The organism is Peribacillus sp. NPDC097895, assembly GCF_050277555.1.
In the GTDB taxonomy this organism is placed as follows: Bacteria; Bacillota; Bacilli; order Bacillales; family DSM-1321; genus Peribacillus.
In genome coordinates this window covers 807,400-865,070 of the sequence record NZ_JBNNSH010000002.1, presented here as the reverse complement: position 1 = coordinate 865,070, position 57,671 = coordinate 807,400, and the positions used below count along the sequence as shown (strand labels likewise).

Annotated in this window: 45 protein-coding genes, 1 tRNA gene, 1 pseudogene and 1 riboswitch (1 of these 48 running past the window's edge); of the genes and pseudogenes, 37 read left to right on the top strand and 10 right to left on the bottom strand. The window is 38.8% G+C overall.

The genetic code is table 11. The annotated features are described in order from the left end of the window. The first annotated feature begins 333 nt into the window (after nucleotides 1–333). The 4 genes from ACQKMH_RS15540 (at nucleotide 334) to ACQKMH_RS15525 (ending at nucleotide 4,792) form a co-directional block, all read left to right on the top strand. Nucleotides 334–1,362: an NADP-dependent oxidoreductase gene (locus tag ACQKMH_RS15540; protein WP_427588374.1), complete on the top strand. Its 1,029-nt coding sequence runs from the start codon at nucleotides 334–336 to the stop codon at nucleotides 1,360–1,362. Nucleotides 1,363–2,001: 639 nt separating this feature from the next. Then, nucleotides 2,002–3,954: an FUSC family protein gene (locus ACQKMH_RS15535; RefSeq protein WP_427588373.1), complete on the top strand. Its 1,953-nt coding sequence runs from the start codon at nucleotides 2,002–2,004 to the stop codon at nucleotides 3,952–3,954. Between the two features lie 159 nt (nucleotides 3,955–4,113). Further along, nucleotides 4,114–4,527 (top strand): YbjN domain-containing protein, encoded by a 414-nt coding sequence (locus tag ACQKMH_RS15530; RefSeq protein ID WP_230157310.1) that lies wholly within the window; start codon nucleotides 4,114–4,116, stop codon nucleotides 4,525–4,527. A 191-nt stretch (nucleotides 4,528–4,718) separates the two neighbouring features. Beyond that, nucleotides 4,719–4,792 (top strand) — tRNA-Gly (locus tag ACQKMH_RS15525). 337 nt (nucleotides 4,793–5,129) lie between these two features. Here ACQKMH_RS15525 and ACQKMH_RS15520 read toward each other — a convergent pair. Beyond that, the gene (locus ACQKMH_RS15520) at nucleotides 5,130–5,798 is read right to left on the bottom strand and encodes a B3/B4 domain-containing protein (protein ID WP_427588372.1); all 669 of its coding nucleotides are present in this window, start codon (nucleotides 5,796–5,798) and stop codon (nucleotides 5,130–5,132) included. A gap of 101 nt (nucleotides 5,799–5,899) precedes the next feature. Here ACQKMH_RS15520 and queG point away from each other — a divergent pair, with 101 nt between their 5' ends. From queG to ACQKMH_RS15480, 8 genes are all read left to right on the top strand, one after another. After that, nucleotides 5,900–7,039: a tRNA epoxyqueuosine(34) reductase QueG gene (gene queG, locus ACQKMH_RS15515; protein WP_427588371.1), complete on the top strand. Its 1,140-nt coding sequence runs from the start codon at nucleotides 5,900–5,902 to the stop codon at nucleotides 7,037–7,039. A gap of 208 nt (nucleotides 7,040–7,247) precedes the next feature. After that, nucleotides 7,248–8,105, top strand: a complete 858-nt coding sequence (locus tag ACQKMH_RS15510; protein WP_427588370.1) for an amidase domain-containing protein — start codon at nucleotides 7,248–7,250, stop codon at nucleotides 8,103–8,105. 67 nt (nucleotides 8,106–8,172) lie between these two features. Then, complete coding sequence (gene trmL, locus ACQKMH_RS15505; RefSeq protein WP_427588369.1) at nucleotides 8,173–8,661, top strand: tRNA (uridine(34)/cytosine(34)/5-carboxymethylaminomethyluridine(34)-2'-O)-methyltransferase TrmL; 489 nt, start codon at nucleotides 8,173–8,175, stop codon at nucleotides 8,659–8,661. A 77-nt stretch (nucleotides 8,662–8,738) separates the two neighbouring features. Beyond that, entirely contained in the window at nucleotides 8,739–9,488 is a 750-nt protein-coding gene (gene nfsA, locus ACQKMH_RS15500; RefSeq protein ID WP_427588368.1) for an oxygen-insensitive NADPH nitroreductase, read from the top strand. 259 nt (nucleotides 9,489–9,747) lie between these two features. Further along, a complete protein-coding gene (locus ACQKMH_RS15495; protein ID WP_427588367.1) occupies nucleotides 9,748–10,596 on the top strand; it encodes an ABC transporter ATP-binding protein in 849 nt (282 codons plus the stop codon). Beyond that, nucleotides 10,547–11,467: an iron-hydroxamate ABC transporter substrate-binding protein gene (locus ACQKMH_RS15490; protein WP_427588366.1), complete on the top strand. Its 921-nt coding sequence runs from the start codon at nucleotides 10,547–10,549 to the stop codon at nucleotides 11,465–11,467. The genes ACQKMH_RS15495 and ACQKMH_RS15490 overlap by 50 nt, the downstream gene beginning before the upstream one ends. Nucleotides 11,468–11,534: 67 nt before the next feature. Further along, on the top strand, nucleotides 11,535–12,545 hold the full coding sequence (locus tag ACQKMH_RS15485) for a FecCD family ABC transporter permease (RefSeq protein WP_427588365.1): 1,011 nt from the start codon (nucleotides 11,535–11,537) through the stop codon (nucleotides 12,543–12,545). Beyond that, nucleotides 12,542–13,549: a FecCD family ABC transporter permease gene (locus ACQKMH_RS15480; RefSeq protein ID WP_427588364.1), complete on the top strand. Its 1,008-nt coding sequence runs from the start codon at nucleotides 12,542–12,544 to the stop codon at nucleotides 13,547–13,549. The genes ACQKMH_RS15485 and ACQKMH_RS15480 overlap by 4 nt, the downstream gene beginning before the upstream one ends. An 85-nt stretch (nucleotides 13,550–13,634) precedes the next feature. Here ACQKMH_RS15480 and ACQKMH_RS15475 read toward each other — a convergent pair whose 3' ends face one another. Continuing rightward, the gene (locus ACQKMH_RS15475; RefSeq protein ID WP_427588363.1) at nucleotides 13,635–14,582 is read right to left on the bottom strand and encodes a response regulator; all 948 of its coding nucleotides are present in this window, start codon (nucleotides 14,580–14,582) and stop codon (nucleotides 13,635–13,637) included. Between the two features lie 6 nt (nucleotides 14,583–14,588). Further along, a complete protein-coding gene (locus ACQKMH_RS15470) occupies nucleotides 14,589–15,908 on the bottom strand; it encodes an ATP-binding protein (protein ID WP_427588530.1) in 1,320 nt (439 codons plus the stop codon). 335 nt (nucleotides 15,909–16,243) lie between these two features. Between ACQKMH_RS15470 and ACQKMH_RS15465 the strand changes: the two genes are divergently transcribed. From ACQKMH_RS15465 to ACQKMH_RS15455, 3 genes are all read left to right on the top strand, one after another. After that, entirely contained in the window at nucleotides 16,244–17,224 is a 981-nt protein-coding gene (locus ACQKMH_RS15465) for a glutaminase (protein WP_427588529.1), read from the top strand. A 196-nt stretch (nucleotides 17,225–17,420) separates the two neighbouring features. Further along, nucleotides 17,421–19,055 (top strand): APC family permease, encoded by a 1,635-nt coding sequence (locus ACQKMH_RS15460; RefSeq protein ID WP_427588362.1) that lies wholly within the window; start codon nucleotides 17,421–17,423, stop codon nucleotides 19,053–19,055. 579 nt (nucleotides 19,056–19,634) lie between these two features. Next, a complete protein-coding gene (locus ACQKMH_RS15455; protein WP_427588361.1) occupies nucleotides 19,635–21,530 on the top strand; it encodes a PrkA family serine protein kinase in 1,896 nt (631 codons plus the stop codon). Between the two features lie 204 nt (nucleotides 21,531–21,734). Here the strand turns inward: ACQKMH_RS15455 and ACQKMH_RS15450 are convergent, their stop codons facing one another. Then, nucleotides 21,735–21,944: a heavy-metal-associated domain-containing protein gene (locus ACQKMH_RS15450; RefSeq protein ID WP_427588360.1), complete on the bottom strand. Its 210-nt coding sequence runs from the start codon at nucleotides 21,942–21,944 to the stop codon at nucleotides 21,735–21,737. Between the two features lie 117 nt (nucleotides 21,945–22,061). Here ACQKMH_RS15450 and ACQKMH_RS15445 point away from each other — a divergent pair, with 117 nt between their 5' ends. From ACQKMH_RS15445 to ACQKMH_RS15370, 16 genes are all read left to right on the top strand, one after another. Beyond that, nucleotides 22,062–22,241, top strand: coding sequence for a hypothetical protein (locus ACQKMH_RS15445; RefSeq protein ID WP_230157287.1), 180 nt, complete (start codon nucleotides 22,062–22,064; stop codon nucleotides 22,239–22,241). A 529-nt stretch (nucleotides 22,242–22,770) separates the two neighbouring features. Next, a complete protein-coding gene (gene yhbH / locus ACQKMH_RS15440; RefSeq protein ID WP_427588359.1) occupies nucleotides 22,771–23,940 on the top strand; it encodes a sporulation protein YhbH in 1,170 nt (389 codons plus the stop codon). Between the two features lie 648 nt (nucleotides 23,941–24,588). Next, a complete protein-coding gene (locus ACQKMH_RS15435) occupies nucleotides 24,589–24,837 on the top strand; it encodes a hypothetical protein (RefSeq protein ID WP_427588358.1) in 249 nt (82 codons plus the stop codon). Between the two features lie 864 nt (nucleotides 24,838–25,701). Next, nucleotides 25,702–29,322, top strand: coding sequence for a toxin Cry1Ac domain D-VI-related protein (locus tag ACQKMH_RS15430; protein WP_427588357.1), 3,621 nt, complete (start codon nucleotides 25,702–25,704; stop codon nucleotides 29,320–29,322). A gap of 147 nt (nucleotides 29,323–29,469) precedes the next feature. After that, on the top strand, nucleotides 29,470–29,994 hold the full coding sequence (locus tag ACQKMH_RS15425) for a hypothetical protein (RefSeq protein WP_427588356.1): 525 nt from the start codon (nucleotides 29,470–29,472) through the stop codon (nucleotides 29,992–29,994). Between the two features lie 9 nt (nucleotides 29,995–30,003). Next, entirely contained in the window at nucleotides 30,004–30,288 is a 285-nt protein-coding gene (locus ACQKMH_RS15420) for a hypothetical protein (protein WP_427588355.1), read from the top strand. Nucleotides 30,289–30,566: 278 nt separating this feature from the next. After that, the gene (locus ACQKMH_RS15415) at nucleotides 30,567–31,922 is read left to right on the top strand and encodes a nucleotide sugar dehydrogenase (RefSeq protein ID WP_427588354.1); all 1,356 of its coding nucleotides are present in this window, start codon (nucleotides 30,567–30,569) and stop codon (nucleotides 31,920–31,922) included. A gap of 60 nt (nucleotides 31,923–31,982) precedes the next feature. Then, nucleotides 31,983–32,675: a YveK family protein gene (locus tag ACQKMH_RS15410; protein WP_427588353.1), complete on the top strand. Its 693-nt coding sequence runs from the start codon at nucleotides 31,983–31,985 to the stop codon at nucleotides 32,673–32,675. Between the two features lie 36 nt (nucleotides 32,676–32,711). Beyond that, nucleotides 32,712–33,410: a CpsD/CapB family tyrosine-protein kinase gene (locus tag ACQKMH_RS15405; RefSeq protein WP_427588352.1), complete on the top strand. Its 699-nt coding sequence runs from the start codon at nucleotides 32,712–32,714 to the stop codon at nucleotides 33,408–33,410. Between the two features lie 47 nt (nucleotides 33,411–33,457). Beyond that, a complete protein-coding gene (locus tag ACQKMH_RS15400) occupies nucleotides 33,458–34,189 on the top strand; it encodes a tyrosine-protein phosphatase (RefSeq protein ID WP_427588351.1) in 732 nt (243 codons plus the stop codon). Between the two features lie 24 nt (nucleotides 34,190–34,213). After that, nucleotides 34,214–36,025: a polysaccharide biosynthesis protein gene (locus ACQKMH_RS15395; protein ID WP_427588350.1), complete on the top strand. Its 1,812-nt coding sequence runs from the start codon at nucleotides 34,214–34,216 to the stop codon at nucleotides 36,023–36,025. 270 nt (nucleotides 36,026–36,295) lie between these two features. Then, entirely contained in the window at nucleotides 36,296–36,880 is a 585-nt protein-coding gene (locus tag ACQKMH_RS15390; RefSeq protein ID WP_427588349.1) for a sugar transferase, read from the top strand. A gap of 135 nt (nucleotides 36,881–37,015) precedes the next feature. Beyond that, a complete protein-coding gene (locus tag ACQKMH_RS15385; protein WP_427588348.1) occupies nucleotides 37,016–37,639 on the top strand; it encodes an acetyltransferase in 624 nt (207 codons plus the stop codon). Between the two features lie 12 nt (nucleotides 37,640–37,651). Further along, complete coding sequence (locus tag ACQKMH_RS15380; RefSeq protein ID WP_427588347.1) at nucleotides 37,652–38,812, top strand: DegT/DnrJ/EryC1/StrS family aminotransferase; 1,161 nt, start codon at nucleotides 37,652–37,654, stop codon at nucleotides 38,810–38,812. A 129-nt stretch (nucleotides 38,813–38,941) separates the two neighbouring features. Beyond that, on the top strand, nucleotides 38,942–39,115 hold the full coding sequence (locus ACQKMH_RS15375) for a hypothetical protein (protein ID WP_427588346.1): 174 nt from the start codon (nucleotides 38,942–38,944) through the stop codon (nucleotides 39,113–39,115). Between the two features lie 1,119 nt (nucleotides 39,116–40,234). Beyond that, the gene (locus tag ACQKMH_RS15370) at nucleotides 40,235–41,599 is read left to right on the top strand and encodes a helix-turn-helix domain-containing protein (RefSeq protein WP_427588345.1); all 1,365 of its coding nucleotides are present in this window, start codon (nucleotides 40,235–40,237) and stop codon (nucleotides 41,597–41,599) included. A gap of 646 nt (nucleotides 41,600–42,245) precedes the next feature. Here the strand turns inward: ACQKMH_RS15370 and ACQKMH_RS15365 are convergent. From ACQKMH_RS15365 to ACQKMH_RS15340, 6 genes are all read right to left on the bottom strand, one after another. Continuing rightward, a complete protein-coding gene (locus ACQKMH_RS15365; protein WP_427588344.1) occupies nucleotides 42,246–43,469 on the bottom strand; it encodes a CynX/NimT family MFS transporter in 1,224 nt (407 codons plus the stop codon). A gap of 16 nt (nucleotides 43,470–43,485) precedes the next feature. Continuing rightward, nucleotides 43,486–44,163, bottom strand: coding sequence for a FadR/GntR family transcriptional regulator (locus tag ACQKMH_RS15360; protein WP_427588343.1), 678 nt, complete (start codon nucleotides 44,161–44,163; stop codon nucleotides 43,486–43,488). Nucleotides 44,164–44,618: 455 nt separating this feature from the next. Further along, nucleotides 44,619–45,956 carry an amino acid permease gene (locus tag ACQKMH_RS15355; protein ID WP_427588528.1) on the bottom strand — a complete coding sequence of 446 codons (1,338 nt, stop codon included), beginning with the start codon at nucleotides 45,954–45,956 and terminating at the stop codon, nucleotides 44,619–44,621. A gap of 489 nt (nucleotides 45,957–46,445) precedes the next feature. After that, nucleotides 46,446–46,619: a hypothetical protein gene (locus tag ACQKMH_RS15350; RefSeq protein WP_427588342.1), complete on the bottom strand. Its 174-nt coding sequence runs from the start codon at nucleotides 46,617–46,619 to the stop codon at nucleotides 46,446–46,448. 109 nt (nucleotides 46,620–46,728) lie between these two features. After that, nucleotides 46,729–48,114 (bottom strand): cytochrome P450, encoded by a 1,386-nt coding sequence (locus tag ACQKMH_RS15345; protein WP_427588341.1) that lies wholly within the window; start codon nucleotides 48,112–48,114, stop codon nucleotides 46,729–46,731. 425 nt (nucleotides 48,115–48,539) lie between these two features. Beyond that, complete coding sequence (locus tag ACQKMH_RS15340) at nucleotides 48,540–48,683, bottom strand: bacitracin ABC transporter ATP-binding protein (protein ID WP_427588340.1); 144 nt, start codon at nucleotides 48,681–48,683, stop codon at nucleotides 48,540–48,542. 617 nt (nucleotides 48,684–49,300) lie between these two features. Here ACQKMH_RS15340 and ACQKMH_RS15335 point away from each other — a divergent pair. The 6 genes and pseudogenes from ACQKMH_RS15335 to ACQKMH_RS15310 form a co-directional block, all read left to right on the top strand. Then, entirely contained in the window at nucleotides 49,301–50,965 is a 1,665-nt protein-coding gene (locus tag ACQKMH_RS15335) for a DUF6044 family protein (protein ID WP_427588527.1), read from the top strand. Between the two features lie 15 nt (nucleotides 50,966–50,980). Next, complete coding sequence (locus ACQKMH_RS15330; RefSeq protein ID WP_427588339.1) at nucleotides 50,981–52,003, top strand: glycosyltransferase family 2 protein; 1,023 nt, start codon at nucleotides 50,981–50,983, stop codon at nucleotides 52,001–52,003. Further along, complete coding sequence (locus ACQKMH_RS15325) at nucleotides 51,963–52,418, top strand: GtrA family protein (RefSeq protein WP_427588338.1); 456 nt, start codon at nucleotides 51,963–51,965, stop codon at nucleotides 52,416–52,418. Before ACQKMH_RS15330 ends, ACQKMH_RS15325 begins: the two co-directional genes overlap by 41 nt. A 328-nt stretch (nucleotides 52,419–52,746) precedes the next feature. Further along, a riboswitch (cyclic di-AMP (ydaO/yuaA leader) is annotated at nucleotides 52,747–52,891 on the top strand. Between the two features lie 137 nt (nucleotides 52,892–53,028). Continuing rightward, complete coding sequence (locus tag ACQKMH_RS15320; protein ID WP_427588337.1) at nucleotides 53,029–54,855, top strand: APC family permease; 1,827 nt, start codon at nucleotides 53,029–53,031, stop codon at nucleotides 54,853–54,855. Nucleotides 54,856–55,212: 357 nt separating this feature from the next. Further along, the gene (locus tag ACQKMH_RS15315; RefSeq protein ID WP_427588336.1) at nucleotides 55,213–56,046 is read left to right on the top strand and encodes a helix-turn-helix domain-containing protein; all 834 of its coding nucleotides are present in this window, start codon (nucleotides 55,213–55,215) and stop codon (nucleotides 56,044–56,046) included. Between the two features lie 208 nt (nucleotides 56,047–56,254). Beyond that, nucleotides 56,255–57,671 (top strand): annotated as a pseudogene (locus tag ACQKMH_RS15310) (aldehyde dehydrogenase family protein); it runs 58 nt beyond the window's last position.

Sequence of the window (57,671 nt, the reverse complement as noted above, 5' to 3'; positions counted from 1 at the left end):
CCTTCACAAAAAAAAATTACGGCTTTGAAGAGAGAGAATGCTGAGACGTTATGAGAGCACTTGTAGTAAATGGCAAAAGAAGCTCTTAATGCTTTGCTGATACTATAAAAAAGTAAGAACAGATTCTCAAATGGATTTGTTCTTATTTTGGTTAGCTTTTCAGTTATCCAAATCCTTTTTTTGAATGAAAAAAAGGATTAGGATTTTCAGTAAGAGGATACATGCAGAGTGTTAATGGAAACATTAGGAAATGTTAATCTTTGACCGATGAACTCCATCAGTGATACGCTTACTTTTCGATATTACATATTCAAAATCAAGGAGGAATGAAGGGTGACACAAGCCAAACAACAAAAAATCACTTTGGCAAACCGTCCAAAAGGTATGCCTTCGAAAGAAGATTTTAACTTTGTGGAGAGTGAAGTTCCCACACCAAAAGATAATGAGATTTTAGTACGGACGCTATATTTATCTGTCGATCCATACATGCGTGGAAGAATGCAAAATACTAAATCATATATTGCTCCATTTGAATTGAATAAGGTCATCACGGGCGGCGTTGTTGCTGAAGTGGTAGAGTCCAAATCTAATTCCTTCAAACAAGGGGATGTCGTTGTTGGGAATATAGACTGGGCAGAATATACAGTGGTCACTGAAAAAGAAATTCGAGTAATTGATCCTAATGTGGCTCCGGTCACAACTCATTTAGGGGTTCTTGGAATGACCGGTTTAACAGCTTATTTTGGTTTGCTTGATATTGGTAAGCCTCAGAAAGGTGAAACGGTCGTAGTATCCGGAGCAGCTGGTGCTGTTGGTTCAGTTGTTGGACAAATAGCTATGATTAAAGGTGCTAGGGTTGTCGGTATCGCTGGTTCAGATGAAAAACTTGAGTACTTAACGAAAGAACTTGGCTTTGATGGTGCCGTAAATTATAAAAAAGATAGTTTTGCGACAGATTTAAAAAATGCCGCTCCTGATGGTGTCGATGTTTATTTCGATAATGTGGGTGGAGAGGTGACTGATGCTGTTTTCACACTTTTGAATACGAATGCCCGAATTCCATTATGCGGGGCGATTTCATCGTATAATGCTGAAGGAAAAGATTTAGGACCGCGTCTGCAATCAGCCATGATCAAAACGAGTGCACTAATGAAAGGTTTCACAGTCGGAAATTATGCCGCTCGTTTCCAAGAAGGCGCAACGGATTTAGGGAAATGGCTCCAAGAAGGAAGACTGAAGTATGAGGAAACCATCATTGAAGGTTTTGAAAACACACCTGATGCATTTCTAGGCTTGTTTAAAGGAACGAACCTTGGTAAACAACTTGTAAAAGTTGCGGAACCCGAATTCGCTCAACTATAAGCTTAAGGGAACACAGTGGAGGCGAGATCCTGTTTGATTTAAGAAGATTAGGATGTATTAAAAGAGCTGACATTTCAAAAAAATCTCGTCAAACCAATAAGAGAGGTCGAAACACATCTTCCAGCTAAATTGATGTGCTTCGACCTTTTTTTGATTGGATATAGGGTTGTCCATTCATGATCATTTACAAAGCATGTCCTTCATGAAAGATAATCAATCTTAGGAATAAAATATGCTAAGGATTCTCTGGATTTTCATATGTGGGATCAATGCCGTTTTGGGAGTTTTTGTCGCTTGAATAACATCCGAGATGAGATCGTTATATATATCATCAATAATGTTGATGCAAGTCACTAATACATGAAACGATGTGCAGATATGGGCCATGTTTGTCTACATATTTGTTGAAGTCATGACAGTGATGTTTCTTCTTGAAAGTCAAGGACTTCAATAAATGTGAAAATCATGCGAAAAGTAGGTAAAAAACAAAGCCATTTAAGAATTACTTACCCTTTATCGTATCTTTTGTTCCATATGAAGGATATTAAAAAAGGGTCTCCTTAAACATAACTCTCAGCATAATGTTAAAGTAAATAGAATGGTTACCTAGTTAATTATTTAATGAAAGGATAAATTGAAATGAGTAATAATAAGCAAGGGCCATCTTCAAAAACTCTGAAGTTGGATGTAATACATACGACATTTAAACAGGCTTTTGAATTAAAAAAGAATCCATTTCCATGGATAAAAGCGTTAAGTGCAGGGATAGCGGCTGCCTTACCTGTTTTCATTGGCTTATTATTCGGCAATTTGGCGTACGGTTTATTGGCAGGAATAGGAGGTTTCACTTATTTATACGTGTTTAACCAACCGTATCACCAAAGAGCTAAAAAGATTTTCTTTGTGATGGTGGGTCTTGCTTCATCTGTTGTATTAGGGACACTTTTGGCTCCATACCAATTGGGAACAGCCATAATGATGGGAATCATCGGGGCAAGTGTTTTTTTTATTTTTGGTGCCTTAAAGATTACCGGTCCTTCTGCGGTATTCTTCGTCTTGAGTTTTGCGCTAGCGACAGGTATGCCCATTGATCAGACACTTGCCCCGTTGCGTGGAGGCCTTGTTTTATTGGGTGGGGCACTGTCTTGGATAATCTGTATGTTAGGTTGGTTTTTCAATCCTCATGGACCAGAAAAGCTTGCGGTGGAAAAGGTATACAGAGAATTGGGGGCATTCTTTGATTCACTAGGCACCGGGAAATTCAATGCAGCAAGACAAAGAACGGTATTGGCGATGAAACAAGCGGAAGATACATTGTTAGCCGGATTTTCAAACAGACGAAGTCCAGACATGTTAAAGCGGTTGTTTCTATTGAACGACCATGCGAATGTCATATTCTTGGAAGCATTGGAAATATCATTGCGCAAAAAGGTTGTGCTACCGCCAGAAGTAGGACAATCGGTACGTGCCTTGGCCAACTCCATTGCATCTAAAACTAAAAATGAATCAAAGATTCTCCAACCGGATCAAATGGAACTAGAGGTGGAAAAGCTATTCGTTGAAATTTACAATGCAGATGCCATCATGAATGAACCGGATAGTAAAATCCACCAAGAAGCATCAATCTCAAAGCCTTCTTTAAAAACGATTTTTCTTGGGGCGTTCGATAAGAACTCAATTGTCTTCCTCTCTTCTATTCGATATGGAACAATCCTCACCATTGCAGCAATCATAGCCTATTCCGCTGATTTTAACCGTTCGTACTGGATTCCCTTATCCTGTGCATCCGTCATGTCAGGTGCGACCATCGTTGCCACATTTCATCGGGCGGTCCAAAGGACTTTCGGGACAATCATCGGACTCCTAATAGCAAGCTTAATTCTTGCATCCGTTCATAACGAGTTCCTTATCGTTCTGATCATTTTGTGTTTGACAATCATTACAGAGCTTTTCATCGTACGGAATTATGGATTGGCGGCGATGTTTTTTACCCCTTCAGCTTTAATCATGGCGGAATATTCAACTCAAAGCTATGATTTTAGTTTTTTTGCGACCGTAAGAATAACCGATATCGTCGTTGGGAGCTTGATAGGCCTTCTTGGATCGCTGTTAATCGGCAGTCGATCGGCATCAAGCCTTCTCAACCATTTGATGGCCAAAACGATTCGAAGCCAGGGTCAATTTCTATTGGTGGCGTTCTCTGGACATGATAATGAACGTGCAATCGATGAAAGCAGTGAAAGGAACAAAATGCAAACCAATATGGTGAATCTATTAACGGTCTACAATGCGGCTCTTGGTGAGATATTCAAAAACAAGGCCAGGTTGGAATCACTATGGCCCGTTATATTTTCGATAGAACAGTTGGGATATTATTTAAATGCAAGTTTGAAATTCTCTGATCGGTCGGTACTTTCAGAGCGTGAGCTTGCTCAATTACTGTATGTTTTTGAAACAATGGCAATTGCTGCAGATAAGGGGCGGTCACTTACGAACAAAGAGGTTCCGGAAATTGAAGGGTACTCAAAAATCCGCCACGAAATTTTGGATCTTCAAAAAGCACTTCGGTTTAGTGGTGAAGCAACGAGCTAATCATTCTCTTTAGGGAGTTTTTATTCTTGGCTTCCATTCATTAAACCGAGTGGTTCATTCCCTTAATTAAAAGAAGGAAAATAAAAGGTATATAGAAAAGTCTGTGAAAATGCCCATTTTCATTATAGAATGTACATACATACAGAAAGGTGATGAACCATGTCAAACATTGCTAAATTTCGTGATTTTTTAACTAGTGAGAAAATCTATATGAATGAGTTGAATGAAGATGGCACCACCTTTTTTAGAGCTGAGCAGAAGTTAAAGGATGGGTGGAAGGTTCTTTTAGTTTTTGCATTCAATCAAGATGAAAATGTGGCGGACTTATTTTGCTTTAATGTCGCCGAGTTGAAGAATCCTGATAAAAAGCAAGATGTACATACACTGTTGAATGAATATAATGCTAATTTTAGGTATTCAAAGCTGTATGAAGAAAAAGGGACCATTTCCATTCGTTATTCATACTCCTTAGAGGGGGATTTTGTACCGGATCTAGCGTTCAGGAAGTTAATCATGTTGCTTGAAACGGCCCAACAGGTTTACCCTCGGTTAATGGAAGTCATTTGGTCTTAAAATCATGTTAAAGGGTGAAAAAGTTCTCTGATTCAGGGGACTTTTTAACATCTTTACTAGAGTGAATGAATATATTATCGTTACAATCCATAAATTTTAAAAAAATTAAAAACAACTATTGCATTTTTTCACATGAAACTATATAATTAGTTTTGTTGGTAATACGATTCGACAAAGTTCTACAAGGATATGCGGGTGTAGTTTAGTGGTAAAACCTCAGCCTTCCAAGCTGATGATGAGGGTTCGATTCCCTTCACCCGCTCCAATACATACTCATAACGTAGGGTTTCGTTACCTGGAGAACGAAGCTTTGCGTTTAAATATTATAATTAGAATTCTACTGTTTACAGTGGGATTTTTTTATTGTCCAAATTTGTATACATATCTCTTTTACCTTTAATTTAAGGCTGGTAAGCAAATGAGCTGGGACACATATAAAGTGGCAGTAACGATAACTTGCCAGCCCGCGATTGCAGCTATAAGAATGAGCAATAGTGTGAATCTCAGGTGAATATAAACCGGAGCGTCTATAATTATGTTTAAAAGGATCATGTATAAACCCCTTCCGAATAGGAAAGGGGTTTATTTCTGGACAATTTTGTTCATCCTTCTACAATTGAGTAAGTCCCTACACCACCGTGGATTTCAAGGAACATGTCCATCAACGATTTTGTTAGTTGATGGGCTTCCGTGATAGGTGTCTTGGGTTGTAAATAAATGATTTGGATGGCCTTTTTCGTTTCTTCGGTGACTTTCGTTCGTTCTGAATCAACGTAAGGACTTCCGAATGTGCCATCACGATCAGCTGAAGTAATCATATTATCCATGGAATTCAAGCGGCCGTTCAAACCATCATAACCGTCAGAACCATCGCCAATTTTAATCGAGATGTCACCTGCTAATTTATCTCCGTCATAAATGCCGATCGGCACTTCATATAAAAGGGAGAAGAAGTTATTCAAATCGATGGCGGAATGGACAGGGGTTAGGTAATTTTGTTTTTTTACACGGCGGTAAAGGGCTTCAACGGAAGGACGATAACGAGAAGGGTTGGTTCCTGTCGTCTTGAAAATCTCTCGCCATACTTTAATGCCGGAAAAGTCGGTCAATTCCTTTTCTTCAAGGTCGAAGTAAAGAGCTTCCTGAAATAATTGAAGTCTTCCTTTCACCATCTGCGGGGAGGGACCTACTTCGATGTTTTCATATGTAATGATACCAACTTTGAATTCAGGGATTTTACTGCTAAGATTAGCCGATATGGTAATTTCCAAGCGTTTCACCTCCAAAAATGTTTGCAATTAGTTTATCATAGATAGCAATGGTTTGAAATGGATACAAGCCCGGGAATACTGAATGAACGAAGGTGAAAAACATGGATATGAATACATTCAAGCAAGAAGTGATTATATATAGTAAAGAAATCGGCATCGATAAAATCGGTTTTACATCGGCCACGACTTTTACCGATTTGAAAAGTCGGCTTATACGTCAACAGGAACTGGATTATCAGTCAGGGTTTGAAGAAGCCGATATTGAAAAAAGGGTCAGGCCTGAATTGATTTTCGATAAACCGCAGTCCATCATTTCAATTGCGCTGGCATATCCTTCGAAATTGAAGGATGCCCCGCAAAGTACAAAAAGTGAGCGGCGCGGGATTTTTTGCCGGGCTTCTTGGGGAACGGATTATCATACCGTTCTTCGTAATAAATTGCAGTTACTTGAGGATTTCATAAAAGATAAAGTACCAGTTGCAATGACGAAGTCCATGGTTGATACGGGTGAGTTATCAGATCGGGCAGTGGCTGAACGTGCAGGAATCGGGTGGAGTGCAAAAAATAGTATGATCATCACTCCGGAATTCGGGTCTTATGTATACTTGGGAGACATGATTACCAACTTGCCATTTGAACCGGATCAACCGATGGAAGATCAATGCGGGACATGCAACAAATGTGTGGATGTTTGCCCGACAGGTGCGCTCGTACAGGGCGGCCAACTGAATTCCAAGCGTTGTATCGCATTCTTGACGCAAACAAAAGGGTTCCTTCCGGATGAATTCAGGACGAAAATAGGCAACCGTTTGTATGGATGTGATACATGCCAGACCGTTTGTCCGAAAAACAAAGGAATGGATTTTCATTTTCATGAAGAGATGGAACCCGACCCTGAGTTAGCGAAACCGCTGTTGAAACCTCTGCTTACCATCTCGAATCGGGAATTCAAAGACACATATGGCCATGTATCCGGCTCTTGGCGCGGTAAAAAACCAATCCAACGAAATGCCATTTTAGCATTGGCCCACTTCAAAGATGAAACGGCATTGCCCCAATTGATCCAGGTCATGAAGGATGATCCGAGGCCCGTAATTAGGGGAACGGCCGCCTGGGCGGTTGGGAAAATTGGTCGTGAACAGGTTGTTTCTATTTTGGAAGAAGCACGAATGAAGGAAACGGATGAAGAGGTGCTGACGGAAATCGAGAAAGGACTGCAGTTTACCTTGGAACCAAAATGAAATATATAATGCAGCCGCTCCGTGAATCATTATGGAGCGGCTTTTTTGAGGGGGCTTGGTGTGTCCCTTTTGAGTATTTGATTGATTAGGAGTCTCCGTATATTTTTAATAATAGAAAGGATTGAAACTCCACTTTTACTGAAGTTGTGTTTTGTCCATGCCCTCACACATACACATTAGCATAGATGGTAAGAAGGAGGGCATGAACTTGAAGGAACAGTTGCAACGCCTTTTACAAGAAAGGGTGGAATTTTATACTTCCGATAATCAGGAACGGAGTGAAAGGAAATTACATCTGAAAAAGGAATTGATGAGGAACCGAGCTGCGGAAATTGTTCGAGTGAATGCTGCAGGTAAGGTCCATTCAAAGAAAAAGGAAGACAATGATACAGTCCTAACCTATCAAGTGCACCTGCAGTATTTATTGAAACAGGAGGATTCATTTTATATAGAAGAAGAAATGGAAGAAAGGGAGGCAAGGTTTCGAAATGGGTATATAGTGGATGAACGTGAGCTGTTTCCCAGTTTTGAAACTGAAGAGGCACCGCCAAAATGTGATGCAGGCGCAGATCGTCTCGCATATAAATATGATCGGATGAAGGCCGTCCAATATGCCGAGCGTTGGTGGAACGAATTCAATCCGGCGTATCATAAATTCACTGATGATTGTACGAATTTCATTTCACAATGTTTACATGCGGGAGGAATTCCGATGTGGGGGACGCCGAACAAAAATAAAGGCTGGTGGATTAGAGGAAAAAGCTGGAGCTACACTTGGACGACGGCCCATTCTTTATATCATCTGCTGAAAGCCGGGAATCCCATCAGGACGAAACAAGTGGAATCGCCATATGAATTGAATTTAGGTGATATTCTCTGTATTGATTTCGAAGGGGATGGTCGGTTTGATCATAACTTGATCGTAACGGCTAAGGATCAGGATGGGATGCCGCTTGTGAACGCACATACGATGAACAGCCGGCACAGGTATTGGACATATGAGGATTCGACTAGGTATACACCGAACATCGTTTATAAATTCTTTGTGATTTTAGATGGGAGGTAATAGGTTTTTAGTCTTTTTTGTTTAATGCTATAATTAAGGTGAAGTTTAAACTAGAGGTGAAAATGAAGTGGCAATACATGTAGTTTTATATCAACCACAGATTCCAGCAAATACAGGCAATATCGCAAGAACGTGTGCAGGGACGGATACGTCTTTACATCTCATTCGCCCGCTTGGTTTCTCGACCGATGACAAACAGCTCAAACGGGCCGGGCTCGATTATTGGGAGAATGTAAAGATCCATTATTATGATTCATTAGAAGAGTTTTATGAAAAGAATGCTGGCGGTGAATTTTATTACTTAACGAAATTTGGGGAGCAGCCGCATTCCAGCTTCGATTACAGTGATCAGGACAGTGAGATATATTTCATTTTTGGCCGTGAAACGACGGGTCTCCCGAAAGAGCTGATCCAAGAAAATATGGATCGGTGCCTGCGGATTCCAATGACGGATAAAGTACGCTCGCTAAATCTGTCAAATACAGCAGCCATCTTGATTTATGAAGCATTGAGACAGCAAAATTACCGTGATTTGGATTTGAAAACAAAAGGTTGAGTTTCACGCATACTGTCATCGGGGCATTTCAGCCCCGATGATCGATGTTTTACTTTACATACTTAGGGGTGGGAGCTTTGAATAATATTATTGAGAAAATCTTAGATCACCGTTCCATTCGATCTTTTGAGGACAAGCTATTGTCTGAGGAGCAAATTAATACGATTGTGGAATGTGCCCAGGCTGCATCGACTTCAAGCTATATTCAAGCGTATTCAATCATTGGGGTAACAGATCCGGAAAAGAAAGCCAAGCTTGCTGAACTTGCCGGACCACAATCGTATGTAGAGAAGAATGGTCATCTATTCGTCTTTTGCGCCGATTTATATCGCCAGGATATGGTTTCGGAGATGGAAGGCACGGACCTTACTGAATCGATTGAAAGCACGGAGAAATTCATGGTTGCCTGCATTGACGCTGCTCTAGCGGCTCAAAATGCAGCATTGGCCGCAGAATCGATGAATCTCGGCATTTGCTATATAGGCGGGATACGCAACCATCTCCCTGAAGTGTCCGAGATTTTGAATATACCGCATCGGGTTATCCCGTTATTCGCTCTAGTGGTTGGATATCCGAAAAACCGATCCGATAAAAAGCCGCGTTTGCCGCAGTCCAATATCTATCATGAAAATGGCTATCAGGCGGATAAGCAGGAGTTCATCGGACAACTTGAAGAGTACAACGAAACGATCTCAAGTTATTACGAGCAACGGACGAATGGGAAACGAAAAGACACCTGGACAGCGCAAATGGCTGGCATGCTTGGAAAGAAAAGCAGGTTGTACATGAAAGATTACGTGGAAAAGCAAGGATTCAAAAAACATTAAATGATGAAAATGGCCAAGTAGGGATCATTATTCCTGACATGAGCCATCCTTAAAGATCCCGGAATTATTTCTGGGATCTTTCGGTTTTGGCAAAAACAAATTCAACTCAAACTTCCCATCTGAAGTTCTTCTTATATACCCATGAATTACTATTGACAATATATTTAGATAGAATTATAGTAATTAAGTAGTGGATAATGATAATCATTTTCATTTAGAATTTTACTTACCTATTATTTAAGTAAATGGAGGTTAAATAATGGTTCGCCTATATACAGAGAATTTAAATATTGGCTATGGTGAACGTTTAATTGTAAAAGATCTCAGTGTGGAAATTCCAGATAAGAAAATCACAACGATCATCGGTTCAAACGGATGTGGGAAATCCACACTTTTGAAAGCGATCACTCGGATCATTCCAAATCAATCGGGTACGGTTGTTTTAGATGGCGTGAATATATTAAAAGAAAGCACTAAGATCCTTGCAAGAAAAATGGCCATACTTCCGCAGACACCTGAGAGTGCAAGTGGATTGACAGTTGGAGAGCTTGTATCATATGGGCGCTTTCCCTATCAAAAAGGTTTTGGACGGCTGACGCAAAAAGACTATGATGTGATTGATTGGGCACTCGAAGTGACTGGCACGAAAGACTTTAAGTTCCGTCCGGTGGATGCTCTCTCAGGAGGTCAGCGCCAACGTGTTTGGATTGCCATGGCCCTTGCCCAGGAAACGGAAATCATCTTCCTTGATGAGCCGACCACCTATTTGGATATGGCGCATCAACTAGAGGTTCTGGAATTATTACAGAGGCTGAATGTAGAACAGGGACGTACGATCGTCATGGTTCTTCATGATTTAAACCAGGCTGCTCGATTTGCCGACTATATCATTGCCTTGAAAGACGGGGAAATAGTCAAAGCGGGAGATTGTGAAGAAGTCATCACTCATGAAGTGCTTAAGGAAGTATTCCATATTGATGCGGTTATCGGACGAGATCAACGAACAAACAAACCAATGTGCAGCACATACAATTTATTAAAAGGAGATAGGACAACAAATGAAGAAGATATTGATTCCATTTATACTGCTGTTAGTGTTAATTATTAGTGCTTGTGGTAACGAGTCGACCGAAAAAGAAAAAAGCTCCGATTCCAAAAAGGAAAAATCAGGTACCATCACTTACCAATCTGAAAATGGGCCTGTCGAGGTGCCTGCAAATCCTAAGCGTGTAGTCGTACTATCTTCTTTCGCAGGTAGTGTTCTGGCATTGGATGTTAACCTTGTAGGGGTTGATTCGTGGTCTAAAATGAACCCGAATTTTAAGGAGTTAAAAAACGTCGAGGAAGTAACGGACGAAAACTTGGAAAAAATCATCGAGTTGAATCCGGATTTAATCATTGGTTTATCAACGATTAAAAATGTCGATAAATTAAAGGAAATTGCTCCAACCGTCACATATACATACGGAAAAGTGGACTATTTAACACAGCATGTAGAAATTGGTAAACTTTTGAATAAAGAAAAAGAAGCGAAAGCTTGGGTGGATGATTTCAAAAAACGGGCAAAAACCACTGGTGATGAAATTAAGGCAAAAATTGGAGAAGATGCTACCGTTTCCGTTTTCGAAAAGTTTGACAAACAGTTCTATGTATACGGCGATAATTGGGGCCGCGGAACGGAAATCCTTTATCAAGAAATGAAATTGGGCATGCCTGAAAAGGTAAAAGAAGTGGCATTGAAAGATGGTTACTTTGCTTTATCATTAGAAGTTCTGAAAGACTATGCCGGTGATTATGTCATTTTGAGCAATAACAAAGATCAGGACAGTTCCTTCCAACAAACAGATACGTTTAAAAACATACCTGCCGTTAAAAACAATCAAATGTTTGAAGCTGATGCAAAAAAATTCTACTTCAATGATCCAATAACATTAGAATACCAATTAGACTTCTTTTCCAAAAGTTTTCTTGGAAAATAATACAGCGAGGGAGAGGGATGCCAATTCCTCTCCTTTTATTCTATAAAAAAAGAGATGAGAGAGACAGATGACTAATGAAAATCAACGTTTCATCCCATTTATATATAAACTGATCATAGCGATCGTTGCCTTCATCGGCATGTTCATCATATCGATGGTATTTGGTGCAGCCGATGCCACCGTCAAGGATGTATGGCAAGCACTGACGTCCAATGCTACCGGTGAGAAGATTTCCATCATTCGTGAAATCCGTCTCCCTCGCGAAGTGGGGGCAATCTTCGTCGGTTCGGCACTTGCCGTTTCAGGTGCCATCATGCAGGGAATTACGAGGAATCCACTAGCTGATCCGGGGCTGCTTGGATTGACGGCAGGGGCCAATGCAGGCCTTGCCATTACGCTGGCATTCGTTCCTTCGGCTAATAACTTAGGGATCATGGGTGCGTGCTTTATTGGTGCAGCTGTCGGGACAATCATGGTTTTTGGCATTGCTGCGATGAAGAAGGGTGGTTTTTCTCCCTTACGAATCGTGTTAGCTGGTGCTGCGGTCTCTGCATTTCTATTTGCTGTATCACAGGGGGTCGGTATTTACTTTAAAATATCAAAAGATGTATCGATGTGGACTGCCGGCGGTAATATCGGAACATCTTGGGGACAGCTTCGAGTAATCATCCCGTTTATTTTAATTGGCATCCTGATCTCCATTATCTTTTCTAGACAACTCACCATCCTTAGCCTCAGTGAAGAAGTGGCGGTAGGATTAGGTCAAAAGACCACACAAATTAAAGCAGTTCTTTTCGTCGTCATCATTTTGCTTGCCGGTGCTGCTGTTGCGCTAGTCGGAAATATGGTATTCATCGGGCTAATGATTCCCCATATGGTACGGGCTATCGTAGGTACGGATTATCGATTCATCCTGCCCTTGTCCGCAATTTTAGGAGCCACTTTCATGCTTTTGGCCGATACGATCGGCCGTACAATCAATTCTCCATATGAAACACCTGTGGTAGCGATTGTTGCGATGATAGGTTTACCTTTCTTCCTCCTAATCGTCCGTAAAGGAGGTAAAGCATTTTCATGATCCATTCAGCATTAGTCAAAAAACAGCGATGGCTAATCGGTGCCTTAACCGCACTCATCATCATAACCATCATTATCGGGACATGTTTAGGATATTCGAATCTTTCAATAGGGCGGCTGATTCCCACGCTTTTCGGACAAGGGACGTTTAAAGAGGAATTCATACTATTTTCCGTCCGATTGCCACGTATCATCATTACCCTTTTAGCAGGCATGGCCCTTGCACTGTCAGGAGCCATATTACAAGGAGTTACACGTAATGATCTAGCTGATCCCGGGATCATCGGGATTAACTCGGGAGCAGGTGTTGCCATTGCCGTGTTCTTTCTATTTTTCCCGATAGACGCAGGTTCATTTGTGTATATGGTGCCACTTGTCGGTTTTATCGGTGCGTTACTGACGGCCTGTTTAATATATGTACTTTCCTTTAAGCGAAGGGTTGGCCTTGAACCCGTTCGGCTAGTATTGATTGGCGTTGGTTTTTCAATGGCGCTTTCAGGCTTGATGATCGTCCTCATTTCTTCAGCGGAACGAGCCAAAGTCGATTTCATTGCGAAATGGCTGGCAGGAAATATTTGGGGTGCGGATTGGCCGTTCATTTGGGCAGTCCTTCCTTGGCTAATCATCCTCATTCCATTCACTTTATATAAAGCGAATCGTTTGAACCTACTTGGTTTAAGTGAACCTGTCGCAATCGGAGTGGGAGTATCGATTGAAAAGGAACGGATCGTCTTGCTCATAACAGCTGTCGCACTTGCTGCTGCTGCCGTTTCCGTTACTGGCGGAATAGCATTCATTGGACTCATGGCCCCGCATATAGCAAAATCCTTGGTCGGACCTCGAAATCAATTATTCATTCCAGTTGCCATTTTGATCGGCGGATGGCTATTGCTGCTTGCCGATACGGTAGGCCGTAATATAGTTGAACCCGAGGGAATCCCTGCAGGTATCATGGTTGCCTTGATCGGTGCTCCTTATTTCATGTATTTATTGTTGAAAAAATAAGATCTTGCTAAAATCCCTTGAGAATTCTCAGGGGATTTTATGCTTTTTTTCGAGTGCTTCCGTAGTTTTTGTTTTTATTCATGGTTTATCTATATCTAATTATCTCATCAGGATTCAATCGTTTAGCTTCGAAATATAATACTTGAATAAACTTTTTTGTATTTACCCGGGTAGGTGTAAGAACTATAGTTGAATGATTTTGCAGTTCTTTCATTTTTTGGCGAACGACTGTGAAATCAAAAAATTTAGAAGCGTAATTTTCAAACTTCGGATTTGAAAAATCCGTTAATCCAAGGGAAGCAAAATGATTTAATGAATGGTTAATCGTTCTGCGTATTCGCTGTTCGGCGGCCTTTATTTCTCGATTAATATCAGCCTGCAAAGCTGAAGTTCCGAGCTTTTTCTTTGTGATTTCTACAAAAATATCTTTAAGAGTGGGGAAATGCTGTTTAAAAGAATTAGTCCGTTCATACATAAATAAATAGTGAAGCATTTGTATTAAATCTTTAGATCCATTTTCCCCCACAATCCCTAATTCCGATAAAAGAAACTCGCCTACCTCTATTATGCTTTTTTCATTGTAATTATTGGATTGATCAACTTTTGGTTGTTCAAAATTCAATACACTATTTAAAGAGGCTTGAATATTAGTGATTGATCTTTCTAAATGAATGCGTTCCATAACTTTTCGAATCACTGTTAATATTTCAATCCGATTGATTGGTTTAGTAATATAATAGTCGATTCCGAGCGAGTATGCCTCACCAATGAGTTCCTTTGATTCAACCTGCGAAATCATTATTATTTTCCCATTAAAGGTACTTTTTATATGGCGAAGTGTTTCAATGCCATCCCGGATGGGCATTAATAAATCTATGAATAATATATCAATTTGCTTTAAATTCAAAATATGTCCTTCTAATAGACTTCCATCTTCCGCTTCTTCCACCACTTCTCCTAAATCTTCGTTCTCTATAATTTGGCTTAAATTTGAACGTATAGCACAATCATCATCTGTTATAAAAAAACGCATGAAAAATCATCCTTTCTGGATCAGCTTATGAATGGGTAATTTTATTGAAAAAACAGCGCCGTTATCCTTATTCTCAAACAGGATTTCCCCTCCCAGTTCTTTCACAACTTCTTTAACATATGAGAGACCAATTCCTGTTGAAGGTGTCCCGAATTGATCATATTTTGAAGTGAATCCAGGTTGGAATATAACAGTCTGATATTTTTGGGAGATCCCAGGTCCATTATCAGCAACTTTAAATTCTACATTGTCGCAAATTTCACACAAACTTAAACGGACGATTCCCTTTTTTTTAATCGCTTCCACCGCATTAGCGACTAAATTATTGAACAGAGATAAAACGGTATATACATGGTAATGTGAATCATTGTTTTCATCTAATGTGTATTCAAATTGAACATCCTTTCCTAGTGATAAGGCATATTTTTCATTAATTCGGATAATTAAATGGAAAAGTTCAGCAGCATCCATATAATCTTTAAAACTTTCATTGGAGATCAATTTGGAGAGACCAGCAAAAATTCGTTGATTATCTTTCTTGACTTCATGCATTTCACCCGCGATGCGCAATGCTTTTTGACTATAGGGCTCTGTAAGGGCATGAAGTTGCTTTTCAGGTTTTTCCAGCGCTTTTAAATCGCGATACAAATCATACGACTTCTTAGTAATATCCTCTGCGTTTTTTAATGTTTTTTTTAAATGAATCGTTTCCTCATATAAATTGGAAATGAGCATCAGCATATGTTCATTTTGTTTTCGAATTTGCTTTTCCCTTGATTGTGCTTCATAAAGTTTCATCATATTAAAAAAGCTTAAAACGATAAAACTGTGGCCGAATGCGATCACGATCATCTCATTTATTGAATCTAATGTAATTGTTGTTTCTAATACAAAATATTGAAAGAGTAATTCTATAAAATCGGACACTATTTCGATAATGAGACCAATTAATCCAATAATCAAAGATCGGTTTTGAAAACGGTTGATTTTCACTAAATGAAAAAGAAAGGAATAGGTGAAATAAAAGAAAAAACTAGGATAATGAGTTTGAAACGCGGAAGTCCAGGAAAAATTATCCTTCATGAAAAAGTCTATTAGAATACGAAATACCACAACCATTGTTCCTGTCAGGAAGCCCGAAAAAGTGGCGGGTGTTTTCTGTAATAATAGTAAAAAGAAGAAAAATGCAGGCGCACCAAAACTTATACGAAACGTTTCATTTAGAGGATAAAAACTCAATTCGCCTGCTAATGGCACTGTTAACAACATCAATACAAGGATATTGACCTCTTTTTTCATCAATGTACTAAGATTCAAGGCGCTCACCTCCAATTTGTTTAAAAAATCAGTATACAGTTTCAACAGTTTCAATACAACGTTTACTTTGTTCTTGAATAGAACGGCTTATTCCAATTATGGCAAAACCCATCTGTTTTTCTATCCACAAAAAATGGTAACAGATCATGTGAAATAATCCCGTTTTTATTAGTGGATTTTTATTTTTTAGATTTTGTAGGTTTTCGTATGATTATGTAGTTCCCACTTTAAAATTAGCGATAGTTAGAAAATTTTTGAAAGCGCTTAACGATTATTTGTGATATTCATCAAATCGAATGAAGTGAGCACAACAACTAATGAGGTGGAAGAATGTGATTGGAAATTTGACAAAAGATTATAACATTCATGTTAATAGTCAAAAGAAAGCCTGCTTAGATGAATGGGTAGCACATTACAGAGCCCATGCTGCTGAAGGACAAACCGCCAATTATATACCGGCATTGAGAAATGCACACTTATCGCAATTAGGTATTTGCATACTTGAGCCGGGTGGAACCATGATCAAGTCAGGGGATTGGGGAGTACCCTTCACGCTGCAAAGTATTTCCAAAGTGCTCAGCTTTATAGCCGCATGCTTGGGTTGCGGCATTTCTTATGTGTTGGATAGGGTCGATGTGGAACCAACTGGGGATGCTTTCAATTCAATTATTCGTTTAGAGATGCATAAGCCGGGAAAGCCGTTTAATCCTATGATAAATGCTGGAGCGATTACTATAGCTTCGCTTCTCCCAGGGGAGTCTTCACAAAAAAAATTAGAATTTCTTTATGCATTATTTGAAAATTTGTTAGGAAAGCGCCCGACGATCAACGAGGAAGTGTATCAATCTGAGTGGCAAACCTCTCATAGAAATAGAGCTTTAGCTCACTATTTAAAAGAGACGAATTATTTAGAATCGGATGTAGAGGAAGCATTAGAGGTTTACCTGAAGCAATGTTCAATAGAAGTAACAACAGAAGACATAGCCCTGCTTGGACTGATTCTTGCACAAGATGGGTACCATCCTATTCGTAAAGAACAAGTTCTCCCTAAAAAAGTGGCTAAACTGGCCAAAGCATTAATGCTTACTTGTGGTATGTACAATGCTTCAGGTAAATTTGCGGCTTTTGTAGGGGTGCCAGCCAAAAGTGGAGTATCTGGCGGGATTATGGCGCTAGTTCCTCCGAGTGCCAGAAACGGACTTCCTTTTCAAGATGGATGTGGGATTGGTATATACGGGCCAGCCATTGATGAATACGGGAATAGCGTAGCAGGTGGTATGTTATTGAAACAAATGGCACAAGAATGGGACCTGAGCATTTTCTAAAAGCAGAGAGAATTTTCTCAAATAAATTCGCAAAATAGGAGACGTCCTTATGATGTCCCTATTTACAAGAAGAGGTGAAGTAATGCCGCTAGTACTTTAAGATTCAATTGGGTGTACGCAGCACAAATCATAAATCCAGATACATAAAGAACGTCATTATAAAGGAATGAATTTAGGAAAGCATGGTGATGAACATATGAATAATTTGCAGCGAAAGATGGGGACGTTTTCGTTAACGATGGTAGGACTTGGGTCCATTATTGGCTCAGGTTGGTTATTCGGAGCATGGAGGGCGGCACAAATCGCAGGACCTGCTGCCATTATCTCTTGGATTATCGGGATGGTTGTTATTTTATTTATCGCACTTTCTTACAGTGAATTAGGGGCCATGTTTCCTGAAGCTGGAGGAATGGTAAAATATACGCAATACTCTCATGGTTCGTTTATAGGGTTTCTTGCAGGTTGGGCAAACTGGATTGCAATCGTTTCTGTCATTCCAGTCGAAGCGATTGCTTCCGTTCAATATATGAGCTCATGGCCATGGAAATGGGCGGAGTGGACACATGGTTTGGTGGAAAACGGTAGTCTTACAGGGGGAGGCTTGGCAATTGCCTCTGCATTATTGGTCGTCTACTTTTTATTAAATTACTGGACAGTTAGTTTGTTTTCAAAAGCAAACTCATTTATTACAGTCTTTAAGGTTATTATACCTGGACTTACGATTGGCTCCCTCTTATTCGCTGGTTTTCATGCATCCAATTTTACGTCTGCAGGGAGTATCGCCCCCAATGGCTGGGCAAGTGTACTTACTGCTGTAGCAACTTCTGGTATTATCTTTGCATTTAACGGTTTTCAAAGTCCGATTAACATGGCAGGTGAGGCAAAGAATCCTGGACGTTCGATTCCAATTGCAGTAATTGGCTCCATTTTAATCGCAACGGTTATCTACGTTTTATTACAGATTGCATTTATTGGAGCGGTTGATCCGTCCATGATTGTGAACGGATGGCATCATTTGAATTTCAATTCACCGTTTGCTGACTTAGCAATTGTTCTAGGCATAAACTGGTTAGTCATATTACTATACGTTGATGCTTTTATTTCTCCTTCCGGGACGGGAATAACATATACGGCGACAACGTCTCGAATGATTTATGGAATGGAAAAGAATAAATACTTGCCAAGCGTTTTTGGAAAACTGCATCCTCTTTATGGTATCCCGCGTCAGGCAATGTTTTTAAATCTAGGTGTATCTTTCTTATTTTTATTCATGTTCAGAGGCTGGGGCGTATTAGCAGAGGTTATTTCGGTTGCGACATTAGTCTCTTATATAACAGGTCCAGTTACGGTCATGACATTAAGGCGCACAGGGCCGAACTTGTACAGACCATTACGTCTAAAAGGATTAAGTATCATTGCACCACTTGGATTTGTTTTTGCTTCTTTAGTTCTATATTGGGCAAGATGGCCACTGACAGGACAAGTATTATTTATCATTATGATTGGCCTGCCCGTTTATTTCTATTATCAAGCAAAAATAAATTGGAGGGGATTCCGTCAAAACTTTTCAGCAGGGCTTTGGATGGTTGTTTACTTACTCTGTATGATGACCATTTCATACTTAGGTAGTGAAAAGTTTGGTGGACTAAACGTAATCCCATTTGGTTGGGATATGGTCATCATTACATGTTTATCACTAGGGTTTTATAGTTGGGCAATAAAGAGCGGATTCCAAACGGAATATTTGGAACAAGGACAAAAAGTAAACGACGACTTGAAATCGATGGAGAACAGCAACGCATCACAATCGGATAAAAAGAACGCAGTATAACATATGACGACATCTCATTGATTGGCATGCTCCAAGAAGCATGATTAAGCTAAATCTAATCTTCATTTCCCATTGTTGCGTTCGTTTCTAATAGGCCATTGATATTTTTGGGTCCGAGAGTATGGACATTTCTTGCCATACTCATTCATTAAAGATGACTTCGAAAGTGCTTCTTTCCATTTATATTGATAATGGGGGCAAAAAAGGGGACAGCAAAATTTAATTTGCTGCCCCTTTTTGGAATTTAAGAAAGTTATTTCACACCTGGTTTATCGTCATACCCAGCAGTGAAGATAGCGGCTAAAAATGTAATAGCAACTGCAACGATAATAACTGTGCCCATGTTGTGACCTCCCTTTACCCATATTGTCCCACTTAAGTATAGGCTTAGTATACCCTAATTTTTAGCAGGAGTGCACACAATTTTTAATGTAGGCCATTTTTGTCATCGACTGTTCTTAGGGTTTATCCCTTTTCAATACAAGGAAAGTGGTAGGGATTTTTAAAGTCTGACATGTTTGTCAGACTTGGAGCATAGATTTAAGTATTCTCTGAAAGTGACAGGGGGAGGTTCCTTAAATGGATATTTTAAAGAAAATCGAAAAATTTAGAGAAGATGAACAGAAGCTGAAGTGGGAAGGCACCTTCGCAGAGTACTTAGACATATTGAAAGAAACACCATTAGTTGCTCAATCTGCTCATTCACGTGTATACAACATGATCAGAGATGCAGGGATAGAGGAAGTAAATGGATCAAAGAAATACAATTTTTTCAGCGGTCAGTTGTTTGGCCTCGAAGATTCACTGGAAAGGCTCATCGAGGAATATTTCCATCCGGCGGCTAAGCGGCTGGATGTCCGTAAGCGGATATTGCTTCTTATGGGTCCGGTCTCAGGTGGGAAGTCTACACTCGTTTCTTTACTGAAGCGTGGACTTGAGAATTATTCGTTAAAAGACACAGGTGCCATTTATGCAATAAAAGGATGCCCGATGCATGAAGATCCACTGCATCTCATTCCGCAAAATTTACGGGGTGATTTTTATGAGGAATATGGCATCCGGGTTGAAGGAAACCTATCGCCGCTGAATGTCATGAGATTGGAACAGGAATATGGAAGCAGAATTGAAGATGTAATGGTCGAGCGTATTTTCCTTTCAGAGGATAAGCGTGTTGGAATTGGAACATTCAGTCCTTCTGACCCTAAGTCACAGGATATTGCTGATTTGACGGGTTCAATCGATTTTTCGACCATAGCCGAATATGGCTCTGAATCTGATCCGCGTGCTTATCGCTTTGATGGCGAGCTGAACAAAGCGAACCGTGGGATGATGGAATTCCAGGAGATGCTGAAATGTGACGAGAAGTTTTTATGGCATTTGCTTTCATTGACACAAGAAGGGAATTTTAAGGCCGGTCGTTTTGCATTGATCAGTGCAGATGAGCTCATCGTGGCGCATACGAATGAAACAGAGTATAAAGCGTTCATTTCCAACAAGAAAAATGAGGCACTGCATTCCCGGATCATTGTCATGCCGATTCCATATAATTTGAAGGTTACCGAGGAAGAAAAAATTTATGAAAAAATGATTCATGAAAGTGATGTTTCAGATGTTCACATTGCACCGCATACATTAAGGGTGGCGGCAATCTTCAGCATCATGACCCGCCTGAAGGACCCCAAAAAGGGCGATATCGATTTAGTGAAAAAAATGAGGCTGTATGATGGGGAAAATGTGGAAGGCTTTAATTCCGCAGACATCAATGAATTGAAAAAAGAATATCAGGACGAAGGCATGAGCGGAATCGATCCACGTTACGTGATTAACCGAATTTCCTCTACGATCATTCGTAAGGAAAATCCGTCCATCAACGCATTGGATGTACTTATGTCATTAAAAGCTGGTTTAGATCAGCATCCGTCCATTACGAACGAACTTCGGGAGCGGTATTTGAATTTCATTTCACTGGCACGTAAAGAATATGATGCCATTGCGAAAAATGAGGTGCAAAAGGCATTTGTCTACTCATATGAAGAGTCGGCGAAAATCCTCATGGATAATTACTTGGACAATGTCGAGGCATACTGCAATAAATCAAGGCTGCGCGATCCGTTGACCGGGGAAGAAATTAATCCGGATGAAAAATTGATGCGCTCGATTGAAGAGCAGATTGGAATTTCTGAAAACGCAAAAAAAGCATTCCGCGAAGAGATATTGATCCGTATTTCTGCATATGCGCGTAAAGGGAAGCGATTCGATTATAATTCACATGACCGTTTAAGAGAAGCGATCCAGAAAAAGCTATTCGCGGATCTGAAAGATGTTGTTAAGATCACTACTTCAACGAAAACACCAGACGAAAGGCAACTGAAGAAAGTGAACGAGGTCATCACGAGACTTATCGATGAGCACGGTTATAACTCCACTTCAGCCAATGATTTGCTGCGCTATGTGGGCAGCTTGTTAAATCGGTAATCCATACTTTCTTGCCCCTACCCCCAATCGGGTAGGGGTTTATATTTTATAACGGACTTGAAATGTGGATTAGAAAAGGAAATGGACAAGCAGGAGATGTTAAAGGAGGAATTGACAGGCTCAAGGAATATGTAAATCAAAAAATACCGGCCCCTTCTGAATCGAGGGGAGCCCGGTATTTTCTATAGCTTGCCATGGATGCATTCATTTTGTTACATTCAAGCCATACTGTTCAATTATTGTGATTAGTTGGTCTGGTGAAAGCATGTCTTCGCTATGATCGATTTTAATTTCCCCGTCATCAACATCGATGATCGCACGCTCCACACCTTCTGTTTTCAATAGTATGGACTCTAGATTTATAATCGGGCCTTCAGACGTTGCTTCCTTTACATAGAATGTAGTTGTTTGCATTAACCTTACACCTCCTTATATTTGCTCATCTGTCTTATCTATACCCCATCCTCCCAGCAGATATGTTACGTTTTGAATATGGAAAAATTGGGTATCAATAAATAGAGGTGATGGAAAATGAGTAAAGAAGAATTGAAAAAAGATCATGTCCCTGAAAATAGTTCCATGGCTAAGGATTATGAAGAAATGAAAGAACTTGGGAAACAGATGGAAAATCAAAGGACGAATGAAGAATTGAAAGAGTGGGATAAACGCCCAGGTACGGTTCAGCATGAAGTAGAGGAAGATAAAGATTGACGAATATCACAACAAGAATCATTCTATCTGTGTGAAAAGGGTGTCCAGAAAATTACTGGAGCACCCTTTTGTTATGTATGAATTTAGTTTTATAGCTTTAGGGGGACTGCCTAAAATTTAAGAAGGAGGTATCGATCATTCAGCTTATTATGTACATGCATTCGATTGATCTTTGCTGCTTTGTACATAAACAGCAAATGAATCCTGCTGAAAAACGAACAGACCTGTTTATCATGTCTGTTCGTTTTCTTGGGAATTCCATATTTTGTAGTTTCTTTAGGGGGAAATCTTTAAAAAACCTGAAGGCCATGTATTGGCTTGTCTAGTTCGTAGGCAAACATCCATTATTGAATTTTGTTGTAAATTATCCTGTATCGCTGCATATGATAGAGTAATACATTTCTTTTAGTATGTTTTTTCAAGGCTGTATTTTTTAAAAAGAAAACCGAGTGCTGTGGGTTTTCTCACACTAATTTATTATATGAAGGAATGATGAAAAGCGTGCAAACATTTTTAAGGGGGGAAGAGAATGTCGGAAGAGAATAATCAACAATATGTTATCTCACAGGAAAATTGGTCCCTCCATCGGAAAGGCTATGATGATCAACAACGTCATCAGGAAAAGGTGCAGGAAGCGATAAAGAACAATTTACCTGATTTAATTTCAGAAGAAAGCATTGTAATGTCAAATGGCCGGGATGTCATCAAGATTCCCATTCGCTCCTTGGATGAATACAAAATTCGTTATAATTATGATAAAAACAAACATGTTGGTCAAGGAGATGGAGATAGTAAAGTAGGGGATGTGGTGGCAAGGGACGGCTCACCATCCGATGCCGGAGCAGGTAAAGGCCAAGGAGCGGGTGACAAGGCGGGTGAAGATTACTATGAAGCCGAAGTGTCGATGATGGAGTTGGAAGAAGCGCTGTTCAGCCAATTGGAACTGCCTAATCTCCAGAAGAAAGAACAGGCGGAGCACACGCTCGAACAAATTGAATTCAACGATATTCGCAAGACAGGCTTAATGGGAAATATCGATAAAAAGAAAACGATGATATCGGCCTTCAAACGAAACGCTTTAAGTGGTGACCCTGGTTTCCATCCGATTTATAAGGAAGATTTTAAATTCAAAACGTGGAATGAGATCCAGAAACCTGATTCCAAAGCCGTTGTTCTGGCAATGATGGATACTTCTGGAAGTATGGGGCTATGGGAAAAATATATGGCTCGAAGCTTTTTCTTTTGGATGAACCGTTTCTTGCGGACAAAATATGAAACAGTTGAAATCGAGTTCATCGCCCATCATACAGAAGCGAAAGTGGTTCCTGAAGAGGATTTCTTTTCAAAAGGGGAAAGCGGCGGTACGATTTGTTCGTCTGTATATCGAAAAGCATTAGAACTTATAGATCATAAATATGACCCGGTGAAGTTTAACATCTATCCGTTTCACTTTTCCGATGGTGATAATCTAACATCAGATAATGTCCGTTGCGTAAAGCTTGTAGAAGAACTCATGAAGGTTTCCAATATGTTCGGGTACGGGGAAGTCAATCAATACAACCGTCATTCGACACTGATGACAGCCTATAAGAATATCGATAATGAAAAATTCAGGTATTATATCCTTAAGCAAAAGGCTGACGTTTTCCACGCGATGAAAAGCTTTTTTAAAGACGAGGAAAGTAAGAAGTATGCATAATGAAACAAGGTAGCTTCTTCGGGATTGTAGAGAAAGTATATTTCTCTCTACAATCTTTTTTTATTTCTGGCTCATCAACTCAAGTGTTATATGGTATATGACTTCCATAAGGGAAGTTATTTCAAAAACAAAAAGAATTTATTTGAAATTTAAAAAATGATAAATCTCATTTCATTTTTGAAACGATATGATTTTGTAAATATAATAAAATGGAATAGAAGTGCGGTAACACTTCCCCCACACCCCATTGTTTTTGACGAAGCTCAATGTAAGTAAACTCCTCACTTCTGAACTAATCCGAGACATTGAGATTTGGATAAAACACCTAAGTTGCCTGTTCCCTTTTTCTATAGGGGACAGGCTTTTTCTCGTGATCCGTTTTTGTGAATAATCTTTTATTCCTTTCAGGCGCAAAGAGTCCATGTACATGGAATATTAGGTTCCCCAGAAGCTGTCGATTCCAACTCTGAATGGCTCAACATTTTCTAAACCATCTCAAAAATCAAATCCATTATTGAAAAATGAACGATAATTCTTTTCTGAACAAAGGTTTTTCCTTTTTGAAATATCGTCAACCACCAATTTGTATACAATGGTGTCAGAATATAAATCTGGGTTTATTTAAATATCATATAAAGGAGAAAAACTATGTCAAAGCATGTTAACTTTTTTTTAATTAGGGTTTCACAAATGTGGTCCTCCCTATTAAAATATAGAATCTATTTTATTCAAGCCTTTTTAGTATTCTTTTTAATGTATCTTTTATTGAATGAACAAGAAATAAATACGCTGAAAATTACACTCATTTTAATAACTGGTAAAGAAAAAGGTGATGGAAAAGGCTTTATAGGCTCAAACTGTACACGAAATAAAATGGAGGTTAAAAACACTCCATAATTTTTTATGAGGAACTCCGAAGACTGTTTTATGTGGATTATGACACTTAACGATTATCAATTGCACTGCGTGTATTCAAATAAGAAACATCTACTTCCATAAGAATCAAGAGCCCCCCATTTTTCACATCCTTATCTCCTTTATGAACGTATTCCAGAAGGATCATGTAGCCGTTTTATTGTTACCATGAAGAAACGAATCAATGATGAACTGTTCCTTCAACCATAATCTATTGTGTGGCCGTAATTTTTTCTTCAGTAACTTATGGCTAAAATCCCCTTATACGCATCCTCCCAGAAAGTGTACTCCTATGGTCAAATCAACAATCCATGAAAAAATGTTAATGATTGAGTTCGCGGGCGGTCATGTTAAAGCTAGATTGTAAATCATCAATCATACAACGTGCGAAAAATGGCGACGGATCGTTATGAATAGGCGCTACAAGTAGAAGAAACTCATTTGGAAATCGGAAAAATCACCAAGTAAGATGAATCCTTTTAAATTTTAAAGTACATAAAGTCTTCAAAGAAAGTGGAACAACCGACGGAAATTATAGGAGAAGAAGGAACTAATGTTTCTCTTATCACGTTTAAAGTCGTATAACCATAATGATTGTAACCACTAAAAGAAACTTTGAATTTTTTTAGGAAGAGCTTTTTTTAATAAATTCATGATTATGGGGATGTACATATTCCGGTTAGTATGCATCACCTTAATTGAATATAACAACATTAAAATGGACCGTTTATGCCCTAATTCGATTCTAAAATGATTTTTAATGAATCAATATTGGAACGAGGCGCTTGTCGAAAAATAGTACCATAAACCTTGTAATGAAATTTATTTATAGGAGGAACGTTTCATATGAAGAATAGTAAAGTGTTAAAACCCATTAACGTTATGACGACATCATTTCTATTAGCAAGTTCTCTATTGATGCCAAGTGCAGGATTTGCGGAAGAATTATCCAAACCAGATAAAGATGTTACGAATGCACAAGAGTCTGAGATGAAGAATCAAGGAGTGCATGCACAAACAAAGGAAAACCAATCGCCAAGTAAAGCAGCTACAGCAATGATGGCTAACGCGACGGTCGTCAATAATTTTCAAGCGTTGAAGATTGCTTTAGAGGCGGATAACGGAATTACAACGGTTCAGCTGGGGCAAAACATTGACATAAGCGGCGCGATTAAAATTCATCCTGCAAAATCAGAAATCGTGATTGAAGGAAATAACCATACAATATCGGAAACAGGAGCGAATGGATCATCAGGTGGTATGTATGCCAATGGAAATCTAATAAAAAGTATCACTGTAAAGAACGTGAATATTAAAGGTAAGAATTATTATGGGCTCATTACAATACATGATGTATCTAAAAATGTAGAGCAAATATTCGAAAATGTAAATTATAGCGGACCACAATTAATCTGGAATCGTAATGGGAACGTGATATTCAAAGGAATTAACGACATTTTTATTAATGATAATACAATGCCAGGCTCATCACCTGCTCAAGAGCTGGCGGAAACTGGAAGTGTGGAAATTGATGGTGAAACTAAGATTAGCCATAATAATGGACATGCCCTTATTCGGTCGGATACGAAAGAACCTCAATTTAAGATAGCGCCAAATGCGAATGTAGAGATTAACACATTACAAAGTGGGGATGGAATATTTTATGCAACGGGTGGTGATATAGATTTTTCCGTTGGAAGTAATGCAAAGGTAAAAGTAGATGGAAAAAAAGGAATCACTAAAACTGGAAAGTTTAAGTCATTCAACGTGGATTCGAATGCAGATGTACAAATGAATAGAACGGGTACGGATTCATACCCAATGGTCTCACTATATGGACCAGCCAACATCAATAGTCAAGCAAAACTTCAGATAACTACAGAAGATGGTCATGCTTTGGAAGTGGAAAATAAAGTATCAAACATTGATTTTAAAAATCCAGAGAATGTTATATTGTCTTCCATTAAAAAGCAAGCGATTAATAATTTAAGTACCTCCCTTACGATGAGCATGGATACCGGTGTAGTGAAGCTTTGGAAGGATGCGGCACAAACACCTACCAACAAGTATGTGAGCAAAGACGGTGGGAATTTCACTTGGAATGCTTTTTATCGCTATGACGTAGCCCAAACAATAGATGGATCACTGAACCAACCAATTCGATTTAATATTGAATTTGGTAAAACAAAAAAGATTGAAATAGGAAAAAGTGAAGACGGCCAAGCAGAAAAGGACCTAGCAGATGCAAAGAAGAAAGTGGAAGATCTGTTCACGGATAATAAGTTTGACACATTGAAAGACACGACGAATCAAGCAGCGATTGACGAAGCGCAAGACGCCGTCAACAAATTGCCAGCAGGTCCGGAAAAAGATCGTTTACAAGATTTAGTGGACAATGCGAAAGATTTATTGAAGAAAAAAGAACAAGCGGATAAAGATCTAGCAGATGCAAAGAAGAAAGTGGAAGAACTGTTCACGGATAATAAGTTTGACACATTGAAAGACACGACGGATCAAGCAGCAGTTGATGAAGCCCAGGATGCGGTCAACAAATTGCCAGCAGGTCCGGAAAAAGACCGTCTACAAGATTTAGTGGACAATGCGAAAGATTTATTGAAGAAAAAAGAACAAGCGGAAAACGACCTGAACGATGCAAAGAAGAAAGTGGAAGATCTGTTCACGAATGATAAGTTTGACACATTGAAGGACACGACGAATCAAGCAGCGATTGACGAAGCGCAGGATGCGGTCAACAAATTGCCAGCAGGTCCGGAAAAAGACCGTCTACAAGATTTAGTGGACAATGCGAAGGATTTATTGAAGAAAAAAGAACAAGCTGAAAAAGACCTGAACGATGCGAAGAAGAAAGTGGAAGATCTGTTCACGGATAATAAGTTTGACACATTGAAAGACACGACGAATCAAGCAGCGATTGACGAAGCGCAGGATGCGGTCAACAAATTGCCAGCAGGTCCGGAAAAAGACCGTTTACAAGATTTAGTGGACAATGCGAAAGATTTATTGAAGAAAAAAGAACAAGCGGATAAAGATCTAGTAGATGCGAAGAAGAAAGTGGAAAATCTGTTCACGGATAATAAGTTTGACAGATTGAAAGACACGACGAATCAAGCAGCGATTGACGAAGCGCAAGACGCCGTCAATAAATTGCCAGCAGGTCCGGAAAAAGATCGTTTACAAGATTTAGTGGACAATGCGAAAGATTTATTGAAGAAAAAAGAACAAGCGGATAAAGATCTAGCAGATGCAAAGAAGAAAGTGGAAGATCTGTTCACGAATGATAAGTTTGACAGATTGAAGGACACGACGAATCAAGCAGCGATTGACGAAGCGCAAGACGCCGTCAATAAATTGCCAGCAGGTCCGGAAAAAGATCGTTTACAAGATTTAGTGGACAATGCGAAGGATTTATTGAAGAAAAAAGAACAAGCGGATAAAGATCTAGCAGATGCAAAGAAGAAAGTGGAAGATCTGTTCACGGATAATAAGTTTGACAGATTGAAAGACACGACGGATCAAGCGGCAGTTGATGAAGCCCAGGATGCGGTCAACAAATTGCCAGCAGGTCCGGAAAAAGATCGTTTACAAGATTTAGTGGACAAAGCCGAAGAATTACTGAATAAGGATGTAACGCCTCCGGCTGCACCTAGATTAAGTACCGTTACAACAGCAAGCAAAGAGGTAACGGGAACTGGAGAACCAGATGCAAAAGTGACTGTCACCATTAATGGCAAAACGTATACAGGGGTTGTAGGTCCAGACGGGAGATTCAAGGTTGATATTCCAAATCAATCAGTCAATACGGTTATTACTGTCACCCTTACAGACGCGGCCGGGAATGTAAGTGAGCGATCAACTGTCACAGTAACTCAGTTTATGCCGAGTGAACCTGTCAAGCTTAATACTGTGTACCAAAATGCCGAGGCGATAACAGGTACGGCTCCTGAAGGGGCAACGATTGTTCGCTTATTGGTAAATGGCGTACCTCTTCGTACAGCACCTGTCAATGAAGATGGATCATTCAGTATTTATAGCAAGTATGTTGGAGTGGACGAGAATGGAAATAATAAAACCTTACAACCAGGCGATGTCATAACGGTTGACTACGGTATTCGGACTCCATCGAACTTACAAGCCCATACTACGGTACTTAAGGAAATAGAGAAACTACAGGTGAATTCAGTGGCTCCTAATGCAGATTATGTTACGGGTAAAGCACCTGAAGGAACTCAGCTCCTTCGTTTGACAGTGAATGGCAATCCATTGAGAACAGTGAGTACTGTTCAGAGTGGATCCGGGGTGATTAATCCTGATGGAAGTTACCAAATTTACAGCCGGTTTATCACTGAGGATGGTGTGCAGAGAAGGCTCAAAGCAGGTGACGTCATTGAAGTGGATTATGGCCCTAATGTAGTAGGAGGGGACATAGCCAAAACGATTGTCCGTTAATCAATGTGATAAATATGTAAGAAGGCCTTTCCATTAGGATGTAGGTCCTTCTTGCATATTTGATTGTCAAATAGAGTGAGATATATATATAGGAAAACAAGAATCTCTCTTTAAAAGAAGTTTGAGAATTTTAAAGGGGTGACATTTATGTTCATAACGAGAAGATTCAGAAGTATCTCCATCAGTATATTGGCTTTAAGCCTATTTTTGACAGGCTGTACGTCAGCAGAAAAGGATGAACAAAAAGATGGACCGAAAGTGATACAAAAACAAAAAGATTCATCCGCTAAGGATGAAGGACAAGAGAAAGACGTATCTGGGGTAGGTATACAGATTGAAAAAGCTATGCAGCTTGAACATCCAGAAAAAAAAGGGAAAAAGGTTTTACAGTTACAGCTGAAGGCAACGAATAAAACGGCAGAAGAGCGGCATGTTGACGCTTTTGAAATGTCGGTATGGAATCAAGAGAATAAGAAACTAAGCATCTATCCTGGAGATAATTTAGGGACAAAACTTGCACCCGGAAAAAGTGTAAAAGGAAATGGCTACTATGTGATAGAAGGAAAAGGCCCGTTCAAGGTGCAGTATGAAAATACTGACACGAAGGAAAAGCAAGAATGGACAATTAACAAAGTGACAGACATGACAGCTGAAGCTACTGAGAAGAAGTAGTATGTATTCTTGATAGTTTGGCTAAGTTTGAATTCCCCCGAAACCTGGCACCGTGAAAAAGCCAATCAATCGGGGGATTTGTATTTCCATAATGGAAAAGAAAAATGGAGTATAAAAAGAGTCTGTGATCTGTTTGCTGGCGAGTCAATGAAATATAGAAGTGTGACTGATAAAGTTCTTATCTATTATGCGGATATGCTTGTACTCGTAATCTTAAAGTATAAACGCTCCGCTTTCATAGGTTTGAATATCAAGCCGAAAAACGTGGATATTCAGGTTTTGCTGGGTAGATGAATCAAAAGCAGAACGGTTCATTCGAAATCTGGAATGAGCATCAAATAAAATTATGATAGTTTATTAATGCTAACGAAAAAAAATTAAAAGGAAACTTACAAGCGAACTTCTAGTCTGTATACCAACCATAATATTCTAAATGGCGTGTCTGGTCGGTTTAGCTGACTCGAATCTATAGAATGATAAGTTTGCAAGTCGATTTGTGGTGAATATTCATCAGGCCTGTTAGTTTTTAGATACTCGTTATGTTTTATAAGTGAAATGGAGGAGTTGTGACCATGATAACAGCGGTAACTCAAGAATGGTACGAGCAAATAGATAAGGCTCGATACTCGCTACAATCTGCTTTGCGGAAACAAATAATGAATAAAACGGCTAAAGTTGGAGTGATTGGATTGGGATATGTGGGTCTCCCAACAGCTTGTCATTATGCATGTAAAGGGTATAAAGTGACCGGATTCGACGTTTCCGAGACAAAGGTTCAAAGTTTAAATAACGGAATCAATTATATCAATGATGTAGATAATGACGAGCTTACACAATTTATTAACCAAAACCGATTTACAGCGACAACGGATATGAAGCAGATTGGAGAGATGGATGTCCTTTTGATTTGTGTTCCTACCCCTGTTAATAAGTTGAAAGAACCTGATATCTCGTACGTGAAGGATGTAGGAGAAATTGTGGCTGAACATGTGAAGGAAGGTACAATGGTTATTTTAGAAAGTACAACATATCCAGGAACGACAGAAGAGTATATCTGTACACCATTAACAGAAAGAGGATATGTGATGGGGGAGAACCTTTTTGTGGCTTATTCTCCGGAAAGAATAGATCCAGGAAATAAAAAATTCAACTTAAGCAACACACCCAAGGTTGTCGGGGGTATTACGGAAACCTGTACAGATCTAGCTTGCATGTTTATCGGAAAGACTGCCCAGCGTGTTAATGGGATCCGTGTTGCTGAATTAAGCAAAATCTTTGAAAACACATTCCGATGGATTAACATGGCTTTGGTCAATGAAATGACAGTTCTATGCAAAGAATTGGAAATTGATATATGGGAAACGATCGATGCAGCTTCTTCGAAACCATACGGGTTCATGAAATTCACCCCAGGTATTGGTGTCGGGGGGCACTGCATACCGGTCGATCCATACTATTTGCTTTATAAAGCAAAAGAACTTGGTCATCGAACAAAAATGATTGAACTGGCAGGGGATATTAACGACGGGATGGTTCACTATTCCTATATGCGAATTCTCGAATTGCTTGCATCCAAGGACAAGCTCATGCAACATTCACATGTTGTGGTATTAGGGGCAACTTATAAAAGTAATATTGGTGATTTAAGGGAAAGTCCGGTCGTTCGTTTACTTGAACGGTTACAAGGCAAGGTCCAAAAGCTGACCGTCATAGAACCTTATGCAAAAGAAATCCGGATCAATGAACAAATTCAACCGGTGGCAGAATACGATGTTGCCATTCTTCAGAATGCCGATTTAGTTGTCATTGGAACACCACACACATGTTTTGACTGGAAAAGCGTCCATGATCATGCTTCATTAATATTCGATTCCAAAAATGTGTTGGAGGAAAGTGGTCTGCAATCTGATAAGATTGCAAAATTATAGGCACCAAGACTAGAAAGGTACAAGCCAAAGTGATTTAAAGAATGGATTGGAGTTGATTGAATGAGGGAGACACTCAGTATAAAAGATCTTTTCCAAATGGTAAAAAAACGCATAGCACTCATTTTTATCATCACAAGCCTGATAACGGCAATAACAGGAATCGTTAGCTTTTTTATTCTTTCACCTGTTTACCAAGCTTCTACACAAATCTTAGTCAATCAATCCAAGGAAAGTAAAGAACTTTACAATGTAGGTGAGATTCAAACCAATATTCAATTGATTGAAACGTACGGTGAGATCATAAAAAGTCCAATGTTGTTAGAAAAAGTAAAAGATCGACTGAATCTTGATCTAACAAATTCAGCATTATCGGAACAAATCAATATCGTCAGTAAAGGGAATTCACAAATATTTACCATTAAAGTTGAAAGTTCGGATCCAAAACTCGCTGTAGATGTCGCCAGTGCAATAACGGACATATTCCAAGAGGAAATAAAAGCGCTTATGAATGTGAACAATGTCAATGTCTTATCAAAAGCAACTATAGGCGATAATTCCTCACCTATAAAACCGAATCCAATCATGAATATGATTCAAGCATGCTTTGCAGGGGTGATTATAAGTATAGTTCTAATATTCTTGCTTGAATTTTTTGACAATACAATCAAGGTTGAGTCGGATATTGAAGAACATCTAAATATGCCGATGCTTGGCATCGTTAATTTTATGGATAATAAAAAAAAGCGGAAATAATAGATTTGTAATCACAACCTCAAGAGGTGAAAAAGATTGACACGCAATGACCGGCATAAAATGACAGAGATTAAAAAAAGAAGCAGTATCTCTATGTTGAAATCAAAATCTCCAGTTGTGGAGCAATATAGGACGATTCGAACGAATCTTCAGTTTTCCGCTGTGGAAAAAGATATAAGGTCCATGATTTTCACCTCAGCCAACGCTGGTGAGGGAAAATCAACCACTTCGATCAATGTCGCAGCAGTTTTTTCACAGCAAGGGAAACGCATCCTCATCATTGATGCAGATTTGAGAATGCCCAGTGTTCATTCTAACTTAAACATGGAGAACTACCTAGGTTTAACGAATGTCATCTCAAAGCAAAATCCATTATCTGTTGCTGTACAACCTTCCATTTATCCAAATTTGGATGTGTTGACAAGTGGACCTGTTCCTCCTAATCCATCGGAGTTGCTTGGATCAAACGGAATGGTGACATTGTTGGATGAAGCCAAGATGAATTATGATTTGGTTATTTTGGATACACCGCCTGTCAATGCAGTTACAGATGCTCAAATACTAGCGAATATGACAGATGGAGTTGTTTTAGTGGTTAGCAGCGGAAGTACTGAAATACAGCAAGCGAAAAAAGCGAAGGAATTACTTGAAAATGCCAATGCAAAGCTTTTAGGAGCAATCCTAAATAAGAAAAAACAAAAACATCCTGACGAATACTACTACTATGGTAAATAAAAAAGAAATTTGAAAGAATGTATGGATGCGCTGAAGGGGGGATAACAATGATTGATATTCATAGTCATATTTTACCGGAAATGGATGACGGTTCTGGAAATATCCAGGAAAGTATAGAGATGGCGAGGAAAGCCGTAGAGCAAGGAATCACCGACATCATTGCAACTCCTCATTATATTAAGGGGAAATATGAAAATGATAAAGAAAAAGTTGAGGAAGAAACTAGAAAATTGAACCAAGTGCTGGATGAAATGGATATACCGCTGAAAGTATGGCCAGGGCAGGAAATCAGGATATCCGATGTGCTTATAGATGATTATGATAATAATAAAATCATGGGCTTGAATGCTTCGCGGTACATCCTTCTCGAACTTCCTTTAAACCATGTGCCAAGATATATGGAACGATTGATCTATGATTTGCAAATGAAAAGAATGACACCGATCATTGCTCATCCAGAGCGGAATTTGGAAATAATAAAAAACCCGCAACTTCTAAAAGAACTAATTTGGAAGGGAGCGTATTCACAAATAACGGCAGGGAGCATCACAGGTAAATTCGGATGGAGAACAAAAAGATTTTCGAAATTTTTAGTACACTCAGGTCTTACTCATTTTATTGCATCAGATTCTCATAATGTTGGAAACAGAGGGTTTCAAATTAGGGAAGCAAATAAAATAATTGAAAAGAGTTTTGGCAAAGATGCAGTGAACGGCTTTAAAGAAAATGCCGAGAATGTTCTGTACGGAAAGAGAGTCAAGGAACTCTTGTTTCATTAAAATAATATATAGGGAGAAGTAGATTTGACATATTATAACCGACTTTTCACATTAGTCTTACTGGATGCCATGATAGTTATGACAGCTGTATTTTTAAGTTATTGGTTTTTACATCCATATGATGGAATTCCAGCATTCGCCCTGACTAGTACGTTAATTTTACTTGTGTGTCATTATTTCTTTACTGCTTATTTGAAACAGTATAAGAAGGCTTGGGAGTACGCCAGTATCAGTGAAATGTTCAATGTGTTTAAAGCGACGACCTTTTCCATTGCCATTACGACGGTCATTCAGCTGTACTTTACCCATTTTCTATATATGAGGGAACTTTTATTTGCATGGATCCTTTATATGGTCTTGATTGGGTGCTCACGATTGGCATGGAGAGTCTATTCTAATCGTTACATTAAGCAATCACCCAATAAAAAAAGGACGTTGATCGTCGGAGCTGGATCTGCTGGGACGATGATTACGAGCCAGTTGTTAAAGTCCAGCAATATAAAATTAGTCCCAGTTGCGTTTGTTGATGATGATAAAACGAAGCTAAGTTTAGAAATCTTCAATATACCAGTGGTAGCAGCAACAAAACATATCGCTCAAGTGGTAGAAAAATACAAGATCGAGCATATCGTCATTGCAATTCCTTCTTTGAAAAGGGAGGAGATAAATGCCATTTTCTCGGAATGCACGAAAACATGTATAAAGACTCAAATTGTCCCTAGCCTTGAAGCGATAGTTCAAGGTAGGGTTTCAATTAATGAATTAAAAGATATCCAAATGGAGGATTTATTGGGCCGCTCACCCGTTCAACTGGATGATAAAGGGATTTCGGAAAAAATTGTTGATAGTACTATTTTAGTAACGGGTGCGGGCGGTTCGATTGGATCTGAAATCTGTCGTCAAATCATGAAATATAATCCCGCTAAAATTGTATTGCTTGGGCATGGCGAAAACAGCATATACACGATTGAGTTGGAGTTGCTCGAAGCTTATGCAGATACAATTGAGATTGTGACCGAAATTGCGGATATTCAGGACCGCAGGAGAATGTTTCAGGTCATCAACCACCATCGTCCAAACATCGTCTATCATGCTGCAGCTCATAAACATGTACCACTTATGGAGTCCAACCCTAAGGAAGCGGTGAAAAATAACATCATAGGCACGATGAATGTTGCGGAGGCATCGGAAGCTAGCAGGGTGAATATTTTTGTCATGATTTCTTCAGATAAAGCCGTAAATCCGACAAGTATTATGGGTGCCTCTAAATGTTTAGCCGAGATGATGATCCAGAATAAGAGTTTGTCGAGTTGTACAAAATTCGTAACGGTTCGTTTTGGGAATGTTCTTGGCAGTAATGGCAGTGTCATCCCACTCTTTAAAAAGCAAATTAAAAAAGGCGGGCCTGTGACAGTTACTCATCCGGACATGATTCGCTATTTCATGACCATTCCCGAAGCTTCGAGATTGGTCATTCAGGCAGGGGTTTTGGCCAAAGGAGGAGAGGTCTTTGTACTGGATATGGGTGAGCCTGTTAAGATAGTCGATTTTGCCAAAAAGCTTATCCAATTGTCAGGTTACAACGTTGAAGATATCGGGATAACCTATACAGGAATTAGGCCTGGTGAAAAATTATATGAAGAACTACTTGGAGAAGATGAAGTTTATGCCAATCAGATTTATCCGAAAATTCATATTGGTAAACCTAGAGAAGTAAATTGGGATGCAATAAAAGATATTATCACAACATATGATGTCCTTAGCGAAGAAATGTTAAAAGAAAGAATGTTGGATTTGGCAAATTACAGGAATGTCCAAAAAATCCCCGTTTCGTGACAATTTCCTGAAGAGGGTTTTGCGAAGAAGGTAAAGCAAGTGTTATAAATGGTTTTTGAAATCGCATCAAATACCAGGTTGGCAGAGCATGAATACAAATAGAGCGATGAATTCAATTTGTTTTAAGAGTTGAAGAAAATGAAGAATTATAGAAAGAGACGAGTGGATATTCGATAATAGCAGCAATGTAAAAACTATGATTCTTTGAAGTTAACCGAAGAATTCCCTCGTTCCTTGTAACCATACACAATGATGATTTGGGAGGGAAAAATGAAACGGGCTTTTGAATTATTTATATCTTGTCTGGCGATCATGTTCAGTTCTCTTCTTATGCTGCTCATCGCCATCCTCATTCGTTTGAAATTGGGTTCACCTGTCATTTTTAAGCAGCAGCGCCCAGGCCTTAATGGAAAACCATTTTATCTGTATAAGTTTAGAACGATGACAGACGAAAAAGATGAAAAAGGGAATTTGGTTCCTGATGAGAAGAGATTGACGGATTTCGGCAAATTACTCAGGAAATTAAGTTTGGATGAACTACCGCAGTTGATTAATGTCATGAAAGGCGATGTGAGTTTTGTAGGTCCACGGCCATTATTAATGGAATATCTCCCATTATATACTGCCGAACAAGCAAGAAGGCATGAGGTCCGTCCAGGAATGACGGGTTGGGCACAAGTAAATGGCCGCAATGCAATCTCATGGGAGAAAAAGTTTGAGCTTGATGTTTGGTACGTAGAAAATCAATCCTTTTTGTTGGATTTGAAAATCATCTATCTTACCTTGATCAAGGTATGTAAACAAGAAGCCATTACACAAGAAGGGCATGTCACAACCCAAAAATTTGTTGGATAATGGGATGAGTGATTTGGCCAGCATAATACATGAAAGAAGTATGGAACCTAGAGGGAACGACGAGAAAACCTCTAGGTTCCGTATATATTTTTCTTAAGGAAACTCTAAATTTGAAGATATGAGAAGTGATTTGGATTGAAGAAAATCGTGATAATCGGTGCAGGCGGCCACTCAAAAGTTGTTCAAGATATCATTGAAGCAATGGGTGAGTATCGCCTCATGGCTATTTTGGATGATCAATATGGCGCACTGAAAAAAAGGGAAAATGTGTATTTTGGTCCCATCTCAAGCTTTAAGAGCTTGTTTATCCATTTTGAATGTAAGTTATTAATTGCGATAGGTAGGAACGATTTGCGATTGAAAATCGTAAACGAGCTGAGATTAGATGTAATGGATTATGAGACAGTCATTCATCCTACTGCTGTCATAGGTCAAAATGTCTCGATAGGAAAAGGAACAGTCATTATGCCGAATGTCGTCCTGAACGCAGGTGCGAGAGTGGGGAACCATGTCATTCTTAATACATCTTCGGTCATTGAGCATGATACTCACCTTAATGATTTTGTTCATATCGCACCAAGTGCAACCCTGACAGGAGCTGTCAAGATCGGAACTGGAACCTTGATGGGAGCTGGATCCACGGTCATACCGAGCATCACGATAGGGGAATGGTGTACGGTTGGGGCCGGATCAACCATTATTAAAGACATTCCTCATGCATCTACCGCTGTGGGATCCCCAGCAAGGATAATAAAATAAGGAGTGTATAGGATGGAGTATAAAAGGATTTATCTTTCGCCTCCCCATATGAGTGGCAATGAACAAATGTATGTAAACGAAGCATTCAAGACGAATTGGATTGCACCTCTAGGACCGAACGTAAAAGCTTTGGAAGAAGGATTTGCCAATTATGCAGGTACAAAAGGGGCCTTGGCAGTAAGTTCAGGCACAGCTGCCATTCATTTGGCATTGCAAGTATTGGGAGTCACCACTGGTGATACCGTATTCTGTTCCTCATTAACTTTTATAGCAAGTGCAAATCCTATCGTCTATCAAGGGGCGGAGCCTGTTTTTATTGATTCTGAACCTGATACATGGAATATGTCTGCTAGAGCATTAGAAAGAGCATTGGAAGACGCGAGAAAAAAACAAAAAATTCCAAAAGTTGTCATTTTGGTGCACTTGTTTGGGCAGAGTGCAAAGATGGATGAGATCATGAACATCTGCAGGAAATATAAGGTTGCTTTGATAGAGGATGCAGCTGAATCCCTTGGAAGCACTTATAAGGGGAAGCAAACCGGGTCGTTTGGTGATATAGGGATTTATTCGATGAATGGAAATAAAATCATTACAACTTCCGGTGGCGGCATGCTGGTATCGAATCAAGGAGGGTTTTTGGATAAAGCTCTCTATCTATCTACACAAGCACGTGATCCAGCCATTCACTATCAGCATAGCTCCATCGGATATAACTATCGTTTAAGCAACATTCTAGCTGGAATTGGTCGTGCCCAATTAGAAGTGTTAGATGAGCGTGTAAAAGCCCGAAGGGAAATTTTTGATCGCTATAAAAAGTCGTTGGAAAGCATACCTGGCATTACCTTCATGCCAGAGTTAAAAGATACGATGGGGAATCGCTGGCTGACGGCTTTAACAATAGATGACAAAGTCACTGGAGTACGGAACCTTGACGTGATCAATGCGTTAGAAGCAGGAAACATTGAATCAAGACCTGTATGGAAACCATTACATTTACAGCCCATCTTTAAAGATGCAGCCATTTTTACGGAAAGCGATGATAAAAATATTTCTAATATGTTATTTGAACAAGGTCTATGTTTGCCATCCGGTTCAGGTATGACATTAGAAGATCAAGAACGTGTAGTGGCAATTGTAAAGGAAGTACTTGAACCGTCCAAAATAAATGGGTGAGTTTTCGACGTGTTATGAGACATGTCATTAAAATACCCGTGACATAAAAGTTACATGGACAAGATAAACTAAAGCCCGCTTAAACGGTAATTAACCTTCCTTACAATGAAAAGGAGGCCATACGAAAATATGAGAAGGACTTTTAAACTGATCTATCAAGATATCGACAAGTTAGTATGTTTATCAAATAAACGAAATGGTTTGCATGATAGAGAGATAGAAAGTACTAGAAAAAGACTGGTTGAAAATATAAAGGCGATAGAGCTCCATTGCATCGTATTCAATAATGAAGATTCCAGATAAATATTTTCTTATGTTATCTTTACCTTCTGAAAAAAGGTGATTGTATTTTTCCTTTTTGAAGTCGGTTTTATTCTACATTAGAAATGAGCGTACTTATGAAGATTGGTGATAAAGTAATGTATAAATCTAGAAAATATAAAATTATTTATATCTATAAAAATGATTTAAAAGTCGAGCTTCTTTCACTTGATTGTAAGCACAGAAAATTCTAATTAGCCCATATATCCCATTTGAAAAAAGACCGACAGAGAGCATTTGAATATTCCACATGAGTGACCCGGGTTGCTGGTTAAAAAGAATAACAGCAGACGCACTGCTTTAAGATGGTCAGATTGTCGAGAAACCCTCAACAGTCTTTTTCTTTCTTTTTTTTTGATTCATCATATACGTTCATCGATATTGCTCCGTTTAAAGTGTTGCTCTAATAAATAGGAGGCGCCTCATTCTTTTTATAGTGGATGCTCTACAAGTCCACTATAAAAGAATGAGATTTTTTAATATCCTTTTTACTAAAAAGAAAACCTCAATTGCTCATTGATACATCATGAAAAAAAGTAACATGTTCCTCAAATGAAATGGTTCATTGCTAATTTGAAATGTTCTAGCTGATTAAATCTCTTTTAGATATACATGACTCGTAAGAGCCTATGACCTTGGGCTTTTACATGCTTTGCAATTAGACATACTATTTGAAGGGCATGATTGATTGCTTATGAAGATAAGCTAGTAAATGGGTATCAACTTAATATGAGTACTTTTTGAAATTTCAAGGCTTAGCAGACTTCAAAAATTAATTTCTTAGTACCAAATATGAAACGACACTTGGGTGAAACTATGTTAAGTTTGGGTAGTAAGTAGTATTTGTTTTCTATTGTTCTAGAAAAACATGAAAGAATAAGGTGGTTTCGTGGGTAATAGTGCTTAAATTCAACTATGCAATAGTTTAATAAGAAAATATGAAAATTAATTGAAGCTAAAGGTGATTTTATGAATAGATTTAATGACCGTTATTCAAACCTTTTTTATTATTTATTCTATGAAGATAATTGGTGCAGTTTAAACGAACTCTCAAAAAAAACAGGTTTTTCGAAAAGTACATTATGGCGGGATATTTTACATATGAGTTCAAATCTCCCACCTGAATGGAAAATCGAAAAGAATGAAGTTCAGGGCGTAAGATTACTGAAACCTAAAAACGGTACATTGGAAGAACTTTGGTTTCATCTGAAAAGTGAAAATACGTATTTTCAAACACTGGATTTAATTCTTTTTAACAATGGAGTAACGATAAAATACATGACTCAAAGAGTTCACGTCAGCCGCTCAACAGTTTACCGACAGTTAGAGAAAATTGAAGAAGTAGTAAAAAGTGCCGGAGTTCAATTATCAAAAAGTCCATATAAAATTGTTGGCGATGAAAAAAAGATTAGAAGATTCATCATGCAATATGTAGAGTACATGTCCGTCAATTTAAATGATCTTATTACATCCTTTGATCTTAAGGAATTTCAGGACACACTATTGGAGCTATTAAAAGAACATGCAACTTCTTTACACATGGGGGCGATACAAAGGTTAGCTATCATCCTTCACATTTCGAACATCCGCATATCCCATAATTGCTTCGTATCATTCTCAAAAACGGTTTATATTGAAAATGAAACATCAAAAGCATATGAAATATCAAAGCAACTATTCAAGTTCATGAAAAAATGTCCAAGCAGGGAGAAACAGATCCAAGAAATCTTATTTTTATCTTTATATCTAATAAGCGAAGAAATGTCATTAAATCGTACGCAGGAGCTTAGGCATATCCGTTCCAGGCTTAATTCGGACAGCGGTAAGCCTTTAAGTCACTTTTTAATTACTTTATCAAAAAAAATAGGATTGGATGTCTCCCAAGATGATATTTTCATGTACGAATTTGCACAAACACTTCGTGGGATCTCCTTTGATTTACAACTAAAAACAGATACTAGAATAAATAATATCTTACAATTCGTACCATATTTCGAAAAAAATCCGTTGTTTGCCATTATTGAAGAGATAGCAAATAACATCTCGAATGAATTCACGATATCTTTTGAAAATATTGAAATATTGGAAATCTTCATGTTGGTCCAAGCCTCTATATTAAGAAAAAAAAACCAAATGGTCATAGAGACTGCGTTAGTATGTCGATCATATGTAGAGAAAGATTATATTCGTGAAGTATTGAAACATCATTTCGGAAATCAGTTAAATATTTATGTAATGGACTTTTCTGATATAGATTCACTTTTCAGGAAAAATGGATTCGATATTTTAATAACAACAGATTTAGGGCAGTTAATTAATATTGAACACATTCCCGTTTATAAAGTTTCTTCCTTTCCAACTCCTTCCGAATTAAAAGAAATTAAGATGTTCACTCGAAAGAATTTTATTGATAGGTATGGTTTAAATCCAAATATCTTATATCCATTTGATGAAGATATTGATTGAGTTTAGTCACGTGCTTAAAATAGAGCAATGCCCCGCTTTGATGTAGTATTTAGGCATTTAATCACTTTCTACCTTTACCCCCTGATAATGAACAGGAATATTCAGCTAATTAATTACCTCGTCATTAAGCCCAGGTGATTTGTTTTTTCTCCAAAGGGAGAAGGTGAGTCCGCCTTGCCATCACTTCTCAAATTAAACCACAGATACTCTCTTTTTTTGAAATAATGAATGCCTTTTTATAACTTTGTCACGCAAGCGAGAACTAAAAACATTTACCAGCTTCTCCTCTCGAATTTAGAAACCATGTGAAATGGTTTTATAAGTTTCATCAATGGAACGATAGGTTGCAATCCATCCATAATTAAATAGTGGGAACCATAATGTTATTTTCTCGATCATAGCTTTGGACGTCACCATTTAAGCTTGTTTTGCAGGATGTAGAAGATCACTATAAGGAATTGGCTGTGTCGGATGTAGGAAGAATTTGACAGAGTAAGCAACATAAATACCGCTGCTATCTGTGTTGCTAAAGAAAATGGTCCCGGTGCAATACCGGGACCATCGCCGCTTAAGGCTTTTTATATTGTGTAAAGAATGTATCACTATTCTCTTGTAGTTGTTGTTTTATAAAAGTTCACTAGCAACTTTAATGAGTCGTTACATATTCGTTTTTTCCTGCACGCATACCAACAATGAAAATAAATGCAGATATAACGACTAACATCAATAAGGGAATCGTCCAACTGTGTGTTACATCATGGAGCCCTCCGAATAACACTGGCCCAACGGCAGCCAAGAGGTACCCGAATGATTGAGCCATTCCTGATAATTCCGTCGCCTCATGGGTACTTTGTGTGCGAAGACTAAAGAACATCATCGATAAACTGAATATGGTTCCGACACCAATCCCGATCAAAATCATGCATACGGGGATAAACAGTTTGCTTCCATACAATATGCCGAAGATCCCTACAACAAGGAAGATGACCGGCGGGACCACTAACAAGCGCTGACTTTGCATGTGTCCAGCTAAAATTGGCACAATGAATGTTATCGGAATGACGGCAAGCTGCATGATGGATAGCATCCAGCCAGCATCATCAGCGCTCAGGCCTTTTTGTTCCAGGATTTCTGGCATCCAGGTAATTACTGTATAGAATATAAATGATTGCAATCCCATGAAAAAGGTGATCTGCCAAGCTAAACCAGAACGCCATAAGTTCATGTTTTTAACGACGGCCGTTTGTACATCCTTGTCTGAATTTAATGGCCGTCGTAATTGCGGGATCCAAAAGAAAACGGTAATAAGAGATAAAATTCCCCAACATCCAAGGGCACCAGCCCATCCTAATCCAGATGAAGAAGCAATCGGAATGCTGATCCCGGATCCTAGTGCGCCAAATAAATTCATGGAAACTGCATAAACCCCTGTCATCAAACCGATACTGCTTGCAAAATTATGTTTAATCAGACTGGGTAATAATACATTGCCGATGGCGATGGCTAACCCAATTAAAATGGTCCCCAAGAACAATGATGGTACTCCTCCAATGGAGCGGAGCATAATCCCGATCGTTAATAATATCAAAGAAACGAATAGGGTGAGCTCCATTCCAAATCGTCGTGCTATCCTAGGTGCAAATGGTGATAATAATGCGAAAGAAAGCAAAGGCAATGTAGTTAAGGAACCTGATAGTGTATTGGATATACCCAGATTATCACGGATTGAAGTGACAAGTGGGCCTACTGATGTTAAGGGAGCCCTTAGATTGGCCCCGATAAGAATGATTCCGATAATGAGTAGTCCCATTCTCGGTTTAATATCTATTTTTGGTTGTTCTAGTTGATTTGCCGCTTGATGAATGCCCATATTATGTCCTCCGTACTTACTTTAAAGATTTTTTAAATCGTGTAATGTATTCATTCACTGTTTCGGCTGCCCGATTTACATCTTGTTCGATGATGGCCTCTACAAGACTACAATGAATGTTCAAATGAAAGTTCTCATCAGTACTCATCTCAACGATCTGATGGATGGAGTCATGCAGGGAATCTTCCATATGTTCGTACAAATCAATCAATAAATCATTATGTGATGACCCCATTATCGATTTATGCAACAGTATATCTGCCTCTTCGTAAGCCTTGATATCCTTCGCTTCAGCAGCTTTCCGACATGCTGCTATATGAATCTGCAACTGTTCTATATCTTCTTTGTCACGTCTTAGTGCGGCTAGCTGGGCTCCCTCTCGTTCAAGGGCATGACGGACCTCTAACGTTTCTAATAAACTTGACTGCTGGATCCTTCTTTGAAATGCAGCCCCCAGGGCACTTGATGACTTTACGAATGTTCCTTTTCCTTGTTTAGTAACTAAAAGACCTGCATAAACAAGTGATCGTACAGCTTCTCTTAATGTATTTCTGCTTACATCGAATTGTTTGATCAAATCCATTTCAGGAGGAATCTGATGTCCGATCTTCCATTCACCTGATTCAATTAACGATTCAATTTGGAAAACCACTTGCTCTACAAGTGATAAACGATTTGTTTTAGATATGGTCAATATGTACACCTCGAATTTGTAGGATGATTGGTTCATTGGTTATTTTAACATATGTATGTTAAAAAAATAAACCAGGAATTTTGTTCATATACCTTCCTCTTCATTCGCCACTTCAACTTCATAATGGACAAAAGACCATAGAAAAAAGCCCTGAAATCAAGTTTCAGGGTTCAGTTTGTAGACAAAAGGGTTCTATCTAAATGTTAAAACAAAGTGATTGGAACGTGAGGTGCGAGACTTCTGCGGAAAAAAGCGCGTCAAAGGGAGACCCCACAGGCGCAAAGCGCCGAGGAGGCTCCCGGACCGCAATCGGAAAGCGAGTGCCTGGAGTGTAAAGCACCGTTCTAATTTTACAAACACTCAAAAAAACTGTAGACAAACTCGCTTTTCATCGAGTTTGTCTACAGTCTGAGCCCTAAAATCAAGTGTCGGGCTTTCTTTTAACATTTTCTGTTTTAAGCTGCTTTTTTTTGTTTGACAATAAACGAAAGAAGGATCAATATTCCTAAAGTGACGAGACATACAGTGGTACCAATAATATTTTGCTTATTAAAGATGAAAGCAAAAAAGATAAAGCTTAAAGCTGTGATAGCAAATATAGTTGTGTATGGGAACCACTTTACCCGGAAACCTGGTTTGTCAGTATATTGTGTACGGAGCTTCAGTTGCGCAGAACATATACTGATCCATAATAATAAAACTGTGAAGCCAGGGATAGCCATTAGATAGCTTAATATCAGATCGGGAGTCAAATAGGATAAAAACACGCCAACTAATATACATAATGTCGTTAAAATTATCCCATTAATGGGGATGCCCTTTTTGGTTATTCTTAAAAAGGGCTTAGGGGCTTCTCCGGTCTGAGAAAGAGTGAACAATGTCCTTGATGTAGCGTATATACCTGAATTTGCAGCTGATAAGACAGCGGTTAAAAGAACGAAATTCATAATATCCGCTGCTCCAGGAAGACCTGATAGGCTGAAAACCTGAACGAAGGGACTTTCTACAGTGCTAACTTGGTTCCAAGGTATCACTCCGCAAATAATAAGAATGGGCAAGACGTAAAAAAGGACCACCCGCCATACTGTTCCTTTAATGATTTTTGGTATTACATTCTGGCTATCTTTTGTTTCCGTGACGGCTACACCAATTAATTCTGCACCCCCATATGAAAACATGACAACTAAAAGTGCACCTAGCATGCCTTCAATGCCTTTCGGGAAAAAACCACCATGTTCTGTATAATTAGCAAATGAAGCAGAACTAGGGAAAATTCCCAGAAGGATCAAAGCTCCTAAAATAATAAAAGCAATTAACGTTATTATTTTAATACCTGCAAACCAAAACTCTAGTTCACCATAGTATTTTACTTGAAACAAATTTATTCCGATTACAACTGATGCGCAAAGTATACTTAACAGCCACAATGGTACAGAAGGAAACCAATATTGTAGAAAGCTTCCAGCCGCTACAATTTCTACGATGATCACGATGATCCAGTTAAACCAATAGAGCCATCCGACAATGAAGGATAGTTTAAACCCAAAAGCTTTATTTATGAGATGTTGTACGTTCAAGTTAGGAAAAACGGTTGCCATCTCTCCTAAAGCCGCCATTACTATAAATAACAGTAGTCCTCCTATTAAATAGGCGATCACAACACTTGGACCAGCCATATTTAATGTTTCTGAACTCCCCTTGAAAATCCCCGTGCCTATCATTCCGGCCAATGCAATAAACTGTACATGCCTTGGCAATAAGCCCTTTTTTAAATCTTGATGAGTCTTTTCCATTTTATTCATGCCTTTCATGCTTTATTTTAATAAAATATTATTGTAGACTAAATTATTTCTTCTTCAAGTGAACGCTTTTGTGCGCTAAAGTACTATATTAATATAACATGATTCGGCAAAATGTCAATTTAGGTAGAGAAGCTGAAAAAAGAAAGATTTAGTAATTTTCTAAAAAATTCAGCGGCTTATTCTTATTAAAATATCATGCTTTCTAAGTAATTATGGATTAGAATCCAAGTTGATTTTACAGGAAAATATCGTTAATATGTTAAGTTTTACCTTTTGTCCATATTGATAAACCGCCAAGAAACTTTACACAAAGAAAGGTGGTCTAATAGGTGAATAAGTATTTTGGGGGGGGATCCGCCCTTATAGACGTTTTTCTTTATTATTTTGTGACTACCCGAGCCATCATTTGGGTACCCCTGAATAACAAAAAACCGACCTTGATGGCTCGGTTTTTCTAGAATATGGGCAAAGCTAATGAGACTACCCGTTTTCAAATAAAAAGGGGAGAGGAAGAGACTGTAGGTTATCGGTTTCTTGTACCGGTTCAATATTCATTAAATATTCTAAAAAACCGGAATATACCTGCGAGGCCATTCCTAAATAGTGCAATTCAGTGTGGATGGTACCCATCCTTGGTGAATGGAGCATATACATTTTTCATCCCTCCTTTCAAAAAAATAGGCTAGTACCTTTAAAGGAGTCATAATCATGCATACTGGAATGGAGGTTTTGTTCGTAGGATATAAATTGATTCATCTACATATTAGAAGCCAGATTGGAAGTCTTTTACCTCTCTTTCTTCTACTACCATGCGCAATCCGCCCTTAGGCCTGAGTGAAAGGGACGTATAGGGTGTAACTTCATGATGGTCATCTGCAAGCCTTATCCTATATCGTTGAGCAATGCAAGCTAGGACAAGCACCGCTTCCATAATGGCAAAATGATTGCCAATACAAACCCGCGGTCCTCCACCAAATGGAAAGTAAGCGAACGCAGGCAGGGTTTTCATATGGTTGTTTTCAAATCGCTCAGGAATAAAAGAATCTGGTTGATGAAAATACTCTGGCTTGTGCTGCATCACAAATGGGCTTAATAAGATCATATCGCCTTTTTTAAAGGAATATCCTCCTATTGTGACATCCTCCGACACACCCCGTGACAGGAGATAAATTGGCGGATACATACGGAGCGCCTCATGAATGATTTGCTGAGTGTATGTTAATTTCATGAAATCGTCAGGCTTGGGTGTCCGAGAACCAATTATGCTATCTACTTCATTGAAAAGCTTGGTCTGAATGTCAGGATGCTGCGAAATGGAGTACAGTGCCCAAGAAAGTGCATTTGCTGTCGTTTCATGTCCGGCTAGGAAAATAGTCATTAACTCATCAAGTACCTGTTGGTTTGTCATCCCCAATCCATCTTCATCATCACGTGCATCCATCAGAATTCCAAGCATGTCTTCATGTTGTACTGTCTCACTCTTACGTTTTTCAATGATGCTGTAAATGATTTTATCAAGATTTTGTATCGCATTTTTATATTCCCGGTTGATTTTAGTTGGCACCCATAATGGCATACGGAAAATCGTTCTCATCCTTTTGACTGCGATTCTTAATGCAGTTTCCATCGATTTCCCAACAATTTCATAGCCATCCTTGAATTCCATGCTGAACATGGTCTTGCTGATGATCCCGAGAGTGATGCTCATCATATCCTTCGTAATGATCCGTTCATTATTTTGTTCCCAAGTTGAAATATAATCCATTGTAGTATCAATCATATCCTGGGCGTAATGGCTAATATGAGACTTTTTGAAAGATGGTTGAATAAGCCTTCTCTGACGCATATGAAAATCTTTTTCACTTGTAAGTAAACCTTCACCGAGAAGTGGTTTTAATGCATTGAAGTCCTTTGATTTAACGAAGCAATTTTGTTTTGTTACGAGTATTTGTTTTATTAAATCAGGATTTGAAACAAGGTAAACATCTTGAAGTGGTCCAAATCGAAATTTAGCTATCTCCCCATATTCCTTTGCTAATCGGGAAAGAAAGCCAAGTGGATCTGTTTGAAACTCCTTTGTATGTCCAGAAATAAGCCTTCCCTTTGGAACTTTTGGAGAATCGCGTAACACATCATCAGTATCGTTCAATATTGCCCCCCCTTTCTGTAAAAGGATTAGTATTACATGTAATTATTCTATGCGGATAAGCTAAATCGGTTTGGACAAGTCGTTAAAGAAAGGTGAAATATTTCTTATGGAAGGAAACCGATAAATATCTTATGTGGAAGAAGCAGATCATCTGCGACATCAAATCTACGGGAGACCCCGCAGGCGCAAGACGAGGGCGGACCGCCCGCGGAAAGCGAGTTCCCTACGTTCCAATTAACGTTTTTTTGTAAAAGCTATAAAAAAACTGTAGACAAACTCGATATTCATGGAGTTTGCCTACAGTCTGGACCCTGGATAAAAACACCAGAGTTTTTTTGAGATGATGATTATGAAAGACAATTGGCTAAGAGGTTGAATCAGTTTTCTGAGAAGAGGGAACGTCCTGTTGAAGACAAGGGACGCATTCAACTTCTTCGTTCTTCATTTTCCCCATGTTGGAAACAATCATTTTTTTCATTAATAGGTCCACCAAATTGTTGATTGATTTCTTTAACCACTTGATCTAAAAATTCATCGGATATTATCGGATTATTCGCATTTTTGGGCATGTGATTATCTGCAATCCTTTCTGGATACCATTTGTGTGCGTCACTATAGGACGTATACGTTATCAACATAACCGCACTTACAATAAATTATTCCTTTTGTGTGCAAATCTTCAGGTAGGATAAAATCCAATGGCTAGCCTTATAAGTGTTCTTTGGGAGGAATGCGATATAAATGAAAAGGGGAATTCATTCCTTATTGGGCCCGTTTTGACAAAAAAATGTTAGATTGAGCAAAGCTTGGTGTGAGAGAAAATACCCTAATGGGGCAAAATCCTAAGCGATGGTGCCAGGTATTGTTATTTGTGGGAGCAATGAAGGAATGATGTATTTGATATTCATAGGAGATGGGTTTAAGTGGAAATCTTTCTTATAGGATAGAAAGTGAATAAAAGTGGAATGAAGGTAAGAAAATAATCCCATCACTTTTTAGTAAGTAGAGGATATTAATATCTGTAATCCCGGAATGTACCGCTTCGTTATATTGAAGGGTCGGCTATTTTGTTGTGGTCATTTGTTGCTCTATTTCAGTTGAAAATAAATCCCTTGAAAAGAATAGATTTACCATTAAAGCAAATATTATGGATACTTGAATCCATCAAGAGGTGTATATATTGCCAATTGAAAATCAAGAGCGAAAACTAATTCTTTTTGCTCTTCTTGTCATTATTTTATATCTTTCTCCCTTAATTACCCTTGGAGAAAATGCACATATTCGTGTACATGATAATTTGGATTCCAATCTTGCTTGGTATAAAGTACTTTCAGAAAGTGGTGAGTTATTCGGAGCAATAGACGCCAAAATTCCACAAATCATGAATGGGTTGCCCCGAAATGCCTTTGGCAGTGAGTTCAGCATTATCGTATGGCTGTATGCCCTTTTTCCGCCCATGATTGCATACACAATAAGCCAGGCATTAACAAGATTTATTGCTTTCCTTGGTATGCATATCTTATTAAAGAAACATTTGGTTAAGGGGAGCCAATTAGCGTGGATTAGGGTTGGCACATCCCTAGCCTTTGCCCTTACCCCATTTTGGCCATCGGGAATGCTAAGTACTCTTGGGATGCCGCTGGCGCTTTGGGCTTTTTTGAATATCCGCAGCAAGGACCATTCGTGGAAGAATTATTTGGTCCTTACCCTTTTACCGCTTTATTCAAGCATCGTGCTTGGCTTCTTCTTTTTTCTTGTTGCAATGGGCTTTCTTTGGATAACGGATGTGATCAGGAGAAAAGGGTGGAATGTAAGATTTCTTCTTTCAATCGTATATATGACTTTCATTTTTGGTCTTGTGGAGTATCGTTTGGTCGCTTCATTTATTGTTGATTCCGAGCCAAATAGCAGAGATGAGTATTTTCACGCAAGGCTTCCGCTCGAGTGGGTCATCAAGCTTACGTTCAAAAATTTTGTTCTTGGACATACGCATGTCATGACTGTACATGCGCTCATCATCTTACCGCTTACAGTCTTTGCTCTTTATATTATTTTGATCAAAAAACTGTGGAGGCAGGAAAAGATATTTGTTTTTTTGTTTGGCTTGAATTTTATACTTTCCGCATGGTATGCATTTTGGTTTTATAAAGGATGGCTTCCTTTAACAGAAAGGTTTCACACCTTGGATACCTTTAATTTTGCAAGATTTCACTTTTTAAGGCCGATGGTCATTTACTTAGGTTTTGCCCTCGCGTTAAAAATCATCTGGGAACACAGCGATTATGCTAAGAAAACCCTTTCTATCTTCCTAGCCGTACAAATTATGATATTAATGGGTTTCAATGAAGAAATCACTCACAATAAAAAGCCATCTTTTAAAGAGTTCTATGCCGAGAGCCTTTTTCAGGAAATAAAAGAGCATATTAGCCTTCCACAGGAAGACTATCGGGTTGCAAGCATAGGTCTTCATCCTGCGATCGCTCAATTTAATGGATTTTACACGCTCGATAGCTATAACAATTTCTATCCGCTTTCATACAAACATCAATTTCGTCAAATAATTGAAAATGAATTGGCTAAGAATAAAAACATTAGAATCTACTTTGATGAATGGGGAGGGCGCTGTTACCTATTTACCGATGAGCTCGGGAAGCATTATATGTTCAAAAAAGGCTCGAAAAGAGAGCTGGAAAATTTAGAGCTGAATGTGGATGCGTTTAGAGGGATGGGAGGCAAGTATATATTTTCTGCATTACCTATTAAAAACGCGAAGGAAAACGAATTGGTACTAGATATGATCTTCACAAAGAAAGACACCTTATGGAAAATCTATTTATATAAAGTCATGTGAAAAGGGGGGGGTATTGTGAATTCACCAATATTAACGATTGTTGTACCTTGTTATAACGAAGAAAGTGTTTTGCCAGATACGATTTCCCAGCTTTGTAGTTTGTTGATGAATTTGGTCGAAGAAAACGTTGTTTCCGTTCAAAGTAAGATTTTGTTGGTTGACGATGGAAGTAAGGATCAAACGTGGAAAATCATTTACAAGGAAACTATAAACAATGAGCTTGTCCGCGGTCTAAAACTTTCCCAGAATGTAGGTCATCAAAATGCACTCCTGGCAGGGTTGTTTACAGCAAAGGAAGCTTCGGATTGTGTGATTTCCATCGATGCAGATTTGCAGGATGATATTCTTGTCATCCCTGAATTCATTCGGAAATTCACTGAAGGATGTGAAATTGTATACGGTGTCCGCCGAAAGAGGGAGCTTGATTCATTTTTTAAACGTACTTCAGCGACAGCGTTTTATAAAATGATGAACAAGATGGGGGTTAAGCTTGTCTATAACCATGCTGATTTCCGACTAATGAGCAAAAGGGCAATTGTAGAGTTGGAACGATTTGAAGAAACGAATCTTTTTTTACGTGGAATCGTTCCACTCATTGGGTTTGAGACGGCCTCTGTTTATTATGATCGAAAAGAAAGATTGGCTGGTGAAACGAAGTATCCATTGAAGAAGATGGTTGCATTTGCACTGGATGGGATTACTTCCTTTTCTGTTACACCGATCCGGCTTGTATTATGGCTTGGATGTCTGTCCTTTTTCGTAAGCTTACTTTTTGGGTCATACTTTTTATGGTTAAAGTTTTATGGGCAAACAGAAACTGGCTGGACCTCATTAATTACCTCTATATGGTTGATCGGTGGACTACAGTTGATTGCTGTTGGCTTGATTGGGGAATATATCGGTAAAATCTATAATGAGTCCAAACGTCGGCCTAAATATATTGTGGATTTGGATCTATTTAATCCGCTTGATTTAAAAAAACGGGAGCAACTAGACAATGAACGAACCAGTTTGGAAAAACTTTCTGGAACGCACTAATTCTTTTATCCGATTTTTACTTGTTGGAATAGTCAATACAGCGGTTGGACTGTCCATCATGCTTTTTTTAATGAATGTTTTTGGTTTATCTTATTGGGTCTCGACCTTTTTCGGCAATGGTACGGGAGCTGTAACGAGTTTTCTGTTAAACAGGAATTTTACCTTTAGAAGCAATATAGATTGGCGTAGAGGGGCTGCCCGTTTCTTTTGTGTCATCCTTATTTGTTATTCAGCCGCGTATTCGTTAGGTCAAGCCATCGCAGAATCTATGGAAGGGTCTGTTCGTTTGTCCATACAACAAAATGTGGCTGTACTGATTGGAACAGTCCTTTATACAGGACTTAACTATATGGGTCAGAAATACTTTGTTTTTAAAAAAAATATGTTGAAACCAATTCAAGAAGGAAGGAATTAGCAAATCGAAAGGTGAGTTAGTTGATTGAATTGAGAGGTGTTCAGGTTTACCTTGACGAATTCTGTGAGGCTGGTCATTTTTTCTTTTTAGGACAACCAGATTGTTTAATAATCTCTCCAATCACAATTTCTGAAAATTCAACAAATAATATTCCGCTTTCTTTTTTAGCCAGGTATTCATCACTTTCCTTCCTTCAAATCATGTGTTTGGGTCACTTATGAAGTATGCGGTATCAACATGACATCACTATCAATAAATTATTGTATTTATGTGCAAAATTTTCATTTACTTTTCCAATACACGGGAGTATGATAATCAACAGTTTCATATTTCTAAATCGCTGAAGTCTTTTGGCACGGGGGAACCGTTATTAGGATTGTTTTACAATTCAAGGGGTGAATCCTTTATAAGGTAGGGCTACTCAAAGGTCCGAATCCGACAGCTAACCTCGTAAGCGTTTAATGAGAAGGAAGGTGGAGCTTGTGAGACAAAAAAATGATGTCTGCAGGTCTATTTAATTATGGATTGCAGGCATTTTTATTTTCTTTTTTTTTTCACAGAGCTGGGCAACATAAACTTATAATTTATTAAATATGGCGGTGAGTTCTTAATGTTATCTTCTTTAAAGAGGTTTTTGATAGGCAGGCCCTTAAAATCAAATGCACTTGGTGATCAAAAACTGAATAAAACAAAAGCTTTGGCGATACTATCTTCCGATGCTTTGTCTTCGGTGGCATATGGTCCGGAACAAATATTGATCGTGCTGATCACAATCGGTGTAACAGCATTCTGGTATTCCATCCCGATTGCCATTGGAGTATTGATCCTGTTAACTGCTTTGATTTTGTCTTATAGGCAAATTATTTTTGCTTATCCCCATGGTGGAGGAGCCTATGTCGTTTCAAAAAACAATCTAGGTGTCAACCCAGGGTTGATAGCTGGTGGATCTTTGTTGGTCGATTATATATTGACTGTGGCGGTAAGTGTTTCTGCCGGCACTGATGCCATCACATCTGCTTTTCCTAGCCTGCATTCCCATAATGTGATCATCGCTATCATTTTTGTCATTCTGCTTACCATCCTAAACCTAAGAGGAGTAACCGAGTCGGCCTCTGTTTTGGCCTATCCGGTGTACCTATTCGTTTTAGCGTTATTCATTCTGATTGGTGTAGGATTATACAAAATCTTGACGGGCCAAGTGAATCCTGAATTGCATACGTCGATCGGAACACCAGTAGCGGGCATCAGTTTATTTATACTGCTAAGAGCTTTTGCATCAGGCAGTTCGGCATTGACGGGTGTTGAAGCCATCTCCAATGCGATTCCGAACTTTAAAGATCCGGCTCCTAATAATGCGGCTAAAACCTTAATTGCGATGGGTTCCTTACTAGCTGTATTATTTTCAGGAATTGTATTCTTAGCCTATTATTTAAGCATTGTTCCTAGCGCAGAGGTAACGGTCGTCTCGCAGATTGCTGAAGAGATTTTTGGACGGAATTTCATGTATTTCTTTATTCAAGGTACGACTGCATTGATATTAATCCTTGCTGCCAACACTGGCTATTCTGCTTTCCCTTTGCTTGCGGTAAATCTTGCGAAGGATAAATTCATACCAAGGGCGTTCACGATTAGAGGAGACCGATTGGGATATTCCAATGGAATTATCATTCTGGGGCTTGCATCAATCATCTTGATAATCGCATTTGGAGGACATACTGAAAATCTTATTCCACTTTATGCGGTGGGAGTATTTATTCCATTTACGTTGTCCCAGACCGGGATGATTGTTAAATGGATACGTGAAAAGCCAAAAGGATGGAAGACGAAATTAACCATTAATTCAATTGGTGCCTTTATTAGTTTTATCGTCACGATGATATTCTTTTTAACTAAATTCAATCAGGTTTGGCCTGTATTGATTTTCTTGCCTATCATCATTATTATTTTTCATCGTATTAGAAAGCATTATGAAGCAGTTAGTGACCAACTTAGGATTACAACATGTGAGCCTATCTTACCAATAGAAGGGAATATCATTATTGTACCTGTGGCTGGTATAACTCATGTGGTTGAAAACTCCTTAAATTATGCTAAATCCCTTTCAGCACATCAGGTTATTGCCGTTTATGTTGCTTTCGAAAGAGAGGATGAAAAAAAATTCGAAGAAAAGTGGAATAAGTGGCAACCAGATGTTAGACTCGTCACACTGAACTCTTATTACAGGAGTATCATTCAGCCATTAACGAAATTTGTTGATACAGTTGAACATAAAGCAAGGGAATCTAACTATAAAGTTACTGTCATCATTCCGCAATTCATTCCGAAGAAAGGCTGGCACAATATTCTTCATAACCAATCCAGTTTACTGATCCGTGCCTACTTGCTTTACAGAAGGAATGTAGTTATTACGACAGTACCATATCATTTGAAAAAGTAATCTCCATTATTCTCTAAATGAAAAGAAGCGAACCTTCACACGGTTTGCTTCTTTTCATGTTCACCACAGTTCAAGGCAGTATATGTAATAAATTTTATCACTTAAAAGGGTTTTGGAAATGCTTGTCGAAAACATAAAAACAACACGCTCATGCTGGAAATGCCAGGCATTGAAATAATGATAAAGTTCCTGAAATGTGAAGTATATAGATGACCATTCAACCGTTGACACGTGCAATCAATTAGATGAGGCAAATCCGCAAAAAGAAAATAGGTAAGTTTTCCGAATTAAGAATTTCAGTTTTGTCCCTCATAGGGGCTGGTCTGATCATGTAATATAATAGGAGCGTGATGATCGTTGAGCATCATTCAGAGTTTCAAAAACTTTGATTATTTTCCATTTCAACCGGAATTCGAGACACTTACGGATTACTATATAGAATATAAACAAAGAAATTCAGACCATTCAACTACATTATTCTATCAATTTAAAATTAATCAAGATTTAATGGATCCAATGTCCGTTATTCCAGATGGATGCATCGATATATTATTTTATTGCGATCCCGTTAGACCCTACGCAAGTGTATGTGGGACTGTCCTAAAGTACAAAAAGATAAACTTTCAGGCTAATTGTGAATATTTCGGTGTCAGGTTTTTACCTAAACAAGAAACCCAGCATTTTAAATATTCTATGAAGGAAGTGATTGATTGCCAAATTCCATTAGCTGATATGATCACAATTGAACCTACCATTATGGAAAGGTTAATAAATGAACAGGATTTTCGTGGAAGAATAAAACTTTTCAAAGAAGAAATAGGGAATAATATATTTGCATGTAATGATTTGCCGGCAATTATAGATTATTCTTTGAATAAAATATATTCTACTAAAGGAAATGTAAATATGAATCAATTGGCCGTTGAGACAGGATATTCTACAAGATACTTGAGAAAGCAATTCGATGCTCATGTAGGAATGCCGCCAAAATTATTTAGCCAAATAGTGAGGTTTCAGAACTCCCTGCATATGCTATTGAATAAAAAGTTCTTTACAGTATGGGATGTAATTAATGAAAATGGATATTATGATCAATCACATTTAATTAATGAATTTAAAAAGTTTGGTTACCTGACTCCTAATAAATTCATGCATACCGTCTCAAAGAAATTGTCTGATCCAACCAATTAAGTTCAATATAAGGTGTCCTGGTATATATAGTGATTCTAGTGACAAGATCCCGTTCAAGATGACGAGGATCTATTTTGTTTGGTTTTTTATTGCGTCACAAATATTCAGAATGTTCCGCTTTTTACAATAAAAATAAAGTGTGTAGCCTTATTGTTTTAATAGATAGAATTGGTTGTTTAAGAAATTTCCACTCGAAAGGGGAATGATGATGGGGAAGAAATATCAATTGTTCATTGATGGGAAATGGGTTGATTCTTTATCCGGAAAAACATTTGAATCACTAAATCCTGCAACGGATGAAGTGAATGCTGTAGTTGCCGAGGCTGGTCCGGAAGATGTTGATTTGGCAGTAAAAGCTGCACGAAGGGCATTTGAATCAGGTCCGTGGGCTGAAATGGCACCGGGAGATAGAGGTAGATTGCTAAATAAAGTGGCACAGGCCCTTTGGGAAAAAGCCGATATGCTAGCCGAAGTTGAATCACAGGATAACGGGTTGCCAATCAACGAAACGAAGTTCATTGCAATGCCAGCCATGATAGATGTACTTGAATTTTATGCAGGATTAGCAAATAAAGTCCAGGGAAGCACCCTTGCTTCTCCTCATAACCGGTTCAATTTTACCCTGAAGGAGCCCATCGGCGTCGTTGGAGCCACATAGTACCTTAGAACTTTCCTCTAATGTTGACGATGTGGAAGCTTGCGCCTGCTTTAGCGGCAGGCAATACGATCGTAATCAAACCAGCTGAACAAACTCCGGTGAGCATTCTGGAATTGGTAAAAATCTTTCAGGAAGTCGGAATTCCAAATGGAGTAATCAATGTCATTCCGGGATATGGGAAGGTGGCGGGTGAGGCCCTCTCCTCCCATCCTGATGTCGATAAAATCGCTTTTACGGGTTCAACTCATACTGGCCGCCTCATCATGCAAGCAGCAAGTAAGAACATAAAACCGATAAGCCTTGAATTAGGGGGCAAATCACCAAATATAGTTTTTGATGATGCTTCCATTGAAAATGCAGTGAATGGATCCATGTTTGGCATCTTCTTCGCTCAAGGTCAGGTTTGCGCCTCTGGTACAAGACTTTTTGTGCAAGAAAGCATATATGATCGATTCATGGATTCATTCGTGAAGAAAGTACAATCGATCCGTGTAGGGAATCCTTTAGAACAAACGACCCAAATGGGTCCGCAAGTTTCTTTACAACAATTAGACAAAATTGAACAATACGTAGCGGCTGGTCTGGAACAGGGTGCTAATCTTGTCATCGGCGGCGAAAGAAACAGGGAGGCAGGAAATGGCTATTTCTTCACGCCCACTGTTTTTGAGAACGTGACGAATGATATGACAATTGCCCGTGAAGAGATATTTGGACCGGTATTGTCGGTGATCAAGTTTAAAGATGAGGAGGATGCATTGAGCAAGGCAAATGACACGTTGTATGGGTTGGCTTCAGGTATATGGACCAATGATTTAAAAAGAGCGCATCGTATGGTAAGGGGACTCAAAGCGGGAACGGTGTATGTGAACACGTTTAGCATGCTCGATAGCGCAGCTCCTTTTGGCGGAAGGAAACAAAGCGGTTTTGGAAGGGAACTGGGTATCCAAGCGATGGATATGTACACGGA

What these genes read in the sequence shown, in the direction of transcription:
- ACQKMH_RS15535 (WP_427588373.1), top strand. Translation starts at nt 2,002, where the DNA reads ATGAGTAATAATAAGCAAGGGCCATCTTCAAAAACTCTGAAGTTGGAT.
- ACQKMH_RS15530 (WP_230157310.1), top strand. Translation starts at nt 4,114, where the DNA reads ATGTCAAACATTGCTAAATTTCGTGATTTTTTAACTAGTGAGAAAATC.
- queG (WP_427588371.1), top strand. Translation starts at nt 5,900, where the DNA reads ATGGATATGAATACATTCAAGCAAGAAGTGATTATATATAGTAAAGAA.
- ACQKMH_RS15495 (WP_427588367.1), top strand. Translation starts at nt 9,748, where the DNA reads ATGGTTCGCCTATATACAGAGAATTTAAATATTGGCTATGGTGAACGT.
- ACQKMH_RS15490 (WP_427588366.1), top strand. Translation starts at nt 10,547, where the DNA reads ATGAAGAAGATATTGATTCCATTTATACTGCTGTTAGTGTTAATTATT.
- ACQKMH_RS15485 (WP_427588365.1), top strand. Translation starts at nt 11,535, where the DNA reads ATGACTAATGAAAATCAACGTTTCATCCCATTTATATATAAACTGATC.
- ACQKMH_RS15480 (WP_427588364.1), top strand. Translation starts at nt 12,542, where the DNA reads ATGATCCATTCAGCATTAGTCAAAAAACAGCGATGGCTAATCGGTGCC.
- ACQKMH_RS15475 (WP_427588363.1), bottom strand. Translation starts at nt 14,582, where the DNA reads ATGCGTTTTTTTATAACAGATGATGATTGTGCTATACGTTCAAATTTA.
- ACQKMH_RS15460 (WP_427588362.1), top strand. Translation starts at nt 17,421, where the DNA reads ATGAATAATTTGCAGCGAAAGATGGGGACGTTTTCGTTAACGATGGTA.
- ACQKMH_RS15455 (WP_427588361.1), top strand. Translation starts at nt 19,635, where the DNA reads ATGGATATTTTAAAGAAAATCGAAAAATTTAGAGAAGATGAACAGAAG.
- ACQKMH_RS15450 (WP_427588360.1), bottom strand. Translation starts at nt 21,944, where the DNA reads ATGCAAACAACTACATTCTATGTAAAGGAAGCAACGTCTGAAGGCCCG.
- ACQKMH_RS15445 (WP_230157287.1), top strand. Translation starts at nt 22,062, where the DNA reads ATGAGTAAAGAAGAATTGAAAAAAGATCATGTCCCTGAAAATAGTTCC.
- yhbH (WP_427588359.1), top strand. Translation starts at nt 22,771, where the DNA reads ATGTCGGAAGAGAATAATCAACAATATGTTATCTCACAGGAAAATTGG.
- ACQKMH_RS15435 (WP_427588358.1), top strand. Translation starts at nt 24,589, where the DNA reads ATGTCAAAGCATGTTAACTTTTTTTTAATTAGGGTTTCACAAATGTGG.
- ACQKMH_RS15430 (WP_427588357.1), top strand. Translation starts at nt 25,702, where the DNA reads ATGAAGAATAGTAAAGTGTTAAAACCCATTAACGTTATGACGACATCA.
- ACQKMH_RS15425 (WP_427588356.1), top strand. Translation starts at nt 29,470, where the DNA reads ATGTTCATAACGAGAAGATTCAGAAGTATCTCCATCAGTATATTGGCT.
- ACQKMH_RS15415 (WP_427588354.1), top strand. Translation starts at nt 30,567, where the DNA reads ATGATAACAGCGGTAACTCAAGAATGGTACGAGCAAATAGATAAGGCT.
- ACQKMH_RS15410 (WP_427588353.1), top strand. Translation starts at nt 31,983, where the DNA reads ATGAGGGAGACACTCAGTATAAAAGATCTTTTCCAAATGGTAAAAAAA.
- ACQKMH_RS15400 (WP_427588351.1), top strand. Translation starts at nt 33,458, where the DNA reads ATGATTGATATTCATAGTCATATTTTACCGGAAATGGATGACGGTTCT.
- ACQKMH_RS15390 (WP_427588349.1), top strand. Translation starts at nt 36,296, where the DNA reads ATGAAACGGGCTTTTGAATTATTTATATCTTGTCTGGCGATCATGTTC.
- ACQKMH_RS15380 (WP_427588347.1), top strand. Translation starts at nt 37,652, where the DNA reads ATGGAGTATAAAAGGATTTATCTTTCGCCTCCCCATATGAGTGGCAAT.
- ACQKMH_RS15375 (WP_427588346.1), top strand. Translation starts at nt 38,942, where the DNA reads ATGAGAAGGACTTTTAAACTGATCTATCAAGATATCGACAAGTTAGTA.
- ACQKMH_RS15370 (WP_427588345.1), top strand. Translation starts at nt 40,235, where the DNA reads ATGAGTTCAAATCTCCCACCTGAATGGAAAATCGAAAAGAATGAAGTT.
- ACQKMH_RS15365 (WP_427588344.1), bottom strand. Translation starts at nt 43,469, where the DNA reads ATGGGCATTCATCAAGCGGCAAATCAACTAGAACAACCAAAAATAGAT.
- ACQKMH_RS15355 (WP_427588528.1), bottom strand. Translation starts at nt 45,956, where the DNA reads ATGGAAAAGACTCATCAAGATTTAAAAAAGGGCTTATTGCCAAGGCAT.
- ACQKMH_RS15350 (WP_427588342.1), bottom strand. Translation starts at nt 46,619, where the DNA reads ATGTATATGCTCCATTCACCAAGGATGGGTACCATCCACACTGAATTG.
- ACQKMH_RS15340 (WP_427588340.1), bottom strand. Translation starts at nt 48,683, where the DNA reads ATGCCCAAAAATGCGAATAATCCGATAATATCCGATGAATTTTTAGAT.
- ACQKMH_RS15325 (WP_427588338.1), top strand. Translation starts at nt 51,963, where the DNA reads ATGAACGAACCAGTTTGGAAAAACTTTCTGGAACGCACTAATTCTTTT.
- ACQKMH_RS15320 (WP_427588337.1), top strand. Translation starts at nt 53,029, where the DNA reads ATGTTATCTTCTTTAAAGAGGTTTTTGATAGGCAGGCCCTTAAAATCA.